Genomic DNA, 57,671 nt, shown 5'->3' with positions numbered 1-57,671 from the left:
GTGAATCCGCCACCTTCACCCACCTCAAATCCAAAGAAGGGGACTACACCTACGACCTGCTCCCCATTAATATTTGCGAAAACACCTTCGCCCCCTTGGAAGTGGTCTACGACTACGACAAGATCCGCGATACCGTCACCCGTGAAACCATCGCCGCCGGCCCCCATTCCATTTGGCGGTATCGGGCGTTTCTCCCCGTGGCTACGGATAACGTGATCGATGTGGGTACGGGGATGACCCCCTTGGTGAAGTCCACCCGGTTGGCGCGGCGCTTAGGTTTGAAAAACCTCTACATCAAAAACGACGCGGTGAATATGCCCACCCTCAGTTTTAAAGACCGGGTGGTCTCCGTTGCCCTGACCCGAGCGCGGGAACTGGGTTTCTCCACCGTCTCCTGTGCCAGCACCGGCAATTTAGCCAACTCGACAGCGGCGATCGCTGCCCATGCCGGTTTAGAATGTTGCGTTTTCATTCCCGCTGATTTAGAAGCCGGGAAGGTGTTGGGGACGCTGATCTATAACCCCACGGTGATGGCGGTGAAAGGCAATTATGACCAAGTAAACCGGCTCTGTTCCGAAGTGGCCAACACCTACGGCTGGGGCTTTGTCAACATTAACCTCCGCCCCTACTATTCCGAAGGCTCTAAAACCTTAGGGTTTGAAGTGGCGGAACAACTGGGCTGGCAACTCCCCGACCATATCGTCGCCCCCATCGCCTCCGGCTCCCTCTACACCAAGATCCGCAAAGGCTTTGAAGAGTTTGTCAAATGCGGCTTAGTGGAAGACAAGCCGGTGCGCTATAGCGGCGCACAAGCGGAAGGTTGCTCCCCCGTGGCCCAAGCCTTTAAATCCGGTCGCGATTTCATTGATCCCGTCAAACCCAACACCGTTGCCAAATCCATTGCGATCGGCAACCCTGCTGATGGGGTCTACGCCGTCGAGCAAGCCAACGAAACCAACGGCCACATTGAATCCGCCACCGATGCCGAAATCATCGAAGGGATCAAGCTCTTAGCCGAAACCGAAGGCATCTTCACCGAAACCGCTGGCGGTACGACCATCGCCGTCCTCAAAAAACTCGTCGAAGCGGGCAAAATCAGCCCCGATGAAACCACCGTGGTTTACATCACCGGCAACGGACTGAAAACCCAAGAAGCCATCCAAGGCTACATCTCCGAACCCCTCACCATCGAAGCCAAATTAGACAGCTTCGAGCGGGCATGGGAGCGGGCCCAAACCTTGGATCGCCTCGATTGGCAGCAAGTTTTAGTCTAATTGCCCCTCGATCCCCTACCAACCATCCCCCCTTTTTAAGCCGACCCTCTCCCCCCCTTTTTTAAGGGGGGCAGGGGGGGATCACGTCCATTCCTGTTCTTTCTCAAACTACACTATGGCGATTAAAGTCCTTGTTCCTACCCCCTTGCAGAAGTTCACCAACAATCAAGCGGTGATTGAAACCACGGGTACAACGATCAATGAAATGATTGATCAACTCGAAACCGCTTGCCCCGGTATTAAAGCCCGCATCTGTGATGAATCCGGTAAACCCCGCCGCTTTTTGAACCTCTACGTCAATAGCGAAGATATTCGGTTTCTGGATGGGCCTGAAACCCCCCTCAGCGATGGCGATGAGGTGAGTATTGTCCCGGCAGTCGCTGGCGGCTAACAAAGCTTGTGGGGGGAGACCCAGAGCGTGAGCGCACCGATTCGCGTCAGCGCATCCATCCCCCCCCACAGGATTCAACGGTTAAATTGCTAGTCCTGATCCAATGGGGATCAGGGCTTTTTTGTGGCCATAGAGCCGACATTCCTACTCCATAAAAGGTTCTCAGTGCAGAGCCGCTAGGGGCGATCGCCGCCCCATCAGGAGGCAATCGGGGAACATCCCACTTTTCCCCCCTCACCCTCAATCCCCAGGGAGAGAGAGGGACTTTGAATCTGGTTCCCCTTCGCCCCTTGTGGGAGAAGAAGGGGCAGGGGGGATGTAGACGCGAAGCGGCTGCCCGCAGGGTGGGGTAGATTGTCCAAGCCGGGATGCACCCAGCAATCGGAAAGAGAATATTGCTCAGGGGATGCCCTGAGCAATATCAATTGACATGAAAAAGCGAGGTGATTTCTATTGGTAAAAATCACCCCATATCAACATTAATCCTGTTGTATCGACTGAAATACGCCCTAGACAAGATCCCTAAATTAAGGATCTGTAATGCAGTATCCACCCGTGGATTGATGGGGGAAAAAATCCCCCCCTCGAGGATTGTTAGTTATCGTCGTTACCAGAAGCCAAGCCATTTTCATCGAGCTTGTTCAGCTTGATATGCTTATAACCGAGCTTGATTTCAAATTCATCACCGGGGTGTAAACCCATGGCGTTGGTATAGGTAGAGCCGATGACAATTTGACCATTTTTATGGACACTGACGCGATAGGTCGGTTCACGACCCCGGCCATCTTTGGCACCATCTGGGTCTAAAGCAACGCCTTTTGCCGCCAAAACTGCATCGTAAAATTCAGTCAAGTTCACCCGTGCGCCACCACTTTTGCTACGGGTGTAGTAGCCGCATTGCTTTGCTGTCTCACGGCGAGGCAGTTCAGCTAACTCCTTTACTTTTTGAAGGAGCGCTTTGCCAGTCAGCTTAGTATCAGACATCTTTTTAATAGACCTCCTTATAGGGTTGAGATTTCCGTAGGGATGACTGCATAAATTTGGTCATACTAAGAACTATATCGCTAAACTTCAGGGTTGTGACATTTTTTGAAAATTTTTTTGAAAAAATCTTTAGAGGGCGATCGAGAACTGAGGGATGAGATCAAAAATCAGTCGTGGGAACTGCGAATCTAGGGTTTGTCAATTTTTGCTGTAATACCCTGAGGCCCTAGAGATCAAGAAAATTGCTGATCTTTATGACGGGGTGAAAAATGCCTTGGGGATCACCGGCCAGAGAATTTCAAGGGTGGTTGAAACTTTCCCTGAACTGGAGAAATTGCGGATCTCCATTGCCCGATTGGGATAAAATCCAGATATTGTCGCGATCCTTAAAATGCGCGATCAGCAACCCAAAAACCAAAATTTTTAGTGTGGGTTTTGCCCTTCACCTCGGTTCAGGGATACGATCAGGTTGCTATTTTTGATCTGAGCCGCCGCCAGTCCTCACCCCTCTAACCCCTATGGATGTTACTTTTCAAGTTCTCCGCCAACAGCCCCAAGGCAACCCTTACTCCCAAGAATATCGACTGACTGTCGAACCAGGGGAGACGATTCTCGACTGTTTAAATCGGATCAAGTGGGAGGTGGATGGCTCCCTCACTTTTCGGAAAAATTGCCGCAATACAATTTGCGGGAGTTGTGCGATGCGGATTAATGGCCGTGCCACCCTGGCCTGCAAAGAAAATATTGCTCAGGAGGTGACTCGCTTTCATCCGGTGGGGAGCGATCGCCCCCCGGTGATCACCATTGCGCCCTTAGGAAATTTGCCGGTGGTGCGGGATTTAGTCGTAGATATGGCGCAGTTTTGGGATGATCTCGAAGCGGTGGATCCCTATGTGAGTACCCAAGGGCGAGCGGTGCCGGAACGGGAATTTTTACAAACCCCAGAGGAGCGATCGCGCCTCGATCAGATGGGCAATTGTATTCTCTGTGGGGCCTGTTATTCCGACTGTAATAGTAAGGCCTTTAACCCGGATTTCCTCGGCCCCCATGCTTTGGCCAAAGCCAACCGCCTCATTACGGATAATCGCGACACCCGCACAGAGGAACGGATTGAACAATATAACAGCTTAGATGGGGTTTGGGGCTGTACCCGCTGTTATCAGTGCAATACGGTTTGTCCGATGGAGGTGGCTCCTCTAGATCAAATTAGTAAAATTAAACACGCGGTGTTAGACCGCCATGATCAAGACAGTAGCCGCCCGGTGCGTCATCGTAAGGTGTTGGTGGATTTAGTGAAGTCGGGGGGCTGGGTGGATGAACGGAAATTTGGCTTGCAGGTGGTGGGGAATTATTTTCAGGATGTGCGGGGTTTGGTGAGTATTTTACCCTTGGGATTTCGGATGTTGGCGAAGGGGAAATTTCCCTTTACGTTTGAGCCTTCGGAGGGGACGGCGGAGGTGCGATCGCTGATCAATGCTGTGCAGGATTATCAACGCCATCAGGTGGAACCGTAGGGAGTGAGGAGTGAGGAGTGAGGAGTGAGGAGTGAGGAGTGAGGAGTGAGGAGTGAGGAGTGAGGAGTGAGGAGTGAGAAGTGAGGGAGAAGTGAGAAGTGAGGAGTGAGAAGTGAGGGAGAAGATTCAACTTTCCTCTCTCCTCTCTTCTCTATCCTCTTTTCTTCCCAAAAGATCTATCCGGGCTGACTGACTAAGCGCGATCGCACCTCTTGGACGAATCCCCCCAACCAGCCAGCGGCTTGGGTCTGCTTCAGAGTAGTTTGGAGGCCTTGGCTGATTGTTTCCCAATTCAACGTCCTGGGGGGATTGAGGGGGTCTTGTTGGGCGAAATGGGTGATTAGCGTGAGGCCGACGATGCGGGTGAGGTAGGCGGCACTAATCCCCTGGAGCAGGCCGCCAGCGGCATAGGTGAGGGGGGTGGTTTTGAGGAGGGTGGCGATCGCCTGGGTGGAAACTTCCACCGCCCCCAGTTTGAGCAACAATTCCCCCATGGATGCGGCAGCGGTTTGGGCTTGGTTGAGGCTCAGGGGTTGGCGGTACAGTTGGGCCAGATCGAGGAACATTTGGGCATTAATCGCTAAGGAGGCCAGCAGATCCAACGCCGCGACAGGATTGGCAAAGGCCGCCGCCGCTGCCACCCATTGATACCGTTCGATCATCGGCAGGGCGCGATCGCCCCTTTCCTGATTCAATTGCGTTTTAATTTCCCCCTGAAGGGCAATCAGTTGTCGCCACTGCACGCCCCAGATTAAAGATTCCCTGTGGTTGGCCAACATCGCTAACCGGGTGGGCAGATCCCCCAATTGAGGGGCTTGGGGTTCTTGGGTTTCGGTGATTGAGCCATCGGTGCAATGGTGGCGGACGGTGATCAGCCGGGGAGCAGCGGCAATGGCGAAAACCTGATCCGATGGCAGCCAACCGGCCACCCGTTGCCGGAGCGTATCGAGGAGTTGTTGCCGTTGGGGTTCGGGGTGTTGATCCTGTTTGGTTAAAAGGAGGAAAATGTGATGATGGGCCTGCCGCCATTGTTGAATTTGCACCCATGCCGCAGCGGTGAGATCGCCATCAACGAGGGCTAAGACGAGATGAGTCTGATCCTGAGGTGTTGCCGCTTCTTGATACTCCCAACCTTCCCCAACGGCTAATTGCTGTAATAACGCTGTTTTACCCACCCAAGCACCGCCGGTAATCGTCACCTGGAGCGGCCCCGAAGGGGGTTGAGCCATTGCTTGTAATTGTGTTTGGTAAGGCGTGGGATCAAAATTCGGAGACTCAGCGGCGAGGAGCGTGATCAATGCCTCGGTTTGGGCTTGGGTTTGGGTCAGTTGAGCCGCCGTCAGGGATGAGGGTTGGGAATTGCTGGCCGTAAGGGAGGGGCGATCGCGCCGCAACCACCACATCCCCCCACCGACGGCCATCAAACCCCATAACCCAAGGGTTTCTAAATCTAAGCCCACATCCTGCAACTGCCACCACCCCCACAGGGCAAAGGATAAACCCACCCCACCGATCAACACGGGTTTACTCCTCAATATCGCCATTTTCCCCCCTTATTTCCTGTTGGATCGCTGATTCCATCGTACCGGGAGAGGGAACCTCGTTAAACCCAGGGCCAGGAAATTGATCCCCGCTCCATCCTCGGCAAAAGCTAGCGATTCTCACAGACCGGATCCATTTCGCCCCCCATTTCCCGCACCAATTTGGGTAAATCTTCTTTGAGAAAGACGGTGATTTGGCCACTGTAGGCCATCCCTGTTTCGGTGTGGGCAATTTCCAACCAATAGGCATAGCGATCGCCCCGGCGCATTTCCCCCCGATACCCCTCCGTTCCCGGTCGCCCCAGCCTGCGCCCCAGATCAATGCCAGCGGGCATCGGGTAGGCATAGAGTAAACTGGCCTGACGATAATCTTGATAAATATCTAACCCGTACACCGTGCGCAGGCCAAACTCCAGGCGATCGAGCGGCACACCATTGATAAAATCCCGTAGGGCGATCGTTTCAGAGCGGATCAAGCCGCGATAAATCGGCGTTGCACAACTGCCCCGTGCTGCCATCGGGGAAAGCCGGCCCGGCGGAAAAATCGAAGCGGTAAATTCAAAGGTTTGGGAGCCGCCATTACTGCGGCGCACCGATAGGCCATCCCCCATCACCCCCTCTAGGGCTTGATTGCCTAAAATCCAAGCGGCCACAACGGCGGTGGGTTGGCCGGGCATGGCCAGAGCGGGGGCGATCGCCATCCCCCACCAAAGGCTAGCAGGAATCAGGGCAGAGCAAAGACGGCGAATCACCATAGCAACCATCAAAAAAGCGCGAATACGCCTCCATCCTAACCGATGTTTAGACTAGATTTAACATCCCCCTTGGCTAGGGGTAGGGGCGAAAAATGTTTCGCCCCTGGGCCGATCAGGGCTGCAAATTCAGGGCATTTGAGGATCGTTGTTCAATGCCCCCGATTAATACCCATTCCCCTTAACATCCTGGGGCAGATCCCCTAACACCGAGCGCATCCCTTCCAAGGTAGAAAACATATTCGCCGGATCCATAAACATGATCTTGCTGCTTTCACTGCTGCCCACCACTTTACCCATGGTCAAATAGTCTTGGGCGAGGATAAATTGCAGGGCTTCCTTCGCGTGGGGATCGCTGCGCATTTTATCCATTAAAATATCCATGGCCCGCGCCGTTGCTTGGGCTTTGAGGACTTCTTTTTGAGCCTCCGCCTCTGCCCTTAACACCGCTGATTTTTTGTCCGCTTCTGCATTCAAAATGCTAGCCTCAGCTTTCCCTTGGGCAGAGTTAACCGCCGCATCCCGCTCCCCTTCCGAGGTAAGAATGGCCGCCCGTTTCCGCCGTTCAGCGGTCATTTGTAATTCCATCGAATCCTGCACGGCTTTCGAGGGGGTGATATCGCGAAGCTCAACGCGCAACACCTTCACGCCCCAGGGATCGGTGGCGATATCCAATTCCCGCAACAGCATTTCATTGATTTCACTGCGGGCGGTAAAGGTTTGATCCAGTTCGAGCTTGCCCATTTCGGAGCGAATTTGGGTTAAGACCAGATTGGTGATCGCCTTTTGGAGATTTTCCACCCGATAATAGGCCTTCTCCATATCGACAATTTTCCAATAGACGACGGCATCGGCACTGATGGCGACGTTATCTTTGGTAATACAGGACTGGGGCGCAATGTCGAGGACTTTTTCGCGGGTGGTTTCTTGATAGACCACCTTGTCAATGAAGGGAACCATTAAGTTTAAACCAGGGGTGAGCTTTTTCTTATAGCTCCCCAAGCTTTCCACCAAGGCTTCATGTTTTTCATTGATAATTTTCACTGAGCCGATGGCGGTAGAGCCGCCTAAGGCTAACAAAATCAGTAGAAAAAATTCAGGCATGGATCAACCTCGTAGTGAACTGTGGTGTATATCTTCAGGGGTTAGGGCTGAATTACGGATTGGGGCAGCACAATTAACGTGTTACCTTCGCGGCGGACAATAAAAACCGGCGTATTGGCATTCATGGCTAAGGTTTCATCTTCACACCGCGCTTGCCAGGAGTTGCCATCACAAACGACGCGCCCCAGTTCACCGGGCGCAATGGGGGTGAGGGTGCGACCTTGGCGGGAATCTTCTAATAAGCGCGATCGCCGCTTGGGGGTGAAAGACCGCCGGGAGAAGATGATCCCCCCCGTGGTGAAGACAAGCCAGAGCAGAACTTGGGCGGGAAAGGGTAAAAAGGGCAGGATGAAGGCAAGCAACCCCACGCCGATGGCTGCTAAACCCATGATGAATTCCACAAAGGCGGTGGGAAATACCACCTCCATAAAACAGAGGATGGCTCCCGCAATGAACCAAAGGAGGGTGGGGCTAAACATAGGGGCGATCGCCAAGGAGAAAGAGAAATTCCGGCCGTTTCGGCCAAGTTAACATATTCTCTTTTCTGGCTGGAATGGTTGCCCCTAGGCCCACAACGAGATCAGGGGGAGGACTAAACCGGGTAAAAGGGTTTCCCCATCGAGGTGGGTGAGGCGATCGCACGTTTCCACCCGTTGGCCAGGGGGATAAATGATGTAGGGGCGAAAAATCTTTCGCCCCCAGGCAGATCAACTATACAACTAGATTCGCTCTTGGCAAATCGGGATGACTGGATTCGAACCAGCGGCCCCTTCGTCCCGAACGAAGTGCGCTACCAAGCTGCGCCACATCCCGAAAAATTAAGCTTTTCTACTATAGCATGGGGTGGGGAAGATGGGGAATGGGGAACGGGGAATGGGGAACAGGGAACAGGGAACGGGCAATAGGGAATGGGAATCCCTCGTGACTTGGCTCTGCCAAGTCATGCACCTGCGGAGGCTCTGCCTCCTGAACAATAGGGGCGAAAAATTTTCACCATCAGGCTTGGCGGGCATCCTGTTGGCGGTAGAGGGCGAAGTAGCGACCTTCGAGGGCGATCAGTTCCGCGTGGGTTCCCACTTCTACCACCGCGCCGCTGTCCATCATCACAATTTGATCCGCCCCCTGAACTGTTCCTAAACGGTGGGTGATGAAAATGACGGTGCGATCGCGAAAGGCTTGGGCTAAATTACTACAAACCTGCTGCTCCGTGGGGTAATCGAGGGCGCTGGTGGCTTCATCCAAAATCAGAAAGGCAGGGCGTTGCAACACGGTGCGGGCGATCGCAATCCGTTGCCGTTGTCCCCCCGACAAACTCGCCCCCCGCTCCCCCACCCGCGTGTTATAGCCACTGGACAACTCCATAATAAAATCATGGGCCGCCGCCACCCTTGCCGCCTCGATAATCTCCTCACTAGAGGCTTCGGGGTTATTGAGGGCGATATTTTCCTGAATCGTGCCATCAAATAATAATGGCTCTTGGGGTACAACCCCGATTTGTCGCCGCAGGGAATAAAGCTCCACCTTGGCCACATCGTAACCATCGAGCAAAATCCGCCCCGTTTCCCAATCGTATAAACGCACGAGCAATTTCGTCAGCGTACTTTTGCCCGCCCCACTTTTCCCCACCACCCCGACAAAACTCCCCGCCGGAATATCAAGGTTAACATTCACCAATTGCAGCGGCCCATTGGGTTTAAACCGGAAAGAAACATTTTCATATTTCACCGCCCCCACCACCGATGGCATCGGGATATTCCCCTGATCCGCTTCCCCTTCCTGAGGACTATCTAAAATATCCCCCAACCGCTCCAAAGATAGCCCCACCTCTTGGAAGTTTTGCCACAGTTGCGCCAACCGTAATAGGGGACTAGTGACATAGCTGGCAATGATCCGAAAGGCAATTAACTGCCCTAAACTCAGATCCCCCTGTAACACCAAATAGGCCCCACCCCACAGCACCAACAGGCCAGAAATTTTATTGAGGAAATTACTGGCAGAATTCGCTAGGGTTGAAGTCTGCACGGTTTTAAACCCGGCGGAAACGTAGCGGGCGTAATGTTCTTGCCACCGCCAGCGCGATCGCAACTCAATATTTTGCGCCTTCACCGTTTGAATCCCCGAAACCACCTCCACCAGATGAGATTGGGTTTCAGCGTTGCGTTCCGCCTTGATCCGCAGTTGATGGCGGATTAAGGGGGAAAAAATCAGTGTCGTGATAATGAAAATTGGCACAATGGCCAGCCCCAACAGTGACAGCCGCCAACTGTAAAAGAACATCACGGCAATATAAATCACCGAAAAAACCGCATCTAAAACCACTGTTAAGGCGGTTCCGGTTAAGAATGTACGGATATTTTCCAACTCATTAATGCGGCTGGACAGTTCCCCCACCGGGCGACGGTCAAAATAACTCAGGGGTAATCGCAGCAGGTGATCAATGATTTCTGACCCCAAGCTCATATCAATGCGGTTTGTGGTATCCACAAACAGATAGGTGCGTACCGTACTGAGGATAAATTCAAAAATCGCCACCCCTAGCAGGAAAAACCCCAAAACTTGCAGCGTTTCCGTACTATTTTGGACAATGACCTTATCGATGATTACTTGAATAATTAGGGGATTAGCGAGGGCAAAAAGTTGCACAAAGAAGGAAGCGATAAATACTTCTGTTAACACGCCCTTATATTTCCATAACACCGGCCAAAACCAACTGAGACCAAAGCGTTCCTGGGGGGTATATTTCGAGGGTTGCAACAGCACCACCTGGCCCACATCATCCCAGGCTTCAAGGAAATCCTTGGGCTTGCGCCGTAGAATCCCCACCTCCGGCGCACCAATCACCAACTCCTGATCACTAATTTCATAGAGTACCGCCAGCCGGTCTTGCCACTGCACCAAGGCCGGCCCCTGTAATCGCGTTAACGCAGAAGCGGGAATATTCACCAATTGCGCCGTTAATCCCATGAGTTCCGCCACCGAGCCACAGTTATAGAGGGATAAGCTCCCCTGTCGCCGCAGTTGATCCCCTAACACCCGCTCAATCACATCCCGACGGAAGGGCATCCGAAAATATTGGCTCAACATCTGGAAACAGGCCACCGCTGCATCGAGTTGCGATCGCCCCTTAACGAGGGGATAATCTTGGCGGTTGGGCTTCGGGGCGGCGCTGGGGGGGGTGGGCGCGTCAACGGTTTCCAATTCGGCGGCGTAGGGAATTTCTGCTGGCTCTGGTGATAGTTGGACGGTATCGGGATCGGCGAAAGTGTCCGCAATGGCAACGGGGAGGAGGTCGGCGGCTTGAATGCCGATTAGCCGGGCAGGATATTCCCCCACCACCTCTAGGCTCCGTTGTTGGGGGTCGAGGCTGATGGGATAGCCGGGTTTAAAGTGGGTGACTTGGCCGCCACCGCTGACAAACCAAACGAGATTAGGGTATTGGAGGATGCGGGCGGGTTCGTCTTGGAGGAGGTGACGACCGGGGGGCAGGCTACAAACTTGGGCATGGTTGGCAGCATTTTGCACCCATTCCTTGAGGGCATTACTGTCTTTGAGGTTGGGGAGGGTTTGACGGGAGAGGAGGTCGAAGACTTCAGCGATCGCCGTCCCTTGATGAAATTGAGCCGCCACATCGGGGAAACGCTGGAGGACGGCGAAAAATTCCTCGGCCCCAAGGGTAATGGCGACGGTTTCCGTGGAGGCGATCGCCGTTTCGCAAGGAATGCCCCGCAGCAAACTCACCCAGCCGATCATGTCCCCCGGTTGGAGCAGTTGCAGCGTTAGGGGCATTTTCGTTGTGGGATCATAGCCAATCAGCCGCACCTGTCCCTCATACAAAATCACCACCTGATGGGGGATCTTGTCTCGTACCAACAGGGTTTGACCCATGCGATAGCGAAAGGGCCGCATCCGCCCTAAAACAGCGGCGATCGCCCCTGGTGGCAACATCCCTAAGGGGGTTTGAGCAGTCAGAAAGCTTTGAATTTCGCTAACGGTGTAGGCCATAACGGGGGCGAGCAAGCACGGATCCTTTCCAGAATACCCAATCCCCCAAGGTTGTGGCAGATGGGATCTGGGCCAACCCATCACGGGGAGTGGAAAAAATCGGCGATCGCCTCAACGGGTTGCTTCTCCGGGATTCGTGACCATGGCGGAGCGATCATCACCAGTACAGAACTTTTTTTTAAGAATTATGTCTGAAACAGGGTATCGTAGGAAACGATTGCAATCAATTTTACTGTTTTTAGGAATGGGTCTGAGGGCTTCAATGAGATTCAAGCAGATTATCCACCCCCTGATGTTGGCCAGTTTGACGGTTTTAACCCTAGGACTTCCTGGGGGGGTTCAAGCCCAAGAATTATCGAACCCTGAGCCAGATCCCTTTGCTGTCGAAGATCCCCGGATTTTGCAACAAAGCAGCAGTGTTTTAAGTATGCCCGGCGGCATGGCATTACTGGAAGCGGGGCGCAACGCCAGCGCCCAAGGCAACTATGACCTAGCGGTGGAAAAGCTCCAAGCTACCCGCCAAGTCTTTAACCAACTTTCCAATTTTTATCAACAACTCTCCGGCAGTTTTGCGGGCATTAACAGCCGCCGCGCTGCCCAGCAACGGCAACAGGCCCTCGAAACCGCCCAACTGCGGGATCAATCCACCTATGAACTGGCTTTAGCCCACCATGCCCAAGGCCGGACGGATTTATCCATTCCGTTGCTGATCCAAATTGTGCGATCGCAAAATCCCACCACCCCCCTCGGTCGCCAAGCCCATGAACAATTGGTGCGGTTTGGTTTTGTGCAACCCACTGGCGATTTTGCCCAAATTATCCCGGAAGCAACCCCCACATTACTCAGCTTTGAAGGCGGCCAAAACTTGATCCGTGAAGCAGAAGCGGCGGTCAATGCCGGGGACTACAACCAAGCCCAGAACAAGTTTCAGCAAGCCCGGCAAGTGTTTAATCAACTCTCTAATTTCCATCAGCAACTTTCCGAAACCTTTTCTGGCATTGATCGCGAAGTTGCCCAAGATCAGCGACAAAAAGCCCTTGACAGTGCTCAACTGCGGGATCAAACCACCTATCAATTGGCCCTCGTTCACCGCGCCCAAAATCAGCCGGAACTCTCGGTTCCCTTGTTGATCCAGATCGTGCGATCGCAAAATCCCACCAACGGCCTTGGCGAGCGAGCCTTCCAGCAATTGGTGGAACTGGGTTTTGCGGATTAAGCCAATCCTACTGACAACCATCCCCTGAATGGGGAACAGAGCGTTAAAATCAAGTTTATGTTTGAAGACCCCTTTGTAAACTGACCTATGGTGAGCCTAGACCAAGTTGAATCCATGATTAAGGCCCAATTGCCCGATGCCCAAGTCACCGTTGAGGACTTGACCGGCGGCGGGGATCATCTTCAAGCGACGGTTATTTCCACCGCATTTGAAGGGAAGACCCGCGTTAAGCAGCATCAGATGGTCTACGGTGCTTTACAAGAAGCCCTAGCCACTGAAGCCATCCACGCCCTGGCCTTGAAAACCTATACCCCGGATAGTTGGGCGATCGCCAACGCCTAACTTTTCAAACCAACATCTTTCCTTTTTCCTGTTCTACTACCCCCTAAATCACCATGACTCCAGAAGTCCAAAAACGCATTGACGACCTCGTACAACAAGATAAAATCGTTGTGTTTATGAAGGGTTCCAAGTTAATGCCCCAATGCGGTTTTTCTAACAATGTTGTGCAAATTCTCAACATTTGCGGTGTACCCTTCACCACCTTCGATGTCCTCTCTGATCCCGAAGTCCGCCAAGGCATCAAGGAATATTCCAACTGGCCCACCATCCCCCAAGTTTATCTCAACGGGGAATTTTTAGGCGGTTCCGATATCCTGATCGAGCTTTACCAAAGTGGCGAACTCCAACAAATGGTTGAAGTCGCCTTAGCTTCCTAAGCGTTCATCCTCAGGACTTCAGTCCGCTGACTATCGCAAAGGTATAAAATCAAAAACCCAAAGCCCCTCCCCTCCTTGGGCGAGGGGTTTATCTTTAAGGGGGCTAAAATAACCCGTCTCAAAAGATCAGCAAAATCCCCAGTAGGGGCGAAAAATTTTTCGCCCCCACGCCAATCAGGGATACAACTGGATTCCATCTTACAAAGCAAGACGCTGAATTTTTTCTTGAGCAGTTGGCGCTACTTTCTGCCAGCTTTTCGCAATATTAATGTCCATATTAGCTTTGGCAATCTCCATTAATGAATCATCAATGGAATATGTCTTGAATTCTCGCAACCAAGCTAGGATTTCCGCTAAATGCCAAATTGAGGGTGTACCTTCATAAATAGGAAGTAAGGATCTTGGCTCACTTTCAACAATGAGCTTTCTGATATTTTGTCGAGTGCAGCCAATAATTTTGGCTACATCTGTCAATCCGACAAAATCTGGTGCTGCTTCAATCAAGTTTGCAGATGGAATTACATTTTTAACATCAGCAATAGCAGTAGAAATAGCGTCATAGGCTGATGATGCTTCTCGAATAAAATTGAGTGAAAGATATCCTTTTTTACCAACTCCAATCAAAGCATCATCACAACCACCTGTGTATAAAGCCTCAACATAGCTATCAGGGTCAATTGGGAAATTCCCAATACTAAATTTCAATGTAAAATCATACTCTTTCATTGCTTATTTTTCCTCTTCGCGGTTATATCTTATACAGTTATCGACTACTTGACGAATCTGCCTCGCGTGATTTCCGGCATTTTTTGGAGTACTCCAAACACTGGATATACAAAAGTTGCCACATCTGCATTCCTGATCGTTATAGGGGCAGTAGATTTTACCCCAAGCGTGTGATCCACCCACATCAACGCGCCAGCCATTTTGTTCAGCATACTTTAGCGCAGCCTCAACCTCTTGTTTTGGATGAGATCGTCTACCCATGTCAGCCTTTACTTTTAAATGTAAACCTAAAATCATTGGTTGTCAAGTGACAACTAGTTGTGCAATCATTACGCTGAACCATTTAGAGTTGTTTTGAATTTAGGCAGAAATGTAAATACCCCTCTTCTCTCAATCTAGATATAAGAGGGGTATTTAATAGCCTATTTCTTGACACTTTATGTCTTGGCAACAAATTTTTATATGGTTTTATAGATTACAGCACCGTCGTGTATTCGGTTTTCGACGCTCACAAGACCTTGCCGAGCAAAGCGATCCAGGATCATCTTCACTTCTTCCAAGTCGGCTCCAGTTTCAATGACACAATCGCTAAGAGTTGCACCTCGGTATTCCTTGCAAACTTTGAGGAGACGTTGTTGAAGTTTACGGCTAGGCAGTGCGGCTTGTCCGGCTTTGCCACGTTTTCCATCGTTGAAACGTCGCTCAAAATCTTCCTCCGACATCAACAAAAGTCCAACGAAGTCAAAAATGGAAAGGAGAGCAGGAATCCAAGTCCAGCAAAAGATAAGATAAAAAAAAGCACGAACATTCTGGCCCAGATAAAACTGATGAACTCCGAACCAACCCAGAAAAAATGTGAGAAGGATAGCAACAACTTTATTACGCATAAAAGCTTTTACCTCTTTTCTTTTTAACGGTACAAAACTAAAAGCGAGGAAGAGTTTAACAACTCATTGAGAGAAGAAAGTCTCATACAACAAACCCAAAGGTAAATTCGATAAACTATTCCTGCCCAAAATCTTCCCATAGCAATACTTTTGTATTGATACAAAAAAACAATAATTTTATTGTAGCTCTTTTTTGTAATCCTGGGATATTTTAGCAAGCTTGCCCCATCACAGATGAAAGCGTGGGGACAGGCCGGAGATAACAGGCTAGAATGGTGAGCAGATGTTCTCTAATGATGCCATGGTTGCTACTGCTGACGGCACAACTGCGAGCCTTGGGGATTGAACCTGAGGCTTAACCTTAAACCTGAAGGTTAGGGCGAAAAATTTTTCGCCCCTACGCCAACAATTCGCGAAAATTATACGCCAACGACTATTGAAAATCGCCCCCCACTATGAGCCATTACTTTGCTTTTTTAGAATTATTCAGCCGCGAAGGTGGGATTCAATCCTATGTGATGGATGTGTTGGCCGCCTATGGGGATTGGGCGAAGGAACGGGGTTGCCGGGGGACGGTGGCGTTGCTCCATGATCAGCATCCGGCTGATAATCCCCTCGATTCACCACAACTGACGTTTACCTATTTGGGCCATGAATCGCGAACAATGGAACGCGCCCGTTTAGCCCAACATTTACTCCAATCCCTACTCTTTGAACGACCGGAAAGGGTGATCTGTGGCCATGTGAAGCTGGCCCCCTTGGTGTATCTCTACTGCAAATTGCTGAAAATTCCCTATACCTTAATGACCTACGGGAAAGAGGTGTGGGGAAATTGGGAATATCTCTCCCCTTGGGAAATTCGCGGCCTGCGGGGGGCGGATCAGGTGTGGGCCATTAGTCGCCATAGCCGCGATCGCCTCTGTGGGGCTTACCAAATTCCCCCGGAACGGGTGCAATTCCTGCCCTGTGTGGTGGATGAAGCGGAGTTTACTCCAGGGCCTAAACCGGCGGCATTGTTAGACCGCTATCAGTTAGCTGGATCTAAGGTATTATGGACCGTGGCTCGCCTTTGGCCTGAAGACATTTATAAAGGGGTGGATGTGATGATTCAAGCCCTACCCCTGATTGCTGCGGCTATTCCTGAGGTGAAATATTTAGTCATTGGTCGGGGGGGGGATCAGCCTCGGTTGGCTCAGTTGGCGGCGGATTTGGGGGTGAGCGATCGCGTTATTTTTGCGGGCTATGTCCCCACGGCAGAATTACCTGCCCATTACCGCGTTGCCGATGCCTATGCAATGCCCTCTCAGGAGGGGTTTGGCATTGTGTACCTCGAAGCCATGGCCAGCGGTATCCCTGTTTTATCAGGGTTGGGGGATGGCTCCGCTGATCCCTTACAGGATGGCCGCCTAGGGTGGCAGGTGGAGCATCGCAATGTGGAGGCGATCGCCCAAGGTTGTATTGCCATGCTCCAGGGGGAAGATCAACGCTGTCAGGGGGCTTGGTTGCGCCAAGAGGCGATCGCCCATTTCGGCAAAGCCCAACTGAGCCAGCGATTAACCATGCTGCTCAGTTCGGGGGTAGGGGTTTAGCAAATTGCACCGCAAACAGGGCGGCTTGGGTGCGATCGCGCAACTGGAGCCGCCCTAAAATATGCGTCACATGATTTTTCACCGTCCGCTCCGAAATATACAACTGCTCGGCAATTTCCCGATTGCTCAACCCCTCCCCCAATAGGTTCAACACTTCTAACTCACGGGGGGTGAGTTGGGCCAACTCCGGCGGCGGCTCCGGTGCAGGGGGCGGGGGCGGTGTAGCAATAATTTTCGCCAAGAGGCCCGGCCCCAAATGACCATAGCCCCGTTGTACCGCCCGGATCGCTTCCGCCAACTCCTCTGAGGGAGTGTCCTTGAGCAGATAGCCCTTGGCCCCTGCTCGGATCGCCTGACTCACCAGTTGATCATCATCAAAGGTGGTGAGGATCAAGATTTTCATCTCCGGCTCTTGTGCGAGAAGGGCGCGGGTTGCTGCCACGCCATCCATGACCGGCATCCGGATATCCATCAGGACAACATCAGGCTGAAGGGCGATCGCCTGCTCCACCCCCGCCTGACCCTGTTCCGCCAACCCCACCACCGCTAAATCCGGTTGTGCTTGGAGCAAACTTTTCAAGCCCTCCCGAATAATGGATTGATCATCTACAATCAACAGGCGAATCATTTTAGGTTAAATTTCCTCCTTTAAAAACGGCTCCATCAAAGTCCACCAAGCTGCCGATTTCTGCTCATATTCGGATTCACAACGTTCGGCCCGTTCCTCTGGTAAATATTCATCCTCAACAATGAAGCTAAAGCTTTCAGGATCGCTACCATAAATTAAACAAGCGGTGTTGTAATACCGTTGGGTGCTTAAGGAATGTTCACCCCAATAGGCGAGATCTTCGGGGTTTTCCATTTCTTCCATCGCTTCAGCATCAAATTGGAACATCCCACTAATCACCCCCAGATCATCGCCATAGACATCCAACATAATAATCGTTGCAAAATTATCCGCTGCATCCTCTTCATTGCCAGTAATTGGTAATTCATATTGATCCACAAACGCATGGCCCAATTCATGAAAAAAGGTGAAGGATGTAGCATCAATCACTTCAGCTTGATAATCCTCCTCCGTTTCGATATTTTCCTCAAAAATTTGTAAATAGTAAGCAATCAATTCATAGCACATCGTGATCTCAAGATCGCTAGGGCTATAGAAGGCGTTAGCCACACCACAATTGGTAAAGACAATATTAATGTCATTGGGAAAGGCGAGTTTTTCATTTAACTGGTCAACGAGATCATCAAAAAAGCCCGTTTCTTCCAAAGCGGTGCGAATGCGTTTAAACTCTTCTCCTTTCGCTTTTCCATAGGTGAGATGGAGATCTCCAGTATCATCAATTGCGGCCATACTTTCCGCTTCAACACCGCAACCGACCACACTCACTAGACACAAAATTCCCGCCACTAGAGAGCGCGATGGGTGGGTGAACCGAAAACGTCGCTGTAATCCCGCAAAAAATTGAAGCAACATCAAGAAACTCCTTTATTCCCAGAAAAAAAAGGTGGGAAATTGAGTCCTATTATCTCACTTTTTTTAAGGGTATCAGGATCAAAAGATTTTCGCTCCTAACCGCGTAACTTGGCTCTGCCCAGTAATCCGCTGCTGCGATCTGCCCAGGCAGTACTATCCCTCCTTAGGTGGTTGCCTCCCTACAGGGTTTAGAGAATTTGCGAAAGGAATTGCTTACTGCGTTCATGGCGGGGATTGGTGAAAAATTCCGTGGGCGTGGCTTCCTCCACCAGTTCCCCATCGGCCATCAACACCACCCGATCCGCGACTTCCCGCGCAAACCCCACTTCATGGGTGACACAAACCATGGTCATACCATCATTAGCCAGCGATCGCATTGTATCCAATACCTCCCGCACCATCTCCGGATCCAGGGCTGAGGTGGGTTCATCAAAAAGCATGATTTTCGGCTGCATGGCTAGGGCGCGGGCGATGGCCACCCGTTGCTGTTGCCCCCCGGAAAGCTGCCCCGGAAACTTGCGGGCCTGTTCTAAGATGCCGACTTTTTCAAGAAGTTGGAGGGCGATCGCCTCTGCTTCGGCTTTTTTGCGACGACGCACCCAAATGGGGGCGAGGGTGACATTTTGCAACACGCTCAAATGGGGAAACAGGTTAAACTGTTGAAACACCATCCCCACTTCCCGACGGATGGCATCAATATTTTTCAAATCGTGGGAGAGTTCAATGCCATCAATGGTGATCCGCCCCTTCTGGTAAGGTTCGAGGGCGTTAAACGTGCGGATAAACGTTGATTTTCCCGATCCTGATGGCCCCATAATCACCACCACCTCCCCCCGGCGCACCGTGAGACTCACCCCCCGCAACACATGGAATTGATTGCTGGTGTACCACTTTTCCACATCCCGGGCAATGATCATTGCTTCTCGCTCAGGCTTAGGGGCCATCGCAGCCGCATCGGCTCTGGGGTTTACAGAGGGTTGGCCAGTCATAGTTCTCTCCCGCTTCATCAACGTTTACTTAAATTTTTTTGTTTAACCAAAATTCTCAGCTAACCCCAGTCTAAATCAAGATTTGCCCCAGAGCAGTGGGCTATCACTGGCAATCCTTCCCCAGGATGGCGATTCAACGATGAATTCCTCGCAAGCACCGCCGTTAATCTGGTGTTTTCCTCGTTTTTTGCCCTGGGAGTAGGCTCCGATCAGTTCCCCAATGTTCTGGGGGTGAGCAAGATTACTGGGGCAGGAAGGATCGTGATACCGGGCCCTTTAGGGGCAATCCTGGCAGTAAAATCGATCTAATTTTGTGACCAATTTTACAGTTAGAAAACTATTTTTGCTGATAATCAAAATGCGAGAATCTCAAGCTGGGTATAGGTTTGATGTCATCATTTGCTCACAATGACACCTTGGCTGGACTCTGCAACGAAATATTACAGATCCATGCAACTTGATTTGATCATTTTATTAAGAACGATCCCCTTTCCCAGCTTTTAGAGAGACAATTCTAAAACTCAGACTGTATCTCTGCTTGCGCGACTCACTGTTTCCCTTCACGAATTGCATCCATGACTAACATCAAACGACCACAGCAACAGGGCTTGTACGATCCACAGCTAGAGCATGATGCCTGCGGGGTTGGGTTCATCGTGCAGATGAAGGGAGTGCGATCGCACGCCATTGTTGATCAGGCCCTGACGATTTTGGTCAACCTCGAACATCGGGGGGCCGTCGGGGCAGAACCCAACACGGGAGACGGGGCGGGGATTCTCACCCAACTCCCCCATGATTTTCTCCAGGGGGCGGCCCAGGAACAGGGGATCACGCTCCCGGCTCCGGGCCATTACGGCGTAGGGATGTTTTTTGCCAACCCTGATCCCGCGATCCGTCAACGGGGCCGGGAAATTCTCGAAAAAATTGCCACAGAAGAGGGGCAAACGATCCTCGGTTGGCGCGATGTGCCGACGGATCATGGCGATTTAGGCCAGACGGCGCGGGATAGTGAGCCGTTTATCCAACAGGTGTTTATTGCCCGCAATCCCAAGATTGCTGATGATTTGGGGTTTGAGCGCAAGTTATATGTGATTGGTAAGCGATCGCACCATGAAATTCAACGCTCCGGTATCGATGAATATTGGTATTCCACCAGCGTTTCCAGCCGCACGATTGTTTATAAGGGGATGCTCACCCCCCCCCAAGTGCGCAGCTATTTCCCCGATTTGAGTGATGAACGGTTTACCAGTGCGTTGGGGTTGGTGCATTCCCGCTTCAGCACGAATACCTTCCCCAGTTGGGAGCGATCGCACCCCTACCACTACATCGCCCACAATGGGGAAATCAACACCTTGCGGGGCAATATCAACTGGATGCACGCCCGCCAAAGCCTCTTTGCCTCGGAACTGTTTGGCGATAGCCTCAAGGCCATGCAGCCGATCATCGATATGGACGGCAGTGATTCCGCCATTTTCGATAACACGCTGGAATTGATGACCCTGGCCGGTCGCTCCTTGCCCCATGCAATGATGATGATGATCCCGGAACCCTGGGCCGCCCATGAATCGATGAGCGATGAGCGTAAGGCATTTTATGAATACCACGCCTGCTTGATGGAACCTTGGGATGGCCCCGCTTCCATTGCCTTCACCGATGGGACGATGATGGGGGCAGTATTGGATCGCAACGGTCTGCGCCCTTCCCGTTACTACGTCACCCATGATGATCTCGTGATTATGGCTTCTGAAGCCGGGGTCTTGCCCATTGAGCCGGAGCGGGTCGCCTTTAAGGGTCGCCTCGAACCGGGGCGGATGTTCCTCGTCGATATGGAGCAGGGGCGAATTGTCGCCGATGAAGAAATTAAGCAGGAAATCACCAGCGCCCACCCCTACCGGGATTGGTTGAATCAATACCGGGTGGATTTGGCGGATTTACCGGCGGCGGAACCCGCGCCCACGTTGGGGGCTGAACTGTTGGCCCATCAAAAGGCCTTTGGTTACACGTTTGAAGAGTTGCGGCTACTCATTAGCCCCATGGCCCAAAATGGCGTGGAAGCGGTGGGGGCGATGGGAACGGATACCCCCTTAGCGGCACTTTCTGATCGCCCCAAACTCCTCTACGACTATTTCCAACAACTCTTTGCCCAAGTTACCAATCCCCCCATTGACTCGATCCGGGAAGCGATCATCACCTCCGCTGTCACCACCATCGGCTCCGAGGGCAACCTCCTCAACCCGGAACCCCAAAGCTGCCAACTGATCCAACTCCCCACCCCCATCCTCACCAATGCGGAATTGTCCCAGTTAAAAGGGGTGAATTTGCGGGGTTTCCAATCCCAAACGCTGCCGATTTTGTTTGAGGCGGCCCAAGGGGTGGAGGGGTTACAATCCTCCATGGCAGAATTGTTTAGTGCGGCGGATGGGGCGATCGCCGCCGGTAAGAATATCCTGATTTTGAGCGATCGCGGCGTGGATCAGAGCCATGCCCCCATTCCCGCCCTGTTAGCGGTGGCGGGCCTCCACCACCACCTGATCCGCAACGGCACGCGCACCCGCGTCGGCCTCGTCCTCGAATCCGGGGAACCCCGCGAGGTGCATCATTTTGCGGTGTTGTTGGGCTATGGTTGCGGTGCGATTAACCCCTATGTGGCCTTTGCCAGTATTGAGAACCTGATTCAGGAAGGATTGCTTAAGGGTGTGGAAGTGAAGACGGCGGTGAAAAACTACGTCAAAGCGGCTACGAAGGGCGTGATTAAAATCGGCTCCAAAATTGGCATCTCGACGATCCAGAGCTATCGCGGGGCGCAAATTTTCGAGGCCATTGGTCTGCACCACAGCGTTGTTGATACCTATTTCTCCTGGACGGCCTCCCGGTTGGAAGGGGTGGATTTGGGCGTGATTACCGCTGAGGCCCTGTTGCGCCACCATAGCGGGTTTAGCGATCGCCCCGGCTCAACCCCGACGCTCGATGTGGGGGGCGAATACCAATGGCGCAAGGATGGTGAAGAACATTTATTCTCACCAGAAACGATCCATCTGCTGCAAAAAGCAGTGCGGGAAGGGGATTACAACCTTTATCGCCAATACGCCGCTCTGGTGAATGATCAAGGCAAAAAGCAATTCCGGCTGCGGGATCTGCTGGCCTTTAAAGAGCGGGAACCGATCCCCCTGGAGGAGGTGGAACCCATCGAGGCAATCATGAAGCGGTTTAAAACGGGGGCGATGAGCTACGGCTCTATTTCCAAGGAAACCCATGAGGCGTTGGCGATCGCCATGAACCGCATCGGCGGCAAATCCAACACTGGGGAAGGGGGCGAAGACCCCGAACGGTACACCTGGACGAATGAACAGGGGGATTCTAAAAACAGCGCGATTAAACAGGTAGCTTCCGGTCGCTTTGGCGTGACGAGCCTTTACCTTTCCCAAGCGAAGGAAATCCAGATCAAAATGGCCCAAGGGGCCAAACCCGGCGAAGGCGGTCAACTGCCCGGCCTCAAGGTCTATCCCTGGATCGCCAAGGTGCGCCATTCCACGCCCGGTGTGGGCTTAATTTCCCCACCGCCCCACCATGATATTTACTCCATTGAGGATCTCGCGGAACTGATCCACGACCTCAAAAACGCCAACCGGGAAGCGCGGATCAGTGTGAAACTCGTTTCTGAGGTGGGCGTAGGAACGATCGCCGCTGGGGTGGCCAAAGCCCATGCCGATGTGGTGTTAATTTCCGGCTTTGATGGGGGAACCGGGGCCTCCCCGCAAACCTCGATTAAACACGCCGGTTTACCCTGGGAATTGGGTTTAGCCGAAACCCATCAAACCTTGGTGTTGAATAACCTCCGCAGTCGCATTGCCGTCGAAACCGATGGGCAAATGAAAACGGGGCGAGATGTGGCGATCGCCACCCTCCTCGGTGCGGAAGAATACGGCTTCTCTACCGCCCCCCTTGTCACCCTCGGTTGCATCATGATGCGGGTCTGCCATAAAAACACCTGCCCCGTCGGTGTGGCCACCCAAAACCCCGAACTCCGCAAACATTTCAGCGGCGATCCCCAGCACACCGTTAATTTCATGACGTTCATCGCCACGGAATTACGGGAAATCATGGCCCAATTGGGTTTCCGCACGATCAACGAAATGGTGGGCCGCACCGATGCCCTGGAGCAAAAGCAAGCCGTGGATCACTGGAAAGCCAAGGGCATTGATCTGAGCAAGATCCTCCATCAGCCTGAAGCCGGCCCCGAAGTGGGGCGGTATGCACAAATTCCCCAGGATCACGGTTTGGCGAAATCCTTAGACATGACGACGCTATTGGATCTCTGCCAGCCAGCCCTTGAGCAGGGGGAAACCGTCAAGGCAACGCTGCCCATCTGCAATATTAACCGTGTGGTGGGGACAATTTTGGGCAACGAAATCAGCAAACGCCATTGGGAGGGCCTCCCGGACGGGACGATCCATCTTCATTTCCAAGGCACGGCGGGCCAGAGTTTTGGGGCGTTTGTTCCCAAGGGCGTGACGCTGGAATTGGAAGGCGATGCCAATGATTATGTGGGTAAAGGTTTGAGTGGCGGCAAGATCATCCTCTATCCTCCCAAAAATTCCACATTTATCCCGGCAGAAAATATCATCGCGGGGAATGTGGCATTCTACGGAGCCACCAGTGGCGAGGCCTATATTCGCGGCATTGTCGGTGAGCGGTTCTGTGTGCGCAATTCCGGCGTTCATGCGGTGGTGGAGGCCGTGGGGGATCACGGTTGCGAATATATGACCGGCGGGAAAGTGGTGATTCTCGGTCGTACCGGGCGCAACTTTGCAGCGGGGATGAGTGGCGGCGTGGCCTATATCCTCGACGAGGCGGGGGATTTTGCCAGCCGTTGCAATCGGGAGATGGTGGATCTTGAAGCCTTGGAAGACCCGGAAGAAATTCGCGATCTGCGGGAGATGATCCAAAAACACGCGGAATATACGGGGAGCGATAAGGCCCAAGAGGTTTTGGCCGATTGGGAGGCGATCGTGCCGACGTTTATCAAGGTGATGCCCCGCGACTACAAGCGGGTTCTCCAACATATCCAAAACGCCTTGGCCAATGGCTTGAGCGGCGATGATGCGCTGTCGGCGGCCTTTGAGGAAAATGCCCGCGATATTTCCCGGATTGGCGGCAGCTAGTCAGTCATTTCGTAAGGTGGGTGGGTATTACCCACCTTATTTCTTAAATTAGATTAAGTAAATGATGAAATTTCTAAACTATGAACAAAAAAGCCCCTAGGCATAAAAAATCTCCTCTTCTTCCAATCTCTATTATTAGGTTTCATCGAAAAACTCTTCCATTTCGTGAGAAAGCAGCTTTATTCACATTACTGCTAATAATGGTACTTTCAGGAATACTGAGCCTCTTGTCTCCTCTGAATTGGATATGGCTAATTTCTTTACTTTCATTCAGTATTGGATTATTTCAATTTTACTCAGGCTTTATTGACAAACCAAATTTTTTGGTATTTGAATCACAAGAAATTAAAGATTTATGTAAATTTCTCAAGCCATCAGAGTATGAAGAAAAGTGTGGATATGAAAATACATGGATACCAAAAAGAAATGACTCTATTATCATGTCTCAATCTGTGAATTATTATTTGAGGTACAATGCAGAAAAAATAGAACTGAAATTAGTTTTGGAAAAAGCTAGCAAATTGCTTGATTCTTTGGGTAATTCAAGTATTTTTAGAGATATTTTAGTTCATCAATATTTTGAAGCACGAAAGCATGAAAAAAAGTTTTTCAACGATCCAAAAATCTCCCTGCTTTCGTCAATCACCCCTGAAACTACATCAATTGATGTTTTTGAAAGCTGCTATTACCTGTCATTTTTGACAAATGATTTGGCTACTTATGATGTAGAAGACCATTCACATAAAAGTCAACCCAAAAATATTTGGTTAGCTGTGGAGCATTTCCCTTATCATAATATTAATCATGATTGTGATAACTCTTCACAAGCTCAAAAAGGTTTCATAGCTAAGGCTCTTGGCTTTAATATAAATGTCCAGTCACGAACTAAAAAAGCTTCTCAAGACCATGAAGATAACCAATCAGTACTAGGGAGGATAAAAGATTTACGAGGATCGAATATGTCAAATCACATTGGTGGAAACACCATAGCTTTTACCAAAGATAAAAGAATGATTTTATGGAGGCAGAATGAGTCTGCAATGCGCTCTGTTGGATTGTTAGCACCAACAGGTTCAGGCTCTCTAGATTTTTCTGATTATACGGAATTATCTACGAAGAATTTATTTGCGTTAGCAGTTCGAGGAATGGAAAGAGAACTACTAGAAGAATGTCATCCTGGGGGAAGTAAAATATCTAATTTTATTGATTCAACAAAAGTGGTTGGGTTTTATCGCTGGGTAGGCAAAGCAGGTCTCCCTGGATTTTTGGGAATTTCAAAAATCAATGCTATGCAAAGTGAAGTTATACCTAATTCATCAGAAGTTAATATACCACCTAAACTCAAGACCGATTATCCTGCGGAGAATATGGAACAACTAAAAAAAACAATAGAAGAACTGCTTGAAAAACAGTTTAAAAGCCGGTCTGAAAAAGAATCTAATCTTTCAGTTCCTCTTGTAGCTAATCTTCTTGCAATCAAGGGGGTTATTGAACGTGATCCTGAATTCTTGGATTTCATTTTTAAATAAAAATAAAGTTTTGGTTATTATTGTCTAGTTTTGGTACAAAATAATTAAGACTTTGATTACAAAACTTGTATCTTATCTGAGTATTTTCAACTACCATTGGAGTTAACGAAATCATGGGAAAACCAACTGGCTTTATGGAATATCTGCGCGAGGTCGCCGAAGATGTGGCTCCGAGCGATCGCATTCACAATTGGGATGAATTTCATCTGCCCATGGCGGAGGAGCGGCTCCGGGAACAGGGGGCGCGGTGTATGGATTGCGGTACGCCCTTTTGCCATACAGGGATTGAAATTAGCCGCATGGCCAGCGGTTGCCCGATTAATAACCTGATCCCCGAATGGAATGATCTGGTCTATCGCGGCCTCTGGTCGGAAGCCCTCGATCGCCTCCACAAAACCAATAATTTCCCCGAATTCACGGGCCGGGTTTGCCCTGCGCCCTGTGAGGGGGCCTGTGTTTTGGGGATTACGAATCCCCCGGTGACGATTAAAAGTATTGAACACGCCATTGCTGAAAAGGGTTGGGAATCCGGTTGGATTACCCCCACGCCCCCCAGTCAACGGACGGGGAAAAAAGTGGCGATCGTTGGTTCCGGGCCGGCGGGGTTGGCCGCAGCGGATCAACTGAATCGGGCGGGCCATTGGGTGACGGTGTATGAACGGGCCGATCGCCCTGGTGGATTATTAATGTACGGCATCCCCAATATGAAGTTGGATAAACAGGGGGTGGTGATGCGCCGCCTCGATGTGTTGGAGGCGGAGGGGATCACGTTTGTTTGCAATACGGAGGTGGGGAAAGATCTACCGGCGGCACAATTGCTCAATGAATTTGATGCGGTGATTCTCTGCACGGGGGCGACAAAACCCCGCGATCTGCCCATTGAAGGCCGGGAATTACAGGGGATTCACTTCGCCATGGAATTCCTCACCGGCAACACCCGCACCGTATTAGCGGGGGAAAATACCGCTGATTTCATCTCAGCGGCGGGTAAAGATGTCGTGATCATTGGTGGGGGGGATACGGGAACCGATTGCGTCGGCACATCGATCCGCCATGGTTGCAACAGTGTCACCCAGTTGGAAATTATGCCCCAACCGCCGGAAACCCGCGCCGCCAATAACCCCTGGCCCGAATGGCCGAAAATCTACCGCATGGACTACGGCCAAGAGGAAGCGGCGGCCAAGTTTGGGGCTGATCCCCGTGCCTATGTGCGCACCGCGACCAAATTTGAGGGGGATGAGCAGGGCCAGATTAAAGCCGTGCATACTGTTGAGGTGAATTGGGCCAAGGATGACCAAGGCCGGTTTATTCCCCAACACGTTGCCGGAACCGAAAAAATCTTACCTGCCCAATTAGTGCTATTGGCCATGGGCTTTTTAGGGCCAGAGCAGCCCTTACTCGATGCTCTCGGTTTAGATCGGGATGGCCGCAGCAATGTCAAGGCGGAGCATGGCGATTATCAAACCAGCCTACCGAAGGTGTTTGCGGCGGGGGATTGCCGTCGGGGTCAAAGTTTAGTGGTGTGGGCGATCAATGAGGGGCGAGGGGTTGCTAAGGCGTGCGATCGCTTCCTCATGGGCAACACCGACCTACCCTAGGAGAGATCCCCCCTGCCCCCCTTAAAAAGGGGGGTTCCGGAATTAACCCCCTTTTTAAGGGGGTCGGCGTAGCCGGGGGGATCCTGATTTTGGAACTGGGTTGATTTTCGCGAACTGGCACAGGCTTTCTGGGGTTAACCCACAGGATCAGATCACAATGGGAGCATCAATTTCTGATCCTCCCTATGGCTTCTGCAAAATTTCGATTTCAGTTACGCCAAGAAGCAATAACTTGGCGCGATGAGGGACTGATTACCCCAGAGCTTTATGACCAACTGGGCGATCGCTACCAATTCGACAACCTCGATCAAGCCAATCGCAATCAATTTGTGATGATTCTCCTCGGCTTGGGGAGTGTTTTAATCGGCTTGGCGGCGATTACGTTTGTGGCGGCCAATTGGCAGGTCTGGCCCAGAGAGGCGCGGGTGGTTCTGCTCCTGAGCTTGTTTGTGGGGATGAATACCGGCGGGTTTTATCTCTGGCGTAGGCGTGAGTTTCGGCGTTTGGGCCAGGCGTTGTTGTTGTTGGGGAGTTTATTAATCGGGGCGAATATGGCCCTGTTTTCCCAAATGTTCCATCAGACCGGCTCCGTTCAGGTGTTGTTCCTGGTGTGGGGGTTGGCGGTGTTGGCCATGGCCTACAGTTTGCGCCTGGCGATGTTGGGGATCCTGTCGATGATTTTGGTGGTGATCAGTAGCCTCTGGTTTTATCCCGATCCCTATACTGGGGCGGGTTGGCTATTCCTGTTCGACTATATGCCTTTGGTGGCGATCGCCCTCTATTTCCCCCTTGCCCGTACCTGTCGCTCCCCCTGGCTGTTTGGCCTGGGAACCTTTTTGATCACCTGGACGCTACAATTCCGCTTATTTCAATGGCTCAATGCCCTTTATAACGGCGAGAGCCTATGGTTTGTGGCGGCGGTGATTGTGGCCAGTTGTTTGATCCCCCTACTCTTATGGTCATGGCGGCCTGCGATCCCCAATGCTCCTGAACACTTTGGCCCCCGATTGGCGGTGTTTTATCTCACTGGTTATAGCTATCTCGCCTCCTTCCAATATGTCTGGCAAGACCGGCTCCGGGTGGGGAGTAGCCTCACCGTTACCCTCGATATGATGCAGGGGTTTATTTTGGTGGCGGTATTTGGGGCGATCGCCCTTTGGCTCTGGTGGCAATTGGGCAATCAGGGGTCGGTGTGGCGGTTGATGCTGTTGGATACGACGGTGGCAGCCTTTGTGAGTACGATCGGGATCGTGATTTGGTATCACGGGGAATTCGGCCCCCTTGCGGTGTTTGGGCCCATCGTGATGAATGCGCTTTTGGTGTTGATGGCGATCGCCTGCATCCGTGAGGCCCTCGGTAATGGTCAACGCCAAGGATTTTGGTGGGGAATTTTAATCCTCGTCTTACAAATCTTTTCCCGGATGCTTGAATACAATACGGGGCTGGTAGCCAAAGCCTTGGTTTTCCTCCTTTGTGGCGTGGGGATTATCGTTGCGGGTCTGTGGTTTGAGCGATATGTGCGCACCCTAGCCCCCGACAGCGGAAATCACCCAACCACGCCTGCAAGGCAGAACCCCTAAGCCAAGAGAGATTCCCCTCTCTGCCTTCTGCCTTCATCCTTCTGCCTTAATAATGGTAACTTTCACCAAAAATGCTAGGATAGATTCTCATATCCTGACCCCAAACATAAACCATGGCCGATCCTGGAACAATGCCCACAGCGGTGGATGTGGTGGTTGTCGGTGCAGGGGCGGCGGGACTCTATGCCGCCCTCTGTTTACCCGCTCACTATTCCGTCTGTTTACTCACGAAAGAAACCCTCCAAACCGGCGCGAGCCAGTGGGCCCAGGGGGGCATTGCGGCGGCGGTGTCGCCCCAGGATAGTCCTCAATTTCATTTAGATGACACACTCAAAGCGGGGGCGGATCTCTGTGATCCTCAAGCGGTGGAATTCCTCGTCACCCATGCGGGGGCGGCCATTGAGCAATTGGTAGATTATGGCGTAGCCTTTGACCGTCACGGCCAGGATTTAGCCCTCACCTTAGAGGCGGCTCATTCCCGCCCCCGCGTCCTCCATGCCGCCGATACCACCGGCAAGGCGATCGTTTCGATCCTGATTGAGCAGGTTTTCCAACGGCCCAATATTCAAGTTTTTTCCCAAACCCTCGCCCTGCAAGTTTGGCAGGAAGGGGGCCGCTGTCAGGGGTTATGTTTGTGGGCGGATCATCGCGTCCATTGGTTGCGGGCCAAAGCGGTGATTCTCGCCACGGGGGGCGGTGGTCAAGTTTTTGCCCAAACGACGAACCCCACCGTTAGCACTGGGGATGGTGTGGCGTTGGCTTGGCGGGCGGGGGCGATGGTGCGGGATTTGGAGTTTTTCCAATTCCACCCCACAGCTTTAAGCCAACCCGGTGCGCCCCGCTTTTTAATTTCTGAGGCGGTGCGGGGGGAAGGGGCGCATTTAGTGGATCGCCAGGGTTATCGGTTTGCCTTTGAATACCATCCCCAAGGGGAATTAGCCCCCCGCGATCGCGTCAGTCGAGCCATTTTCGACTATCTGGAACGGACGGAACCGGATCCGGCTCAAGGGCGGGTCTTTTTGGATTTAAGCAATATTGAGCGCGATCGCATTCAGTACCGTTTCCCCAATATCATCCAAGTCTGCCAGCAATGGGGGATTGATCTGTTTAAGGAGCCGATCCCGGTCACGCCTGCGGCTCACTATTGGATGGGGGGGGTGGCGGTGAATTTAAACAATGAAACGACGTTGCCGGGCCTTTATGCGATCGGTGAGGTGGCCAGCACGGGGGTTCATGGGGCGAATCGTCTGGCCAGTAATTCGCTGCTGGAATGTGTGGTTTATGCTGCCCAATTACAGGATTTAGCGTTACCCCCAACGCCTCCCCCCCCTGTACCCACGGGGGATTTTCTCCCCTTGGCCCCTGTGGATTTTGCCCAGATTACGGCTTGGCGGGAGGAGTTGCAGCGGTTGTTGTGGCATAGTGCGGGGATTTGCCGGACGGCGGCGGTGTTGGGGGAGGCGATCGCCCAACTGGATCATTGGCAAGGGGAGTTTAGCGGGTTGGCGATCGTTCAGCAGTTGCGGGGGTTATTGCCGGGGCAGGGGTTAAGGGCTGATGATGAAGATTTAGCGCGATTGCGGGGGGTTGTGGAGTTGGGCAATTTATTGGATGTGGCTCACCTGATTCTGAAGAGTGCGGCGTTTCGGACGGAGAGCCGGGGGGGTCATTTCCGGCGGGATTATCCGGAGTCTGATCCGGCGTGGGCCTGTCATACGGTGGTGAAGGGCGATCGTTGGGAGCAAGCCCCGATTGGGTAGTTTCAATCCTCGCCCAACCCGGAGGTCGGGCGCAACGCAATTTGGGGAGTCTGTACCGGGCAAACATTGCGGTTTCAATCCTCGCCCAACCCGGAGGTCGGGCGCAACTGATTGGGGAGGGGCTAATTGAACAAGGTCGGGTTTCAATCCTCGCCCAACCCGGAGGTCGGGCGCAACCAACGGGACGCGGAAATCGCTAACGCATGGATGGTGTTTCAATCCTCGCCCAACCCGGAGGTCGGGCGCAACCCATTTTTTTTGATCTGCCGTCGGCAGAGCAAAAGTTTCAATCCTCGCCCAACCCGGAGGTCGGGCGCAACTCGATGTGGCCCACAAAGTTAAATCCGGTTATTATGTTTCAATCCTCGCCCAACCCGGAGGTCGGGCGCAACTATTTTTTTATTCCCCCCCCCGTCCGTGGGGGGGGGTTTCAATCCTCGCCCAACCCGGAGGTCGGGCGCAACGATTCACATCATCTAAGGCCAAATCGATTCTAGTGTTTCAATCCTCGCCCAACCCGGAGGTCGGGCGCAACGCGTAACCGACACGCCGTAAAAATTCAGCCCACCAGGGTTTCAATCCTCGCCCAACCCGGAGGTCGGGCGCAACGTATAGGCTTGATAATTAAGCAATTTAGGTTGCGTTTCAATCCTCGCCCAACCCGGAGGTCGGGCGCAACCAGCAACAGCTTCGCGTGTCCTTGCAAACCGGATGTTTCAATCCTCGCCCAACCCGGAGGTCGGGCGCAACTCGGGCAACTTCTTCCGCTGACGCAACCACAGCATGTTTCAATCCTCGCCCAACCCGGAGGTCGGGCGCAACTCTGTAACTTGATCATCAGTCCCCCCAGCACAGAGGAGTTTCAATCCTCGCCCAACCCGGAGGTCGGGCGCAACTGAGTTTGCATCCTCACCGCGCACTTGTTCCGTTGGTTTCAATCCTCGCCCAACCCGGAGGTCGGGCGCAACCCGCGATCTGTTCTTGGGCATCCAACCACTCCATGTTTCAATCCTCGCCCAACCCGGAGGTCGGGCGCAACCCCGCAGCGGGGGGATATTTTGGCCGCCGACAGGGGTTTCAATCCTCGCCCAACCCGGAGGTCGGGCGCAACTAAAAAACTCAGCAAGGATTTAGCATGAACCAGTTTCAATCCTCGCCCAACCCGGAGGTCGGGCGCAACATGAAGGAAACACCTAGACCCCATGCACTAACCTTGTTTCAATCCTCGCCCAACCCGGAGGTCGGGCGCAACTCGCAAAATCTACCGCCTAACCACCGATGCCCTGTTTCAATCCTCGCCCAACCCGGAGGTCGGGCGCAACGTAATAAAGGGGGCGATCGCCCCCAACCAAAACTAGTTTCAATCCTCGCCCAACCCGGAGGTCGGGCGCAACCACCAAAACACCGGCAGAGAACCGGGGGCAACGGGCGGTTTCAATCCTCGCCCAACCCGGAGGTCGGGCGCAACAAAAGTATTTTTACTGTTCTTTGGTTCGGTGTCCTCGTTTCAATCCTCGCCCAACCCGGAGGTCGGGCGCAACTGTATAAGCAGGCTTATCAAGCCGGTTTAGCTAAAGCGTTTCAATCCTCGCCCAACCCGGAGGTCGGGCGCAACGTTCAATCCAATGATCTAATTGTGCAATCCACTGGTTTCAATCCTCGCCCAACCCGGAGGTCGGGCGCAACCCAAAACCCTCTTGCATTACATCGCTAGTACGTTGGTTTCAATCCTCGCCCAACCCGGAGGTCGGGCGCAACAAAATGAGCAACATCGAATGGACGGATAAAACTTTGTTTCAATCCTCGCCCAACCCGGAGGTCGGGCGCAACAAAAACGACCACCTGGTCGTTAAATGGACTTACGAAGTTTCAATCCTCGCCCAACCCGGAGGTCGGGCGCAACACCGCGTTAGCCTGCTTGCAAACTTTGTAAGCTTTGTTGTTTCAATCCTCGCCCAACCCGGAGGTCGGGCGCAACCGGATTGAGCCAAAAAGCCCTCCCAATCTTGCAGGTTTCAATCCTCGCCCAACCCGGAGGTCGGGCGCAACCGGCGACCGGGGACGATAACGAGGTAAACCCGCCAGTTTCAATCCTCGCCCAACCCGGAGGTCGGGCGCAACACCGTTTTAAGGTTGCTCTCGATGCGTGGGCCATGTTTCAATCCTCGCCCAACCCGGAGGTCGGGCGCAACTTGGTAAATGTGCGCCCCTGGCGGGGGTGATTTCGCTGTTTCAATCCTCGCCCAACCCGGAGGTCGGGCGCAACCCCCGATAATTGAGCCGGTGGGGATGTCAATGTGGCGTTTCAATCCTCGCCCAACCCGGAGGTCGGGCGCAACATCCGGCCCGATGTAAAGCCTCGACGATCAGGCCGTTTCAATCCTCGCCCAACCCGGAGGTCGGGCGCAACGCCGGCGGCTCTCACTATCATGGGGCAAAGTCGGGTTTCAATCCTCGCCCAACCCGGAGGTCGGGCGCAACGGCAGTATTGCGGCGTTGGAGGGGCAACGCGAGTTTCAATCCTCGCCCAACCCGGAGGTCGGGCGCAACTTAGCGAGGCGGCGGCGACTCGGTTAGCGGCAATTGTTTCAATCCTCGCCCAACCCGGAGGTCGGGCGCAACCTTAACTGCCTTGGCCCGCTCTGCTCTAGCTTGCGTTTCAATCCTCGCCCAACCCGGAGGTCGGGCGCAACGGCGATTGTCCAGTGGGATCTCCACTACGACGACGTTTCAATCCTCGCCCAACCCGGAGGTCGGGCGCAACTTGCCTCAAGGATTTCAGGGATTAAACACCCTTGGTTTCAATCCTCGCCCAACCCGGAGGTCGGGCGCAACCCGTCTGCCACCAATGACGGCGGGGGAGCGTCTGTTTCAATCCTCGCCCAACCCGGAGGTCGGGCGCAACCCGGCGGGGGAGATTCTCGGTTTTGGCTAATCGGGTTTCAATCCTCGCCCAACCCGGAGGTCGGGCGCAACAGTGTAAACGCTCATTACTACTTAATCTCCGTGTTTCAATCCTCGCCCAACCCGGAGGTCGGGCGCAACCATTCGGTAGCCGCCGTTGTCATGGGGTCGCCAGTTTCAATCCTCGCCCAACCCGGAGGTCGGGCGCAACCTATTGTAGCCCGGCTTTGCGGCTTTGTACTTTTGTTTCAATCCTCGCCCAACCCGGAGGTCGGGCGCAACAAATTGCCGTAGAGTCGGCAAAGGGAGCGGTAGAGTTTCAATCCTCGCCCAACCCGGAGGTCGGGCGCAACCGCGTGGCTGAAATTGAGCAGTCTCGGCTCCATCGGTTTCAATCCTCGCCCAACCCGGAGGTCGGGCGCAACACTTTGGCGGCGGGTGCGTCGGTCAATGTGATCCTGTTTCAATCCTCGCCCAACCCGGAGGTCGGGCGCAACATCCTTGGTTAAAAAATCTGAAAAACGCCTCAGTCGTTTCAATCCTCGCCCAACCCGGAGGTCGGGCGCAATGCTCAATGAGGCGCTGTACGAGGCGTTTAAGGCGTTTCAATCCTCGCCCAACCCGGAGGCCAGGCGCAACGGCGTTTAGCCCCTTATTTTTGCATCAATTAAACCAACTTTGTTAACGTCACCCCCTCCGGCAAATCCTCCTCATTAACATCAACCCCATAATCTGTAAAAGCGCGAGGTGTATTGGTAGCAGATTGCACCGTAACCCGATCAAATAATTTGTGAGCCGGAGCATTACCTAACGGTTTTTCGTGCGAAAAAATATACAAACCCCGCAACGCCATCAACCCCCGGCTGGCACTGCGGTCTAACTCCCACATCCCTTGCAAAGCCTGCCAAAATAAGGCTAAATCTGCTTCCGTCACCCCCGTTTGCTTCGCTAAAAATGGTGAAAAAAACCCAAACCCACGATACAAACCGTAGGGGATCTGCGTTTTTCGCCCCATCGTTTGTAAATTGACGCGATCTTCCTTAGCATCCGTCACTGCCATCCGCGTAATCGACCAATCCAAAGGTAAAACCGGATCAATAGATCGTGCAAACGTTAACTGTAAAGGCCCCCGCACCTGACCCGCATTTAACCCCGTACTCATCACCGCCCCAAACATCCGCACATCGTAAAAATTGGCACACATCCAATTTTTAGCAGTCTCGATATTTTTACCCGTTTTTGCGGGCTTCCCTGATTTTTTCACCAAAGCTTCAACAAATTTCTTGGCAGCTTTCCAATCACTATCACTCAAGGATTCTAAATCTTTATATGCTGCCTTCAATTCCTCTGCATCAAGCTCCCCACTATAAGCCAAGCTTGAAACAACATTATCCCCTTCCTCTTCTTCTTCAAGAGTAAATCCTTTCGGTAATTCATCCTTTAAATTTCTTAAAGCTGTGAGGACTTTTGGATCTTTAATGACATCAGAAACCGGTTCACTAACGGGCAAACCTGACCCCACATAAGCCCGACGAATTTGCTCATTAAGAACGCCCTGATGCTCAACAAAAATCTTCAGCCGTTCTTTTTCAGCCTCCGTTGCTTCACAATCACAGTAAACTTCAACATAGTTCCGCACCTTCCGCTTTAAACAAACATCCGTCACCAAACCCTGCATCGTTTCCGCATCCGTCCGAGGCAAATTTCCCCCATCAGGATCACCATTGGGATTACCATCCAGCACATCAAACAACAAAACAAAATCGTGACGACAATTGGGATCAGTATAGCTAGGCATTGACTTCATTCCTGAAAATAAGTGGACATTAATTTGACGTAAAATTTCCAAATCTAACCCTCGTTAGACTTGCTCTTGGCATTGGCGGTATTTTGCGCCCGCTGGTGATAATAACCCAAAGCAAAAATACTTTGCTCCTGCATGGTAAAGCTGCTCGGTAAATTATCTTGAATACGACTAAAAATTTCCTCCAAATCAAGTTGTAAATTGTGGTGCGCTCCCGGCTTATTTTTGCGGATTTTACTCAAATGAGCCTGCGCCCCTTGAATTAAAACGCCCATCACTTTCCCCGGCGTAGTAGACATCGCCCCATAATAGCGATCCACAAGCGTAGCGTTGATTTTCGTCCCTAAAGCAGTGCGCTGGATTTGCTCCAATTGCGCTAACAGACGGCCGCAGTGATAAGGAATTGTATCCAGCGGATCTTTAAAATTTGGATTTGGATTAAGTTGTTCCATCGATTCAGTTTTAGTCATGGGAATGATCTTGTTAAATGTGAGGTAAAGCTTAATTAATGCAGCGCGGGGATGGGTGACTTTGTAGTCTTTATCGACGCGAATTCGCCGCACAACACTGGCTAATAATTCATCGGGTAACGGTTTCCCCTGTAAAGCCGTGCAAAATAAAGCAGTGGGCATACGGGGCAACATCTCTTTATTAACATCCCGATAAGCACAGGCAGCTAGGGCGTAAAGACCAAAAAGTTTCGGATCTTCCCCCGTCGGACTCACCACCCGTTGCGCCCGAAACCACCGGCCTAGGTTCTCCCGCACTTCACCCAGCGTGATATTTAGCCAACTACGGACGACAGTACGGGCATTATTAGCAGTCAGGGCAACGGCATAAAAACGGTCTTGTTCCAGTTGCTCTAATGCAGCGGCATTGGGCTGTTTTTTCACGCCCGCGATCAGGTCTTCAACTTGGGCTTCACTGGGTTTATCTAAGAAGCTAACAATATCAAATTCTGTGGCTTCTTTTGTCCACCAAGCATAAACGGCTTTATCGCTGATACGAAGATGGGAATCGCGCTCTTTGAGGAGGTGATTGAGGGCTTTGGCAAAGGCTTCACCGGCATCGCGGGAAATGGGAGAGGTGAGGGAGTTGGCTAGGCCATAGGATTCAAAGGCTTTGGAGTTTGCGGAAACTAAAGCAGTACCAGATGCTTGGCCGCCGGGAACGCCTTTGATCGTAAAGGGAAGCCGTTGCTCAACAGGGCCATAATTACCGGAGACTAAACAGTAACCGAGATTTTCCGCTTCCTCTGTGCCTCCGGTATAGTTGGCCCAAAATTGCTGGATGCTGGTTAATTGGGCTTTGTCTTCGGCAGGAATGACGGGGCCGCTGGGGGTCATAACTTGAAACGTGATGACCATACTGGGGTCAAAATCAGGGGGGAGAAGGTGGCGATCGCCTTCTGGATTCCACCGATCTAAAAACTGGACAATAGCCTTTACAGTCGGTTCCTGGGTAACTTCCGCACAGTGACGGGCGAGATCTTTAAATTGCTGATGACAGTCAACAATGCGATCGGGTTTTGATTTGGGCTTGGGGATGCCCAGCACATATTCCCCGGTATCCGCGAGAAGTTTGGGACTAATGCCGGAACTGCGACTAATATGGGGCAAAATTTTCGGCTCTCCCCGTTTATTTTTTTTATCACCCAAGGGGGTGAGGAGATCGCCCCGGAGTTGACCATCGAGGGTGAGACTGATGATCCAACGCACTGGGGAGGGGCCATACATGGCGGGGGTGGGGTCGATCCGCTGGGCATGATCAGCAAGGGCTTTGAGGAGCATGATTTAAAGGGGATGATGGGGAATAGTGAGAATGCCTTGATCCAGACGGGCGCGGAAAAAGCGGGGCCGGGCATTAGCTTTAATAATCCGCCGACCTTCTCCGTCCTGTTGACGGTGTTCAATTAAACCTTTGGGATTGGGGTTAAATTCGACATCGTAGAGCATCAACCCTAGATCATCACTGTGATCAATGGCTTGCTCTGTGCCGCTAGGAGGCTCAAAAAAAGCACTAAATTCACGGGTTCCTAAATAGGGCTGATGATGACATTGCCCCCGCTGTACCCGACGACGAAATTGATCCCGATATTTGGCAATATTTTCGGTGGCGTGGGATTTTAAATAGATCTGAGCTTCGATGATATAGCTCACATCCCGCAACCCTAGGGTATGGCGTTGGGCGCGATCGCCATCAGCAAAATAGCCTCCAACCCCCGTTTTTGCCCAACCTTTCGCACTACTTTCACTCTGGCAGTTATTCACCTCATTACGCCAAATTGAAAAGTGGCGAATTTCACTCAAAACATGAATCTGTTCAATCCGGTAGCCCATTTCTGGTTTCCAGAAAATCGCTTCCAAAATCCCCCTTGCTGCACTGGGGGTGAGGACATCATAGCTAATCCGTTCAACCTTAAATTCTGGGCGCGTAAAGCAGGCAAAGTCACCACAGACTTTCAACGTTAAGGGGGGAGAATTGCTCACGGTGCTAATCCTTGATGAATAAGAAAAGATGACGAAGTTTGGTATTAAAGATCGGATATAGCCATTTCTCGATCCATGCGGTACAGAGCTAATTTCCTTCTTTGGAAGGGGTTTGATGTGAGGGCTAAATTTACTTTCAGAGAACAAGCTGATCTGATCATTTATCTGTCGCCCCACTTCTATAAAATGGGGGCAATAATCATTTCAGACCGGGCTTTTTCCGTGTTGATATCAAGGGCGAGGGAAGTATTTTCCCGAAGTAGAACCGTGAGGATCTCACGGGCTTCTACTTCGGGTACTTTAGCAAACAGATGATCGACTTGGGTTAAGGTGAGTTGGAATTGTTGCAAAACTTGATGAAACTTAAAATCGCTGTAGGCCATCTTGATCAATGGTAACGATTAGACAATGAGATCATAGGGATCGCGCTGGATGGGTTGACCTTCCCATTCAATCCCCACAAGCTGATCATAACCGCCCCGCCATTCCCACAGTCCGGGGACAACCTCCTGACGGCTCTCTTCACTTTGATTGAATTGCCAAGGGAAGAGATTCACCACATAGGACTGCAAACGACTGTATAACTCTCGCCCCACCCGACCCTGAGCGCGGACTTTCTGGAGAATTTTGCCACTCTCCCCATAGTTGACCACCACCGGGATCGTCTCATCCTCAATCAGCGAAAACTTAGCCACCTCTGGATAATTCAACTTTTTGCGCTCCTTTTGAATCTCTTGGCCAGGGGAGAGATCCGCCTGTTGATAAAGTTCTTGGAAATAACGCACAAAAATGTCAGGGCGATGGAGTTGCTCAATTTCCTCCGGACTGAGGTATTTTTTCGCTACTTCGTAGGCCGTTTGATAAAGGCCACGGGGGCTACCCCCCTCCAGCGGTTCAAAAAGAATTACCTGACCGCGATCGCGCTTCCCCTCTCGATTGCACCGCCCCGCCGCTTGGACAATCCGATCAAGGGGGGCGATCGCCCGATACACCACCGGGAAATCCAGATCCACCCCCGCCTCCACTACCTGTGTAGACACCAACCAACAGGGTAAACCCCGCTCTAAACGCTCCTTCACCATTTTGAGAATCTGGGAACGATGCGCACCACACAGCAGCGTCGAGAGTTGGAATAATCCCTCAGCAGGGAACTCAGCCGCCTGCAATGCGGCCAACGCCGCTAACGCATCCTTGCGGGTATTGACGATAATCAAGGCCTGTTCCGCCGACCGTTGTTGCAAATCTGCGCTCAAATCTGACCAAGACCAAGGCTTTTGAGGTCGGATATAATCCACCCGTTGTAAGGCTTGAAAATGCCGCTGGGCTTCCAATGGTGGCACAATATCCGTAATTTTTTCAAACCCGGCTAAATAGGGAGTACTCCCTTCAAAGGCGGGTTGAGTAGCTGTACAAAGCACCACAGTCACCCCATAATTCTGCACCAATTGCCGCAACACATCTAAAATCGGCTCCAACAAAGGAATGGGTAATGTTTGCACCTCATCTAAAACAATCACACTGTTCACTAAATTATGCAGTTTCCGACAACGCCCCGGTCGATTGGAAAATAAACTATCAAACAATTGCACCGTTGTGGTCACAATTAAAGGCGCATCCCAGTTTTGGGCAATTAAACGGGCTTGAGCATAGGCAGAACGAGCATCATCATCCCGCCAATCCTCCTTTAAACCCTTTAAACTTTCTGGAGAAATTGCACTGTGATGCTCTAACACTGCCATCTCCCCTAAAGACGCAAAAATTTTCCGATAAACGTCTACAGTTTGCTCAATAATGCTGGTATAAGGAACTGCAAAAATGACCCGACGTTGACCATGTTGACAAGCATGATTTAGCGCAAAAGCCAAACCACTGCGGGTTTTACCGCCCCCTGTGGGTACGCAAAGACGAAACACGCCCGGCTTGTGCAAGGCTTGGGCGCAGCAAAATTGATAAACCTCGTGCCGGACTTGATTAACAAGCGTATTCGGCACAGTATTCAGTAAGAGGTTTTGTTCAAAGAGTTTTTGTTCACGTTCTAACTCAGCTTTGAATTGGGGGAGTGTAAGGAGATTTTCTTCTCTTGCTACATCATTGGAATCAACTGATTGCAAGGGAAGAGAAATTTTTCGTTGTGCTGCTTTTTCTGGGTTGAAATGCTCCTCTGTGTCTAAATGATCTGCATCAATCAGGCAAGAAAAAAGCAATCGGAGGAACAATTCACACTGCAAAGAATTATGCTGATGGGCAGCCATCTCTTGACGGAGCATCGGAGAAGCTTTGAGGTCAATACCAGCCGCTTTTGCCTGTTCGATCACGGTTTGATAAGCTGTTTCTGTTTGCTCAGGATTTCGCCCTGTTAGTTTTACCTTGAGGGTATCAAAAGCAGGTAAACCGCTATGGTGGCCATAGATTAAGAGGGCAAGGGGTTGAAACTGTTTAGCAGCTAACTTGGCTCCGTGGATGGCGTGGGGTACGGATTGGGTGCGATCGCCCCCATGGCAAGCTTGCAAATAGGCTTGAAAAGCCGGATGGTATTTGCCTAGATCATGCCAGAGACCGGCATAATAGCCGCAACGCTCCCCGCCCATAACAGCAGCAAAGGCAGCGGCTTTGTGGGCAACTTTCGTGAGGTGAGCCTGGAGGGGATGCCATTTTTGCTCAGGATCATTAGGGTTGGGGGTATGGGCAGCAATAACCATAAACGGAGTGATGGAGAGGAATCCCTCCATGCTAATCCCTACAACCCTGAACCTCCACAACCTCCCACTGGGAGTCACCCTAAGGGATTTTTACAATTTTCTCCAAAACCCTTGCACAATTGCAGAAAACTTGCTAAGTTAGTAACTGCGCTTGAATTTTTCCCTAGGAATGAGCCAAGAGCAAGCCAGGATAGCTCAGTCGGTAGAGCAGAGGACTGAAAATCCTCGTGTCGGCGGTTCAAATCCGCCTCCCGGCATCCCCCAAACCTAAGCCCCCCAACAGTCTCCACGATTTTTTTAGGGGGTTTGGTTTTGGGGTTTTGAGTATCCGTGAGTATCATTTGATGATCATTTGCATATCGTTTGAATATTTTTCATCCTCTTTGTTAAAAAAATCCCCGCAAAATCCCCCCCCTTCAGGGATCATGGCAAGGTAGAACCATAGCCACAGCCTAAGGAGGCGCGAAGATGTCCGAATTTTTAGATTTCCTCAAACATAAATATGCCTACGTCGCCATTGGAGCCTTTAAGCCCGGCCGATTCAATGAAGCCGAACAATTGTTTGTTAAGGCCGTTTCCACCTATAGCGAAGGGTTTGAGGGGGCTTACCTGCTGCAAAAGCCGGGGACAGATGAAGGGATTGCCGTCATTTTTTGGGATAACCTTGAAGACATGGATGCTAACCGCAACGACCTCCATGAGGCCCTGATTAAAGAAATGGGCCATCTCTTCGCTGGCCCGCCGGAAACCTGCTTTTACGAAGTCGCCAGCGAAGTCCAGCCTCAGGCCAAGGCTTAACCCATTACCAGCCCCAGGTTCCCGCACCGCCTTTGAAGGGGCCGACGATATCGGCGGTGATCCACCCTCCGTAGAAATCCCCGGCTTGGGCCTGTACCCGTTCCCCATCCACATAACAGGCCTCCATCCGGCCGGGGTAAAGGGCGATCGCCTCTGCAATCACGGCAAAATTCGGGGTCGGCTCCGGATATTGCCAAGCCGCATTCACCAACACCTGATCCCTCACTGTAATTGTGTAGTACCGCGCCCAACCCTTCCATTCACAAAAGGATTGCTGATCCGTGGGGGTGAAATAATCCATCTGAATATCAGCAATAGGAATGTAATAGGCCGGGGGATGGCTGGTTTCTAAAACCCGATGGGTGCGAGAACTATCGGCAATCTCCACACCATTGCAGATCACCTGAATCCGTTTGGCACTGGGTTGGACAATGGCCGGCCGGGGATAATGCCAGACAGATTCTTGGCCGGGTTGGGGTTCAATGGGACGGGGACGGGGGGAAAGCATAGGGGTGGGAAATGGGGAGTAGGGAGTGGGAAGTGGGGAATGAGAAGGGATAAGCCCTCTTTTCTCTATCCTCTTTCCTCATATTGGCATTGTTGGCAGAGGCCAAAGAATTCAAGCGTATGATAATAGACCTTAAATTGGTGCGATCGCTCCAGTTGATGCTCCAATTCATGGACAGGACATTGGGGGATGGGAATCGAAGCCCCACAGTTTAAACAGGTGAGGTGATGTTGATCCTGTTGGACAGGACTATAGAGAGATTCGCCACTGGTGAGGGTGCGCACCGTCACCAAACCATCCAGCTTCAGGGCTTCGAGAGCACGGTACACGGTTGCTAACCCCATGTTTTGCTGATTATTGCGCAGTTCTAAATAGAGGTCTTGGGCAGAAATAGCGCGTTGCAGCGTTTTGAGGAGATTGAGGATTGTAGCTTGGGAACGGGTGCGGGTCTTCATGGGGGGGGGACAGCAAGGGCTGGCTCAGTTGCTCCCCTTTAGCTTAACTGTTTGGCGTACTCCAAGGGATCAGAATCGCTTTTGGGAGCATCCCATGGCGAGAAAAGAGGATAGAGAAGAGAGGAGAGAGGGAAATTGAGATTTTTTTCCCACTCCCTACTCCCCACTTCCCACTCCCTACTTCAAGAGAAACCGCCCTTAGGCGTATAGAATAGAACCGTGCTGTTTCTAAGGGATTGCGATGGCTCATTTTCATGCCCGTATTTATGTCACCCTCCGCTCCTCTGTCCTCGATCCAGCGGGGGTAGCGGTCTGTTCCGGGCTGCACCAATTGGGCTATGACGGGGTGGAATCGGTGCGGATTGGCAAATATATTGAAGTGCAATTAACAGCAACGGATCCAGGGGAGGCTAAAACCCAACTGGATCAGATGTGCGATCGCCTCTTGGCTAACCCCGTGATTGAAAACTATTGCTTTGAACTGACGGAATTGGCAACAGCATGACGAACTTTGGCGTTTTGGTCTTTCCAGGGTCTAATTGCGATCGCGATATCGCCTATGTGACCCGCGACCTTTTAGGGCAACCCACCCGCTTCATCTGGCATCAGGAAACCGATTTGGGGGATGTGGATGTGGTGATTGTGCCGGGGGGGTTTAGTTATGGGGACTATCTTCGCTGTGGGGCGATCGCCCGCTTTTCCCCAATCATGCAAGCGGTACTTGACCATGCCGCCCAAGGCAAATGGGTCTTAGGCGTGTGCAATGGCTTCCAAATCCTTACCGAAGTGGGGCTACTCCCCGGAGCCTTAACCCGCAATCGCGATCTCCATTTTATTTGCGATCGCACCCCCCTTAAACTCGAAAACCCCCGCTCCCCCTGGACTAAGACCTACGCGCAACCCATCATCACCCTCCCCATTGCCCACGGCGAAGGCCGCTACCATGCCGACCCCGACACCCTCAAAAGCCTCGAAGACCATAGCCAAATCCTCTTCCGTTACTGCGATCCCGATGGCCTTGTCGATGAAACCCACAACCCCAACGGCTCCCTCGGGAACATCGCCGGCATCACCAACCGTCAGGGCAACGTCTTAGGCATGATGCCCCACCCGGAGCGAGCCGCCGATGCCATGCTGGGTTCCGTCGATGGCTTGGGTGTATTTCAAGGACTCTTAAACTAACTCTGGTTGGAGGCTCAATGATTAACTTGCTCTTCCTTGCTCACTGTAGCTTTGAAAAAACACCAACCCTCCCGATTATTATTTTTGAAATCGTGACGCTGGTTGGAGCAGGCCTTGCCACATTGTTTCTCAGCAAAATTAAAACTAAAATCATTCCCCGCTTCTTAATTTTAGCCCTAGGGGTTTTAATCTTTGAACTCTTCACCTCCCCCATGTGGCTCAATGAACGGCTAGGGGTCTGGGCATACCTTTACCACGATGTTAGTTGGATTCTCACCATTGGCTGGACAGCGATCATTTTAACCGTGGTGACAATCACCGATCAACTCTTGCCACAATGGAAAGAATGGCAGCGATTCCCCATTTATTTAGGGGTTTTAACCATTGTGGTGACATTCTTAGAAATCCTCGTCGTTAACCTCGGCATTCGCAGCTATGCCCCCGAAGTCTTGGCCACATTAACTAACATTTTCGTTGCCGGTGTTCCCTTACTAGATGTCCTGTACTACACCCCCGTTTTCACCGGCTTAGTGATCAGCTTCTATAAATATTGGAGCTTTGTCCTCGATGATGAACCCCTAATCCCGAGCAAAAAACGGCAATGGCTCCGCAGCATTGGTATTGCTTTTTTAGCGGTGTTCCTCTTTGAAGTGATGATCCATCCAATGGTAGAGAATCGCAATCTGCCCTCCTGGTCTTATCTGTTTTTTGATATTAGCTTCCTACTCACGGGCCTCTGGGTGGCGGTCATCGGTATTGCGGCGGTGGTGGTGGATCGCTTTTTCCTCCATTGGCCCATCGTCCTGCGGTTTATGATTGCCTTAGGGGTGACGGGGGCGATCGCCTTTCCCATTGAAGCCCAGTTAATGTCCGCAGGATTTCGCATCTATGGCGAAAGTGCCGTCGATAAATTTACCGGCTTTACCACACCATTTTTCAATACACCCGTAGAAGTTGCCTTTGCCATTCCCTGTTACATGGCGTTAATTATTGCCTGTATTCGCTATTGGGAAACAATCCTCGACAATCGCCTATAATCCTTTCATCATTGCCCTTTGTTGACTGCCAAAATCGATGCCAACCCATGGAAACAGGATGATTTCCTAATCATCTAAGATGCTATCTCTCCCCCCATTGTCTTTATGTTAGTTTTAATCCTGTTGTGGCTGTTGCTGTCCGTCATCACGTTCACCATTGGCCTCGGTCTATTGCACATCTTGCGGGCAGATTGCATCCTGCGTCAGGGCGATCGCCTGTTCATTGCCCTCTGGTTAGGCTTATTTACCTTAGCTTGGGCCTTATTTACCATCTCTCTGGTTTTACCCCTGAGTCCCTGGGTGGGTTTAGCTGTTGGGGGGGGGTTAATGGCGATCGCCCTCAGTCAAACCCAAACCCGCCAGGAAAGTCTTACCCTCATTAAAACCCTCATCTCCCTACCTTGGCCTTGGCAAGTTGCCGGTTTAGGCTTAACCCTTGCCACCGCCTTCTTCTCCGCCCAAGGGATCATCTGGTTTGATACCGGCCTCTACCATTACCAGGCGATCGAATGGTTTCGCCAGTATGGCACAGTTCCCGGTTTAGCCCTCATTCATGAACGCTTTAGCACCAATTCTGCTTGGTTTGCCCTCGCTGCCCCCCTCAATTTTGGCATTTTGAGCGCAAAAATCACCGCTTGCCTAGGGGGATTGATCTTTTTAATCGGCTTGTTTCAAACCGCAATCATTTTGCATCGAATTCTACATAAAACGGAACAATTTACCGATTGGTTTTTAGGATTGGCAATGTTCTTGATCATTCCCACCTTATTTTGGTCTTCACTCCCTTTTTCGATTTCTCCCGATCAACCCATTATCTTTGTGACTGTGATCACAGCATGGGTAATGTTGATCATCTTAAAAGAGAGAAACTTATCTCAAGATCAATCAATCCTGATTCCGCTAATTTTAACTGCAACGGGAACGACGATTAAATTAAGTGCTTTACCCCTAGTGGTATTAACATTTTGCTTTTATGTTTTCACTCAATCCAATACAAGCTTTATTATCAAATTTTCTCAAAACAAAATCCATCAAATTAATCAATATTTTAAATTAATTCTTAAGCCTGCAATTCAGGGGGGATTTTTGGCATTGATCTGCATTTCTCCCCTATTTGCATTTAATATTTTTACCTCTGGATGTATGCTTTTTCCATCCTCCCTGTTTTGTTTTGACTTACCCTGGTCGTTGAGTCTCACTAAAGTTCAAAAATCCTATCAAGAGATTAAAGAATGGAATCGGTGGATTGGCGCAACACCCACAGGCGAAACTTTGGGCTGGGTTCAGCCTTGGATTCATGCCGAAAAACAATTCACATTTTTAATTTTCTGCTCTGTGATCACCATTTGGTTACTCTTAATTTATCATCCTAAAATTGCTATCAAAGGTAAGCAGTACGTCATGATCATGGCAACATTGGGACTGATTTATGTGCTAACCTCTGCGCCAACTTGGCGATTTGGTTTAGGCTATGCTTGCTTACTACCCGCATTTTTAATGGCAGAATACTGTTATCATCATTCACGCAAGCGCATATTATCGGTGTTACTCATTTCCGGGGCAGCTAATGCTTGGCTAGAATTTTCATCACCTTCATTTATTTTGATCTTTTGCTTAACATTTTTAAGCATTATTGGCATTTATTTTTATCCAAAAATTACCGAGCCACAGTTTTTTACAATTTTAAGTATTCTTTCTTTTTTAATCATTAGTCGCCACTACCTCCTGACCTACGCACATAATCGCATTAATGTAAAAATTTATCCCATTTTTCCCCCCAGCCTCCAAGAAACCTATGCACCCCACAAATTCAAAGCCCTTCAGACTAATGATGTAACCTATTTTGTCCCCACGGATGGCACTGAGTTATGTTGGGCGGCTCCTTTGCCTTGTACCTATGCCCTCAGTGACCAGAATATTCAATTGCGTGATCCAGACCGTGGAATTGGGGCGGGTTTCATCAAAGTTCCGATCCAATCTCAGTAATAATATCTACGTTTTAAGAGGATATTGATTTGCTATTTCTACTTTTGACTTGGTTTTGCTTTAGCTGTATCGCTTGGCTCATGGGCATTACGATTTTAAATCGTTTTGATCTTGAAAATGACCTGCCTTTGGGCGATCGCACCATCATTTCTCTGTGGTTAGGGATTTTAAGCCTGGCTTGGGTTTTGTTCATTGTCTCCTTTTTTGTACCCCTCACGCCCATCGTGGGTTTGCTCACGACGTTGATCGGCATTACCCCTGCCCTCATTTCAAAACAATGCCGTGATCAAGCTAGATTGTTATGGAAGGCGATCGCCCGCCAATCTCCCTGGTTACTCCTCACCCTCCTAGGATTTAGCCTCGCGCTATCATGGCTTTGTTCCCAAACTGTTTATTGGTCAGATACGGGGCTTTACCACTACCAAGCGATCAGTTGGTTTAGTCAATATGGAACCGTTCCGGGATTGGCTTTAATCCATAATCGTTTTGCCACTAATTCCCCTTGGTTTGCCTTAATTGCACCCCTCAATGCCGGTATTTTTACAACGCGGATTAGTTCTAGTTTGGGAGGGTTTGCCTATTTATTAGGGTTTGGACAAGCCTGCTTACATATCAAGCGCATCATTCATCAACGAGATGAATTAACCGATTGGTTTGCAAGTTTTGCTTTTTTGTTATTATTACCCAGTTCCATTAAGTTGACTATTGCCATGTCAGTATCTCCGGATCAGCCAATTCTAATCATGAGCGTTATTATACCTTGGTTGATTTTAAAAGCAAAAAGCAAAGTTGTTCATAATCCAAGTAGAATTGCACTTATTGCGGTAATATTTTCTGCTTTTATTGTAGTTCTAAAACTAACAGCATTGCCATTCCTATTTGTTACAATTTTTTTATATCTGAGCACAGTAAAAAATAAAGTTTTGAGCTTTTTTAAAATTAGCACTTTGTCTTTTATTGGGTTGCTACCGTTATTCATTTTAAATGTAGTTGTATCAGGTTGCCCCCTTTACCCATCATCTGTAGCTTGTTTCGACTTACCTTGGTCAGTGGGCAAACAGCAAGCGGCACAGTATCTTGAGTTCATTCAAAAATGGAATCAATGGTATTTTCCTGAGGCAATCCCTGAAAATCCTCGATGGGGTGAATGGATTTTGCCTTGGCTTGGAATTGAAACTCCTTTTGTATTTTTGATTATTTGTTCTATTGCCGTAATGGTGATTGCTCTTGTTCAACCCCAACAAATGAATGTCAAAGGCAAGAGCTATTTTTTATTTTTAACCCTTTTGGGTATAATCTACGTTGTTTACTCTGTACCAACTTGGAGGTTTGGTGCAGGATATAGTTGTATCTTACCCGCTTTATACCTAGCTTGCCGTTGTCGTGAACAGGCAAAAATGAAATGGCTGGCGGTTTTGATTTGCTCCGGCGGGGCTAGTTTGTGGTGGGGGTTTTCCTTGTCCCTAGAGCTAATCATGCTGATTACAATCGTTTTCAGTGGACTTACCTTGCTTATTTTTAAAGAAAATAAGCCTCGATTCAGCTTGTTTTTTGCAATTTTATGGGGAATTTGTTTGATCGTTCCCTTACAAGACTATAGAGTGACTCGCTCTGTTTATCCATGGATTTGGCGGCCGTTGCTTCCTCCTGCCTTGGAGGAGACTTATCCAACAGCTAATTTTGAGGCGGCTCGTGCTCAGGATGTAGATTATTGGCGGCCTAGCCCTGAGATCGGCCTTTGTTGGGCTGCACCTTTACCCTGTACCCACGAGTTGACCCATGACAATATTCAATTGCGGGATCCGGCAAGGGGGTTAGCGGGGGGTTTTGTGCGGAATCAGCCCTAAAGGAATTTTTCAGGCTGTTCAGCGAGACTAAATCTCTGGCAGTATGATTGGGAGGGCTTGAGCTATTTGGGTCAAGGCTTGGGAGTGGCTGATGGCATCTTGAACATTTTAGGGTTGGCGAGGATATGGGGACAGTAAATCAAGGCGGCTATTATTATGGGTTGGAGGCGGAACGGGCAGGGATTCATGCTTCGGTTCTTGCTGCCTTGGCTCAGGTGCAGCGATCGCCCCTGCTCGCTACCGGAGAAATGGGTTTAGGGATTAGCCAGCCCGCAAAATGTTTAGAAAGTTTTCCCCTCCAGGTACAGTATGCCGCGAATACGATCCGCGCCCTGAGCGATCGCCTCATTACCCAAGGTTGGCAGGGGAGTGATCTCTGGGATCTGGGGACGGGAGCCTATAGCGATCGCTTTTTGGCCATTGTGGCGGCGGGGTATATCCCGGCGGTAGAAGAAACCAATGTGGGGGAGTTAGCCCCCTGTGATGGCAGAGCATTACAGGCGGCCTATCGCCAAGAGTTGGAAATGATCGGCATGGGGCCAGATCAGATGGCCCTGGATCAACAACTCCTGACGTTTATTGAAAAAATTCCCGAATATTATTTAGGGCTATCCCACCAACGACGAGGCTTATTGGAGGTGGTGCGGGTTTGGCGCAGATTGGATAGTGCTGGGGCCGCGATGGAATCCTTGGCCCGGGAAACCCAAAAATCGGCCCAACAGTTGGCAACGGAGGATCTAGATATTGCTCTGAAGCAGTTCCTTCAGCGGATCCCAGGGCAATACAAGGGCTTTCCCCACCAACGGGAAGCGCTGTTGCGGTTGATTCAATCCTGGCGACAGTTGCCCAGTCGGGAGGCGGTGATTAAGTCCTTAGCCGTTTCTAGCCGCCCCGATCCGGATTTACATCTGTTTGATGGGGCGCTGCTCCATTGGGTGCAGCAAATTCCCCTCAACTATGGCGGGACGGGGGCCCAACGCAATGCCCTCACCGAGGGGTTTCGCATTTGGCGACAGTTGAATTCTCGACAAACGGCGATCGCCGCCCTAGGGATTAACCCGGAACGCCTCAGTGTTGCCAGCAGTGATCCGGAAAAACTAGGGGCGATCGCCACCGAACTCGACCGCGAATTGCTCACATTTATCCGCCGCATTCCCCACACCTACCGCGAAACCCACCAACAACGGGAGGCCTTAATTCGCCTCATGCAATTATGGCACGGGCTAAAAACCCGTGAGCAAACCCTTGCCTCCCTTACCGCCGACCTCAAGGCCATGGAGCAACATCCCCCCACGGCGGAAATGGCAACACTGATCCTCCCCCAACGGCCGGAACAATGGACACCGGAGAATCTGCAATTGAGTGCAACAATCCTCCCCCAAGGGCAATTAACCTGGGCCCAAGCCACCCAAGGCGGAACGCTGATGCCCCCGGATCAGGCCACCGTTGAGGCCATCCTTCGCATTGCGATCTTGGCACAACAGGTGAGCGATCGCCTCCAACGCCCCCTCCTCATTACCAGTTGGTATCGCCCCCCCCACATCAACCAAGCCGTTGGCGGCCTCCCCGATAGCCGTCACCTAATCGGGGATGCGATCGATTTTGTTTGCGAAGGCCTCACCGGCAACCAACTTTATTGGTTCCTCGATCCCTGGTGGCCCGGCGGCCTCGCCCGTTATCGTCGTTTTCCCCACCTTTGCCACATCGATGCCCGCCACTACCGCGCCCGCTGGTTGGCTTGAACCGATCAGCCACAAAAAAGAAGCGAACAGGGGCAAAAAATTTTTGTGCCTCCGGCAGGCTTACGCCAACGCCCCTACGCAGTTCTGGCAATATTTGAGCCTTCCCCGTTACCCGTTCCCTACTCCCCACCCCCCAACAACTCCAAATCATGACGCACCATCACCTCCACCATCTTCTCAAAAGAATGTTGCGGTTCCCACTGAAGTTTCCTGCGAATCTTATCAATACAGCCCACCAACTGCACCGCCTCATCGGGGCGGTAAAACTCCGGATCCACCGTCACATAATCCTGCCAATCTAACCCCACCACCCCAAAGGCACAGGCCACCAACTCCCGCACCGAATGGGTTTCGCCACTGCCGATAATGTAATCATCCGGCTCCGGCTGCTGCATCATCAACCACATCGCCTGCACCGCATCCGGCGCATAGCACCAATCCCGCCGCGCATCGAGGTTCCCCAGCTTGAGTTCCTGAGCTAAACCCAGCTTAATTTTGGCAGCCCCTTGGGTAATTTTACGAAACACAAACTCCGCCCCCCGCCGAGGGGATTCATGGGTGTAGGTAATCCCACAACAGGCATAGAGGCCGTAATGTTGGCGATAGTTCACCGTGAGCCAATGGCCGTAGGTTTTCGCCGTCCCGTAGGGGTTACGGGGGCGAAAGGCGGTGTCCTCCGTTTGCGGGGACTCGCTGGGTTGCCCAAACACCTCACTACTGGAGGCTTGGTAAAAATGGGCATCGGGCTTACAGCGACGAATCGAATCCAATAGCCGCGCCACCCCTAAACCCGTATATTCCGCCGTTAACGAAGGCTGTGTCCAGGAGAGAGGCACATAACTTTGAGAAGCTAGATTGTAGATTTCATCGGGTTGGGCTTGGGCGATCGCATCCATTAGAGAAGGCTGATCCAGTAAATCCCCCGGTAAAATCTCCACATTGCCCAATAAATGGCTAATCCGCTGCAAATTGCTCGAACTCGATCGCCGCACCAAGCCAAAAATCCGATAACCCTGGGTGAGGAGATGCTCCGCCAGATAGGAACCATCTTGGCCGGTAATTCCGGTAATTAATGCAGTTTTCACCATCCCTTATGACTCACCCCGATCCGCTTAACTAGAGCTTTTATCGTGTCCTTCCCCAGAATTAGGGTAAATTTGTTCTGCTTCGTGACAATCATCCGAGACGAGAATTTCCGTATAGCCCCGTGGCACAGAGGCTAACTTTTGGGAAATCGCCCCAATACTCTCCAAACGCACCATCTCCTCCCAGGAGCTAACCTCCTCATCCTCATCCGTTTCATAACGAATCGTGACAAGATCCCCTTCAATATCGACAATCCGAGCTGGTTCAATCCATCGCTGCTGATCCCGCAAGAAAATACTGACTTCTCGACCGTCTGCACACAATTGATAAATCTTGCGGTGTAGCATAGGTGATTTCTCCCAAGCGGTTCAGTATGTTGAGCATGGTTTCTTCTGTGAGTCCAAGGATAACGATTCTAGACCAATCCCTGATGGACTTTATCCATGATTCAGATCATCAAGGGGGAGTGATCAACGATATCCCTCCCCTCCAGTCTAGATCAAAGACCTGTGGTATTTGCGCCCCCTCTTGGCGGGTTGACCGAACGTGATCAAACAAGTTTGGGGGCCATTGTGCCATAATCTTACCCCCTTCATCACCGATTCCTTTTCTTTCAGGGCAGATCGATCCTACGGTGAACTGGGTTGGGGATCGATGCACCAATCTGCGGCAATCGACGGAGAACTCCGAGAACAAGCGTCAGCCACCAAATCACGAATGTGAGCTTCGACCAAGCTGGTTTGCTCCACCATCGACAAATGACCACAATCGGCAAGTTCAATCACATTATCCCGCTGCTGAAAGCCAGGGTGAAAGCTAGCCAGGTGGCGCACATACTGCAATTCCATCACCCGATCCTGTTGGCCCGCCAGGAAAAACACAGGTTGGCTCAAGCGGGCTACCAATTGGGGCAGGTGATGGACTTCTGGTTCTGTGGTGGTTTCCAGCAATGCGCCGAGGGCTGCTTCTCGATCCGCTTTTAAAAAATCATCTAAACGTTGCCGTCCCCAATTCCGGCTTAAAGGGCGAGCCACCATCGCACGGGTAAACAGCCAATCTAAGCCGGGGATATAGGCCAGCCAAGGCTGCCGACTATTAACAATTTGGCAACCGGCCCGGCGGAAGCGTTCAAACTCTTCCTTGAGAAAGATACCGCCACCGGAGTTGAGGCAGATCACGCCTTGGATTTTGGAGGGCGCGAGTTCTGCGGCCCAGAGGGCAATACTTCCCCCCAGGGAATGGCCAATCAACCAAGCTTGATGAATCTGGAGTTGGGCTAAAAGGGCGACGAGATCTTGAGCATAGGCCGCGAGGTGATAGGGCCGTGCTTGTTCTGGGGGTTGATCGGTCTTGACTGCGCTCGAATCGCCAAACCCCCGGAGGTCATAGCATAAACATTGATATTCAGGCGCTAAACGCTCAACTAAGGGCCGCCAATATTGGCGACTCAGGAGCCAGCCATGGATAAAAATCAGCACTGGCCGGTCAGCATCAGGGGAAGGTGGGGTCAGTTCGTAGGTGTGAGTAACCCCGAAAAGCTCAATGGTTTCCATAGCTCTTATCCTAGCCCGAACCGGTCTTTTGAGTCTAGAACTCAGCGGATGTATCTCAGGGCGCAATGTAGGGGCGTTGGCGTAAGCCTGCCGGAGGCACAAAAATTTTTCGCCCCCACCCATCCATCGCCAAACTATTCCCCTAATAGGCGTTGACGGACACTTTCGGCAATTTTTTGCCCCAGGTACTCTGGGATTAAACTTTCATTGGGCCCCAAAAGGTAGAGAATCAACCGGGTTCTACCCCGCCACACGAGAAGATTGGCATTGACCACCAGTAAATCCTCTTGCCAAATGGCGTACATGACTTTGTAAAACAGGCCGGGTTGGTTGTCGGCTTCGATGAGGAGGGCGGGGAGGTGGAATACGGGATCGACATAAAATTCTGTTTCGACCTGCTCTAAACCGGCATCAAGGTTGAATTCTACGGCGAGCATTTCCTCCACCTCAAACCGACCGGCGAGGGCTTCGCGGATGGCGCGACAGACGTTTTCAGCGGTTTTTTCGGGCAAGACCTTATTGCCCCGGGACACCACTAGCTTGATAAAAACGAGCATGGGGGGCTTGATCTGGCCGTAGAGGTTCAAGCTGTGGATCGTTAAACCATAGGCGGCGAGAACCCCAAAGATATCACTGAGGAGAAAGGACTGATTGCGGTAGGCAAAATGGACGGCACTCTTTGAGCCTTCGGGCCGGACTTCGATAATCGCCAACTTAGTACGATAGAGCCGATAGGCCAGACGCAGGTTTTGCAGTTGAATTTCGCTACTGACAAACTGTTCATAGAATTGGGGAAAAGCTTGGTTGAAGCGTTTCAGAAGGCTGAGTGTGGATGGTTTTAAACCCGCCGCCATAGTCGTTTCGATCGCTGCTGATTGTTGACATTCCCCGGCCTAAAGGCGTGGGGACTCTTCAGTTCGTAGGGAGTCCATCGACTTTAGCCTCCGTCGGGGAAAACTGAACTCGACGATGAATCACCACGGATGCATCGACAATAGCACCAGTCTAATCCAAACCTTGGGCAGTCTAGACGGTTCGAGGGCCAGAGCGGGCAAAATTGCGGTTGAGGGGGCTGAGGGGAGGAGACTAATGGCCGCTGATGTGGATGACGATCTGCCGCTCATAGCTGCGTTGACGGTGTTCCCAAAGGAAGATCCCTTGCCAGGTTCCCAGGACTAAACGGCCTTGGGTGATGGGGATTTGCTCACTGGTGCGGGTGAGGGTGGAACGGATATGGGAGGGCATATCGTCGGGGCCTTCGTCGGCGTGGCTGTAGCTGCGGCCATCTTCGGGGACGAGTTTATTAAAGAAGGTATTAAGATCTCGCAGGACGGCGGGATCGGCGTTTTCTTGGATGATCAAACTGGCGGAGGTGTGACGGATAAAGACGACACAGAGGCCGGTTTGAATCCCGGATTCTTTGACAACGGTTTCTATTTGGGGGGTGATGTTGTGGAGGGTTTTGCCTTGGGTGTGAACTTTGAGGAGTTGTTGGTGGAGGTGGGTTTGGGTGAGCATGGTGGGCTTAGGGGCAGGGAGGGAGGTCGAAAAGGACGGTGTTCATATAAAATTCGGCCCAATCATCGCCAAAGGCTTTTTCTAAGACGCGGCGGGTTTTGTCGTTTTGTCGCTGTTGGGTGCAGTAGTGGGATTGGCCGGCCCAGTTGGTGGCGATTTGCTCTGGGGGGAGGGGTTGGGCCGCTGTCGCCCCCTGGCAATGGATCGTTAAAAACTGCTCAATGCGCTCAATAAAGGCGGTTTCCTCTTCAGGGCCATCGGGGCGGATAAACAGGCAAAATTCGGAAAAAATATCTCCCCAGGCCGGGAGTTCGCGCACTTGGGAAAATTGCGGGGCGGGGAGGGCGCTAAGGGCGGTTTGGTAATCGGGGGGGAGTTGGCGATCGCCCCTCGTTGGGGATAAATCCACAATCGCCGCGCTAATTTGCCCCCGGCCCCCTACCAAATCACAGCCAAACATCGGTAAGGCGTAATCCAAATTAGGGAACATCACACAATGGAGAATATCAAGGTTTTTCCCCACCTTGGCCAATTCGAGATGGAGCTTGCGGAATTGGGGGGTTTGATAACAGCGGTTTTCGATCCGCAGCCGTTCCCCTTCGAGTTTACCCTCCACATAGCCCAAATCCTCCGGGAGAGGATAGGGGGAGAGGTCAAGCTGTTCATGCCACACCGTCAGGATACAGTTGGCCAACCGCTCAATGAGGGGATGGAGTTCGCTGGCCAGTTGGGGGGGATGGGCGATCGCAGTCATAACCAAAGATTGGATTTAGGGGAAGATAAATTTCAGCATATACTGAGGGGGCCGCCGCCCACGGCAACAACCCACAGAATGTTACAAAGGATTTAAAATTATGTTTGGACTTGGTTGGCCAGAAGTGGCCATCATTGCGATCGTCGGCATTCTCATCTTTGGCCCGAAAAAAATCCCCGAATTGGGGGGAGCTTTAGGGAAAACCCTCCGGGGCTTTAAGGAAGAAATGGACAACCCCACCCCCGATGACACCGACGATGAACGGGATTAAAAAATTTGTGAGGATCAATCCATCCCCAGCAGGGCGAACCATCCCCAGCAGGGCGAAAAATTTTTCGCCCCTACTCTACGGCACAGCCGGAGGCAATCCCTCGATCGCAATCAACGCCTCCGTAACCGACTTCACCAAGGGAGCCGCCACCGTAGAGCCAAAGAGATCCTTTCCTTTCGGTTCATCGATCACCACTAACACGAGATATTGGGGGCTTTCGAGGGGTAAGGTCGCAACGAAACTGACAATTTTGAGATCATCGTAATAGCCCCCCGTGGGGCTAGCCTTTTGGGAGGTTCCTGATTTGCCCCCCATTTGATAGCCCGGAATCCGCACCACATCGCCCCCCGGCGCATCAACCACTTCCCCCATCTTGCGCCGGACAATTTCCGTCGTTTCCGGGGAAAAGACCCGTTTCACCGGGCGATCCTCGGGTTCCCAGGTTAACCTATTATTTTCATCCACCAAACCCCGAACCAGATGGGGGGTGACTAACAAACCACCGTTGGCGATCGCCCCATGGAGTTGGGCCAATTTCAACGGCGTGAGGGAAAACCCTTGGCCAAAGGCCGTCGTTGCCACCTCAGCGGGGGAAGCTTGAAAACTGCTCACCGGCTTTAATTGTCCAGCGGCAGACCCCGGCAACTCAATGGTTAGGGGTTTTGTCAGATCCAAATTTTGGAGTGCTTCATGGTACTGTTGCGGGTTCATCCGCTTCACCAATTCCACCATGGCCACATTGCTGGAAAAGCTGAGAATTTCACCAATGGTGAGATCACCCCGGCCCCCCACATCTTTATAATCATGGTTGCTAATTTCCCAGGTTTCCAGCTTAATCCGTCCAGCATCGTAGAAGGTTTCATCCCCGGTAATCACTCCGGCTTCGAGGGCGATCGCCACATTAATCGGCTTAAACGTTGACCCCGGCTCATAGAGATCCGTCACCGCCCAATTTTTAAACAGCTTGAGATCAAACCGTGAATATTGATTGGGGTCAAAGGTGGGTTCACAGGCCAAAGCCAACAAAGACCCATCGTTCACATCCATCACAATCACCGCCCCCCGTTTGGCCTTATAGGCCTCCACCTGTTGCTTGAGGAGCGATCGCGCCACCCGTTGCAGGCGCATATCAATGGTCAATTGCAAGCGCTGATCATCAAAACCCAATAAACCATCAGGGAGATAGTCCGGCATCAGCGCCCCATTCCCCGCCCGGCTCATTTGCAATGTCCGCACATCCCGCTCTAGGGCTTTCTCCTGGGTATATTCCAACCCCGCTTGACCCTTATGATCCAAATCCACATAACCCACCACATCAGACACCAATTCCTGCTGGGGATAAAGGCGGGAATATTGCCGCACCAACTCTAAACCATCTAATCGCAAAGCCCGAATTTGATCCGCCACCTCCTCAGAAAGATTGGCCGCTACAGAAATCCCGCTTTCCCGTTCATTTAAACGGGTGAGCAGTTGTTGCGCATTTTGGGTGAGGGGGGCAGCAAGGCGATCGGCCACATCCTCACGGCTAATTTTAAATTGATTGGGGTGAGCATAGAGGGTGAAGATCAGGCGATCCGTCGCCAACAAATTCCCCGCCCGATCCACAATTGCTCGGCGGGGAATATAGGGGCGCATATAGATCATCTGTTGGTTCCGCGCCTGTTCCAACAGCGCTGGCGCACGGCGAATCTGTAACGAGTAAAGGTTAAACCCCAACCCGCATAAACTGAGGATGAGGATCGCCCACACCAAACTTAAACGCTGAACCTGAAGGCGATAGGGTCGGGGCGTTGTTTTAGTATCCCAAGGGGGCATCCGGGCGAACCTCCAGGAGTGGGGTGATGGGCGTTGAGGATTGCACCGATTGGGTTGTTGCTCTGGGTAAAAAGATCGTATTGGCGGGGCTAGGCGCAACCAAACCATTTTCTGGAGCCGCTGCCCGTTGGGCCAATTGGTTTTTCATCAACTCATCGGCGGTGGTCAGTTCCCGTTTTTCCCGCTGGAGTTGTTCCAATTGGCGAAACTCTTCGCTCCAAGCCTGTTGAATATAGACCGTTGAGCCGTAGACCATTAACACCGCAGTGGCGAGGCAAAAGGTGAGGATCGAGGAGCCACGCTGAATCACCAGTAACGCCCGGAGCCAGAAGGGAGCGTTGGGGGTGGTGATTGTGGATTTTGTGCGGGAAACGGGCTGGGTGTCAGGTGGGGGGGTTGTCGGGGGGACAAGGGTCAGGGGGGCAG

The 57,671-nt window shown here is 51.5% G+C and carries 46 protein-coding genes, 2 tRNA genes, 1 pseudogene and 1 CRISPR repeat array (1 of these 50 running past the window's edge); of the genes and pseudogenes, 21 read left to right on the top strand and 28 right to left on the bottom strand.

Features of this window, described 5'->3' with window-relative positions; translation table 11 throughout:
* Both thrC and VB712_RS11745 read left to right on the top strand, forming a co-directional pair.
* A protein-coding gene (gene thrC, locus VB712_RS11750; protein WP_323254874.1) for a threonine synthase crosses the window boundary here: on the top strand, positions 1–1,274 show its 3' portion. It extends 25 nt beyond the left edge of the window; the window shows 1,274 of its 1,299 coding nt (coding positions 26–1,299); its start codon lies beyond the left edge, outside the window; the stop codon is at positions 1,272–1,274.
* Between the two features lie 115 nt (positions 1,275–1,389).
* Positions 1,390–1,665: a MoaD/ThiS family protein gene (locus tag VB712_RS11745; RefSeq protein WP_323254872.1), complete on the top strand. Its 276-nt coding sequence runs from the start codon at positions 1,390–1,392 to the stop codon at positions 1,663–1,665.
* 594 nt (positions 1,666–2,259) lie between these two features.
* On the opposite strand, the gene VB712_RS11740 is transcribed toward VB712_RS11745, so the two are convergent.
* Positions 2,260–2,649, bottom strand: coding sequence for an AbrB family transcriptional regulator (locus VB712_RS11740; protein ID WP_323254870.1), 390 nt, complete (start codon positions 2,647–2,649; stop codon positions 2,260–2,262).
* A 518-nt stretch (positions 2,650–3,167) separates the two neighbouring features.
* Between VB712_RS11740 and VB712_RS11735 the strand changes: the two genes are divergently transcribed.
* Complete coding sequence (locus VB712_RS11735; RefSeq protein ID WP_323254868.1) at positions 3,168–4,163, top strand: succinate dehydrogenase/fumarate reductase iron-sulfur subunit; 996 nt, start codon at positions 3,168–3,170, stop codon at positions 4,161–4,163.
* 176 nt (positions 4,164–4,339) lie between these two features.
* Here VB712_RS11735 and VB712_RS11730 read toward each other — a convergent pair whose 3' ends face one another.
* From VB712_RS11730 to VB712_RS11705, 6 genes are all read right to left on the bottom strand, one after another.
* Positions 4,340–5,683, bottom strand: coding sequence for a DUF697 domain-containing protein (locus VB712_RS11730; protein WP_323254866.1), 1,344 nt, complete (start codon positions 5,681–5,683; stop codon positions 4,340–4,342).
* 131 nt (positions 5,684–5,814) lie between these two features.
* A complete protein-coding gene (locus tag VB712_RS11725) occupies positions 5,815–6,459 on the bottom strand; it encodes a hypothetical protein (RefSeq protein WP_323254864.1) in 645 nt (214 codons plus the stop codon).
* Positions 6,460–6,621: 162 nt separating this feature from the next.
* Positions 6,622–7,560, bottom strand: a complete 939-nt coding sequence (locus tag VB712_RS11720; RefSeq protein WP_323254862.1) for an SPFH domain-containing protein — start codon at positions 7,558–7,560, stop codon at positions 6,622–6,624.
* Positions 7,561–7,601: 41 nt separating this feature from the next.
* Entirely contained in the window at positions 7,602–8,039 is a 438-nt protein-coding gene (locus VB712_RS11715; RefSeq protein ID WP_323254860.1) for an NfeD family protein, read from the bottom strand.
* A gap of 260 nt (positions 8,040–8,299) precedes the next feature.
* Positions 8,300–8,373, bottom strand: a tRNA-Pro gene (locus tag VB712_RS11710).
* Positions 8,374–8,556: 183 nt separating this feature from the next.
* Positions 8,557–11,562, bottom strand: a complete 3,006-nt coding sequence (locus VB712_RS11705) for a peptidase domain-containing ABC transporter (RefSeq protein ID WP_323254858.1) — start codon at positions 11,560–11,562, stop codon at positions 8,557–8,559.
* Positions 11,563–12,217: 655 nt separating this feature from the next.
* Here VB712_RS11705 and VB712_RS20500 point away from each other — a divergent pair.
* From VB712_RS20500 to grxD, 3 genes are all read left to right on the top strand, one after another.
* Positions 12,218–12,778 (top strand): hypothetical protein, encoded by a 561-nt coding sequence (locus tag VB712_RS20500; RefSeq protein ID WP_416236331.1) that lies wholly within the window; start codon positions 12,218–12,220, stop codon positions 12,776–12,778.
* Positions 12,779–12,865: 87 nt separating this feature from the next.
* The gene (locus VB712_RS11695) at positions 12,866–13,120 is read left to right on the top strand and encodes a BolA family transcriptional regulator (RefSeq protein WP_323254854.1); all 255 of its coding nucleotides are present in this window, start codon (positions 12,866–12,868) and stop codon (positions 13,118–13,120) included.
* Between the two features lie 53 nt (positions 13,121–13,173).
* The gene (gene grxD / locus VB712_RS11690) at positions 13,174–13,497 is read left to right on the top strand and encodes a Grx4 family monothiol glutaredoxin (protein WP_323254852.1); all 324 of its coding nucleotides are present in this window, start codon (positions 13,174–13,176) and stop codon (positions 13,495–13,497) included.
* Positions 13,498–13,695: 198 nt separating this feature from the next.
* Here grxD and VB712_RS11685 read toward each other — a convergent pair whose 3' ends face one another.
* From VB712_RS11685 to VB712_RS11680, 3 genes are all read right to left on the bottom strand, one after another.
* On the bottom strand, positions 13,696–14,223 hold the full coding sequence (locus tag VB712_RS11685; RefSeq protein ID WP_323254850.1) for a DNA-binding protein: 528 nt from the start codon (positions 14,221–14,223) through the stop codon (positions 13,696–13,698).
* 3 nt (positions 14,224–14,226) lie between these two features.
* Complete coding sequence (locus VB712_RS20495; RefSeq protein WP_416236330.1) at positions 14,227–14,484, bottom strand: hypothetical protein; 258 nt, start codon at positions 14,482–14,484, stop codon at positions 14,227–14,229.
* Positions 14,485–14,681: 197 nt separating this feature from the next.
* Positions 14,682–15,110, bottom strand: coding sequence for a TM2 domain-containing protein (locus tag VB712_RS11680; RefSeq protein ID WP_323254848.1), 429 nt, complete (start codon positions 15,108–15,110; stop codon positions 14,682–14,684).
* Positions 15,111–15,565: 455 nt separating this feature from the next.
* Here VB712_RS11680 and VB712_RS11675 point away from each other — a divergent pair, with 455 nt between their 5' ends.
* Positions 15,566–16,699, top strand: a complete 1,134-nt coding sequence (locus tag VB712_RS11675; RefSeq protein WP_323254845.1) for a glycosyltransferase family 4 protein — start codon at positions 15,566–15,568, stop codon at positions 16,697–16,699.
* Here VB712_RS11675 and VB712_RS11670 read toward each other — a convergent pair.
* The 3 genes from VB712_RS11670 to VB712_RS11660 all read right to left on the bottom strand — a co-directional run bounded on the left by VB712_RS11670 (position 16,677) and on the right by VB712_RS11660 (position 19,123).
* Entirely contained in the window at positions 16,677–17,327 is a 651-nt protein-coding gene (locus VB712_RS11670) for a response regulator transcription factor (protein ID WP_323254843.1), read from the bottom strand. The genes VB712_RS11675 and VB712_RS11670 overlap by 23 nt on opposite strands.
* Positions 17,328–17,333: 6 nt before the next feature.
* Positions 17,334–18,179 (bottom strand): DUF4344 domain-containing metallopeptidase, encoded by an 846-nt coding sequence (locus tag VB712_RS11665; RefSeq protein ID WP_323254841.1) that lies wholly within the window; start codon positions 18,177–18,179, stop codon positions 17,334–17,336.
* Between the two features lie 188 nt (positions 18,180–18,367).
* Positions 18,368–19,123 (bottom strand): amino acid ABC transporter ATP-binding protein, encoded by a 756-nt coding sequence (locus VB712_RS11660; protein ID WP_416236329.1) that lies wholly within the window; start codon positions 19,121–19,123, stop codon positions 18,368–18,370.
* A 620-nt stretch (positions 19,124–19,743) separates the two neighbouring features.
* Between VB712_RS11660 and gltB the strand changes: the two genes are divergently transcribed.
* From gltB to nadB, 5 genes and pseudogenes are all read left to right on the top strand, one after another.
* Entirely contained in the window at positions 19,744–24,330 is a 4,587-nt protein-coding gene (gltB, locus tag VB712_RS11655; protein ID WP_323254837.1) for a glutamate synthase large subunit, read from the top strand.
* Between the two features lie 80 nt (positions 24,331–24,410).
* Positions 24,411–25,859 carry a hypothetical protein gene (locus VB712_RS11650; protein ID WP_323254835.1) on the top strand — a complete coding sequence of 483 codons (1,449 nt, stop codon included), beginning with the start codon at positions 24,411–24,413 and terminating at the stop codon, positions 25,857–25,859.
* Between the two features lie 113 nt (positions 25,860–25,972).
* Positions 25,973–27,457 carry a glutamate synthase subunit beta gene (locus tag VB712_RS11645; protein WP_323254833.1) on the top strand — a complete coding sequence of 495 codons (1,485 nt, stop codon included), beginning with the start codon at positions 25,973–25,975 and terminating at the stop codon, positions 27,455–27,457.
* 185 nt (positions 27,458–27,642) lie between these two features.
* Positions 27,643–29,037, top strand: coding sequence for a DUF2157 domain-containing protein (locus VB712_RS11640; protein WP_323254831.1), 1,395 nt, complete (start codon positions 27,643–27,645; stop codon positions 29,035–29,037).
* A 113-nt stretch (positions 29,038–29,150) separates the two neighbouring features.
* Positions 29,151–30,755 (top strand): annotated as a pseudogene (gene nadB, locus VB712_RS11635) (L-aspartate oxidase); the annotation flags it as partial.
* Between the two features lie 41 nt (positions 30,756–30,796).
* Positions 30,797–34,340: direct repeats of the CRISPR family, unit length 37 nt; unit sequence GTTTCAATCCTCGCCCAACCCGGAGGTCGGGCGCAAC.
* A 28-nt stretch (positions 34,341–34,368) separates the two neighbouring features.
* Here the strand turns inward: nadB and cas7c are convergent.
* The 5 genes from cas7c to cas3 form a co-directional block, all read right to left on the bottom strand.
* The gene (cas7c, locus tag VB712_RS11630; RefSeq protein ID WP_323254828.1) at positions 34,369–35,499 is read right to left on the bottom strand and encodes a type I-C CRISPR-associated protein Cas7/Csd2; all 1,131 of its coding nucleotides are present in this window, start codon (positions 35,497–35,499) and stop codon (positions 34,369–34,371) included.
* 53 nt (positions 35,500–35,552) lie between these two features.
* Positions 35,553–37,295, bottom strand: a complete 1,743-nt coding sequence (gene cas8c / locus VB712_RS11625) for a type I-C CRISPR-associated protein Cas8c/Csd1 (RefSeq protein WP_323254826.1) — start codon at positions 37,293–37,295, stop codon at positions 35,553–35,555.
* Between the two features lie 3 nt (positions 37,296–37,298).
* Positions 37,299–37,994, bottom strand: coding sequence for a type I-C CRISPR-associated protein Cas5c (gene cas5c, locus VB712_RS11620; RefSeq protein ID WP_323254824.1), 696 nt, complete (start codon positions 37,992–37,994; stop codon positions 37,299–37,301).
* Positions 37,995–38,173: 179 nt separating this feature from the next.
* Positions 38,174–38,377, bottom strand: coding sequence for a hypothetical protein (locus VB712_RS11615; RefSeq protein WP_323254822.1), 204 nt, complete (start codon positions 38,375–38,377; stop codon positions 38,174–38,176).
* Between the two features lie 18 nt (positions 38,378–38,395).
* Complete coding sequence (cas3, locus tag VB712_RS11610) at positions 38,396–40,693, bottom strand: CRISPR-associated helicase Cas3' (RefSeq protein WP_323254820.1); 2,298 nt, start codon at positions 40,691–40,693, stop codon at positions 38,396–38,398.
* A gap of 184 nt (positions 40,694–40,877) precedes the next feature.
* On the opposite strand from cas3, the gene VB712_RS11605 reads away from it, so the two are divergent.
* Positions 40,878–40,950 (top strand) — tRNA-Phe (locus VB712_RS11605).
* A gap of 211 nt (positions 40,951–41,161) precedes the next feature.
* A complete protein-coding gene (locus tag VB712_RS11600; protein ID WP_323254818.1) occupies positions 41,162–41,491 on the top strand; it encodes an antibiotic biosynthesis monooxygenase in 330 nt (109 codons plus the stop codon).
* Positions 41,492–41,495: 4 nt separating this feature from the next.
* Here the strand turns inward: VB712_RS11600 and VB712_RS11595 are convergent, their stop codons facing one another.
* Together VB712_RS11595 and VB712_RS11590 are read right to left on the bottom strand one after the other, a co-directional pair.
* A complete protein-coding gene (locus VB712_RS11595) occupies positions 41,496–41,999 on the bottom strand; it encodes a DUF427 domain-containing protein (RefSeq protein WP_323254816.1) in 504 nt (167 codons plus the stop codon).
* Between the two features lie 65 nt (positions 42,000–42,064).
* The gene (locus tag VB712_RS11590; protein WP_323254814.1) at positions 42,065–42,454 is read right to left on the bottom strand and encodes a Fur family transcriptional regulator; all 390 of its coding nucleotides are present in this window, start codon (positions 42,452–42,454) and stop codon (positions 42,065–42,067) included.
* A gap of 241 nt (positions 42,455–42,695) precedes the next feature.
* On the opposite strand from VB712_RS11590, the gene purS reads away from it, so the two are divergent.
* The 6 genes from purS (at position 42,696) to VB712_RS11560 (ending at position 50,248) form a co-directional block, all read left to right on the top strand.
* The gene (gene purS / locus VB712_RS11585) at positions 42,696–42,959 is read left to right on the top strand and encodes a phosphoribosylformylglycinamidine synthase subunit PurS (protein ID WP_323254812.1); all 264 of its coding nucleotides are present in this window, start codon (positions 42,696–42,698) and stop codon (positions 42,957–42,959) included.
* A complete protein-coding gene (gene purQ / locus VB712_RS11580) occupies positions 42,956–43,636 on the top strand; it encodes a phosphoribosylformylglycinamidine synthase subunit PurQ (protein ID WP_323254810.1) in 681 nt (226 codons plus the stop codon). Before purS ends, purQ begins: the two co-directional genes overlap by 4 nt.
* Before the next feature lie 17 nt (positions 43,637–43,653).
* Entirely contained in the window at positions 43,654–44,673 is a 1,020-nt protein-coding gene (locus VB712_RS11575) for a hypothetical protein (RefSeq protein WP_323254808.1), read from the top strand.
* A gap of 105 nt (positions 44,674–44,778) precedes the next feature.
* A complete protein-coding gene (locus VB712_RS11570) occupies positions 44,779–46,659 on the top strand; it encodes an LIC_10190 family membrane protein (RefSeq protein ID WP_323254806.1) in 1,881 nt (626 codons plus the stop codon).
* Between the two features lie 29 nt (positions 46,660–46,688).
* Positions 46,689–48,506, top strand: coding sequence for an LIC_10190 family membrane protein (locus VB712_RS11565; protein WP_416236328.1), 1,818 nt, complete (start codon positions 46,689–46,691; stop codon positions 48,504–48,506).
* 125 nt (positions 48,507–48,631) lie between these two features.
* Positions 48,632–50,248 (top strand): D-Ala-D-Ala carboxypeptidase family metallohydrolase, encoded by a 1,617-nt coding sequence (locus tag VB712_RS11560; protein ID WP_323254802.1) that lies wholly within the window; start codon positions 48,632–48,634, stop codon positions 50,246–50,248.
* A 119-nt stretch (positions 50,249–50,367) separates the two neighbouring features.
* Here VB712_RS11560 and VB712_RS11555 read toward each other — a convergent pair whose 3' ends face one another.
* The 6 genes from VB712_RS11555 to VB712_RS11530 form a co-directional block, all read right to left on the bottom strand.
* On the bottom strand, positions 50,368–51,336 hold the full coding sequence (locus VB712_RS11555; protein WP_323254800.1) for a GDP-mannose 4,6-dehydratase: 969 nt from the start codon (positions 51,334–51,336) through the stop codon (positions 50,368–50,370).
* Between the two features lie 24 nt (positions 51,337–51,360).
* On the bottom strand, positions 51,361–51,681 hold the full coding sequence (locus VB712_RS11550) for a DUF6679 family protein (protein WP_323254798.1): 321 nt from the start codon (positions 51,679–51,681) through the stop codon (positions 51,361–51,363).
* A gap of 282 nt (positions 51,682–51,963) precedes the next feature.
* Positions 51,964–52,887, bottom strand: coding sequence for an alpha/beta hydrolase (locus VB712_RS11545; RefSeq protein WP_323254796.1), 924 nt, complete (start codon positions 52,885–52,887; stop codon positions 51,964–51,966).
* Between the two features lie 134 nt (positions 52,888–53,021).
* Entirely contained in the window at positions 53,022–53,741 is a 720-nt protein-coding gene (locus VB712_RS11540; RefSeq protein ID WP_323254794.1) for a hypothetical protein, read from the bottom strand.
* Positions 53,742–53,973: 232 nt separating this feature from the next.
* Positions 53,974–54,405, bottom strand: coding sequence for a secondary thiamine-phosphate synthase enzyme YjbQ (locus VB712_RS11535; RefSeq protein WP_323254792.1), 432 nt, complete (start codon positions 54,403–54,405; stop codon positions 53,974–53,976).
* 7 nt (positions 54,406–54,412) lie between these two features.
* Entirely contained in the window at positions 54,413–55,159 is a 747-nt protein-coding gene (locus VB712_RS11530; protein ID WP_323254790.1) for a phycocyanobilin:ferredoxin oxidoreductase, read from the bottom strand.
* 100 nt (positions 55,160–55,259) lie between these two features.
* Here VB712_RS11530 and tatA point away from each other — a divergent pair, with 100 nt between their 5' ends.
* Complete coding sequence (tatA, locus tag VB712_RS11525) at positions 55,260–55,430, top strand: twin-arginine translocase TatA/TatE family subunit (protein ID WP_323254787.1); 171 nt, start codon at positions 55,260–55,262, stop codon at positions 55,428–55,430.
* Between the two features lie 75 nt (positions 55,431–55,505).
* On the opposite strand, the gene VB712_RS11520 is transcribed toward tatA, so the two are convergent.
* Positions 55,506–57,245: a penicillin-binding protein 2 gene (locus VB712_RS11520; RefSeq protein WP_323254785.1), complete on the bottom strand. Its 1,740-nt coding sequence runs from the start codon at positions 57,243–57,245 to the stop codon at positions 55,506–55,508.
* Positions 57,226–57,671, bottom strand: a 446-nt coding sequence (locus tag VB712_RS11515) for a hypothetical protein (RefSeq protein ID WP_323254783.1), incomplete at its 5' end; no start/stop codon positions are given. The genes VB712_RS11515 and VB712_RS11520, both read right to left, overlap by 20 nt.

The sequence above is a fragment of the Spirulina sp. CCNP1310 genome, from assembly GCF_034932185.1.
Taxonomy (GTDB): Bacteria; Cyanobacteriota; Cyanobacteriia; order Cyanobacteriales; family Spirulinaceae; genus Spirulina.
Note: the sequence above shows the minus strand (reverse complement) of the source record. Positions and strands in the feature narration are given on the sequence as shown.

What these genes read in the sequence shown, in the direction of transcription:
- VB712_RS11745 (WP_323254872.1), top strand. Translation starts at nt 1,390, where the DNA reads ATGGCGATTAAAGTCCTTGTTCCTACCCCCTTGCAGAAGTTCACCAAC.
- VB712_RS11740 (WP_323254870.1), bottom strand. Translation starts at nt 2,649, where the DNA reads ATGTCTGATACTAAGCTGACTGGCAAAGCGCTCCTTCAAAAAGTAAAG.
- VB712_RS11735 (WP_323254868.1), top strand. Translation starts at nt 3,168, where the DNA reads ATGGATGTTACTTTTCAAGTTCTCCGCCAACAGCCCCAAGGCAACCCT.
- VB712_RS11725 (WP_323254864.1), bottom strand. Translation starts at nt 6,459, where the DNA reads ATGGTGATTCGCCGTCTTTGCTCTGCCCTGATTCCTGCTAGCCTTTGG.
- VB712_RS11720 (WP_323254862.1), bottom strand. Translation starts at nt 7,560, where the DNA reads ATGCCTGAATTTTTTCTACTGATTTTGTTAGCCTTAGGCGGCTCTACC.
- VB712_RS11715 (WP_323254860.1), bottom strand. Translation starts at nt 8,039, where the DNA reads ATGTTTAGCCCCACCCTCCTTTGGTTCATTGCGGGAGCCATCCTCTGT.
- VB712_RS11705 (WP_323254858.1), bottom strand. Translation starts at nt 11,562, where the DNA reads ATGGCCTACACCGTTAGCGAAATTCAAAGCTTTCTGACTGCTCAAACC.
- VB712_RS11695 (WP_323254854.1), top strand. Translation starts at nt 12,866, where the DNA reads ATGGTGAGCCTAGACCAAGTTGAATCCATGATTAAGGCCCAATTGCCC.
- grxD (WP_323254852.1), top strand. Translation starts at nt 13,174, where the DNA reads ATGACTCCAGAAGTCCAAAAACGCATTGACGACCTCGTACAACAAGAT.
- VB712_RS11685 (WP_323254850.1), bottom strand. Translation starts at nt 14,223, where the DNA reads ATGAAAGAGTATGATTTTACATTGAAATTTAGTATTGGGAATTTCCCA.
- VB712_RS20495 (WP_416236330.1), bottom strand. Translation starts at nt 14,484, where the DNA reads ATGGGTAGACGATCTCATCCAAAACAAGAGGTTGAGGCTGCGCTAAAG.
- VB712_RS11680 (WP_323254848.1), bottom strand. Translation starts at nt 15,110, where the DNA reads ATGCGTAATAAAGTTGTTGCTATCCTTCTCACATTTTTTCTGGGTTGG.
- VB712_RS11675 (WP_323254845.1), top strand. Translation starts at nt 15,566, where the DNA reads ATGAGCCATTACTTTGCTTTTTTAGAATTATTCAGCCGCGAAGGTGGG.
- VB712_RS11670 (WP_323254843.1), bottom strand. Translation starts at nt 17,327, where the DNA reads ATGATTCGCCTGTTGATTGTAGATGATCAATCCATTATTCGGGAGGGC.
- VB712_RS11665 (WP_323254841.1), bottom strand. Translation starts at nt 18,179, where the DNA reads ATGTTGCTTCAATTTTTTGCGGGATTACAGCGACGTTTTCGGTTCACC.
- VB712_RS11660 (WP_416236329.1), bottom strand. Translation starts at nt 19,123, where the DNA reads ATGGCCCCTAAGCCTGAGCGAGAAGCAATGATCATTGCCCGGGATGTG.
- gltB (WP_323254837.1), top strand. Translation starts at nt 19,744, where the DNA reads ATGACTAACATCAAACGACCACAGCAACAGGGCTTGTACGATCCACAG.
- VB712_RS11650 (WP_323254835.1), top strand. Translation starts at nt 24,411, where the DNA reads ATGAACAAAAAAGCCCCTAGGCATAAAAAATCTCCTCTTCTTCCAATC.
- VB712_RS11645 (WP_323254833.1), top strand. Translation starts at nt 25,973, where the DNA reads ATGGGAAAACCAACTGGCTTTATGGAATATCTGCGCGAGGTCGCCGAA.
- VB712_RS11640 (WP_323254831.1), top strand. Translation starts at nt 27,643, where the DNA reads ATGGCTTCTGCAAAATTTCGATTTCAGTTACGCCAAGAAGCAATAACT.
- cas7c (WP_323254828.1), bottom strand. Translation starts at nt 35,499, where the DNA reads ATGCCTAGCTATACTGATCCCAATTGTCGTCACGATTTTGTTTTGTTG.
- cas8c (WP_323254826.1), bottom strand. Translation starts at nt 37,295, where the DNA reads ATGCTCCTCAAAGCCCTTGCTGATCATGCCCAGCGGATCGACCCCACC.
- VB712_RS11615 (WP_323254822.1), bottom strand. Translation starts at nt 38,377, where the DNA reads ATGGCCTACAGCGATTTTAAGTTTCATCAAGTTTTGCAACAATTCCAA.
- cas3 (WP_323254820.1), bottom strand. Translation starts at nt 40,693, where the DNA reads ATGGTTATTGCTGCCCATACCCCCAACCCTAATGATCCTGAGCAAAAA.
- VB712_RS11600 (WP_323254818.1), top strand. Translation starts at nt 41,162, where the DNA reads ATGTCCGAATTTTTAGATTTCCTCAAACATAAATATGCCTACGTCGCC.
- VB712_RS11595 (WP_323254816.1), bottom strand. Translation starts at nt 41,999, where the DNA reads ATGCTTTCCCCCCGTCCCCGTCCCATTGAACCCCAACCCGGCCAAGAA.
- VB712_RS11590 (WP_323254814.1), bottom strand. Translation starts at nt 42,454, where the DNA reads ATGAAGACCCGCACCCGTTCCCAAGCTACAATCCTCAATCTCCTCAAA.
- purS (WP_323254812.1), top strand. Translation starts at nt 42,696, where the DNA reads ATGGCTCATTTTCATGCCCGTATTTATGTCACCCTCCGCTCCTCTGTC.
- purQ (WP_323254810.1), top strand. Translation starts at nt 42,956, where the DNA reads ATGACGAACTTTGGCGTTTTGGTCTTTCCAGGGTCTAATTGCGATCGC.
- VB712_RS11575 (WP_323254808.1), top strand. Translation starts at nt 43,654, where the DNA reads ATGATTAACTTGCTCTTCCTTGCTCACTGTAGCTTTGAAAAAACACCA.
- VB712_RS11570 (WP_323254806.1), top strand. Translation starts at nt 44,779, where the DNA reads ATGTTAGTTTTAATCCTGTTGTGGCTGTTGCTGTCCGTCATCACGTTC.
- VB712_RS11560 (WP_323254802.1), top strand. Translation starts at nt 48,632, where the DNA reads ATGGGGACAGTAAATCAAGGCGGCTATTATTATGGGTTGGAGGCGGAA.
- VB712_RS11555 (WP_323254800.1), bottom strand. Translation starts at nt 51,336, where the DNA reads ATGGTGAAAACTGCATTAATTACCGGAATTACCGGCCAAGATGGTTCC.
- VB712_RS11550 (WP_323254798.1), bottom strand. Translation starts at nt 51,681, where the DNA reads ATGCTACACCGCAAGATTTATCAATTGTGTGCAGACGGTCGAGAAGTC.
- VB712_RS11545 (WP_323254796.1), bottom strand. Translation starts at nt 52,887, where the DNA reads ATGGAAACCATTGAGCTTTTCGGGGTTACTCACACCTACGAACTGACC.
- VB712_RS11540 (WP_323254794.1), bottom strand. Translation starts at nt 53,741, where the DNA reads ATGGCGGCGGGTTTAAAACCATCCACACTCAGCCTTCTGAAACGCTTC.
- VB712_RS11535 (WP_323254792.1), bottom strand. Translation starts at nt 54,405, where the DNA reads ATGCTCACCCAAACCCACCTCCACCAACAACTCCTCAAAGTTCACACC.
- VB712_RS11530 (WP_323254790.1), bottom strand. Translation starts at nt 55,159, where the DNA reads ATGACTGCGATCGCCCATCCCCCCCAACTGGCCAGCGAACTCCATCCC.
- tatA (WP_323254787.1), top strand. Translation starts at nt 55,260, where the DNA reads ATGTTTGGACTTGGTTGGCCAGAAGTGGCCATCATTGCGATCGTCGGC.
- VB712_RS11520 (WP_323254785.1), bottom strand. Translation starts at nt 57,245, where the DNA reads ATGCCCCCTTGGGATACTAAAACAACGCCCCGACCCTATCGCCTTCAG.